This is a genomic window from Escherichia sp. F1, from assembly GCF_046764225.1.
Classification (GTDB): domain Bacteria; phylum Pseudomonadota; class Gammaproteobacteria; order Enterobacterales; family Enterobacteriaceae; genus Escherichia; species Escherichia coli.
Genome location: NZ_CP177202.1, coordinates 346,028 through 403,698 on the forward strand (window position 1 = coordinate 346,028; position 57,671 = coordinate 403,698).

Consider the following 57,671-nt stretch of genomic DNA (forward strand, 5'->3'; position numbering starts at 1 on the left):
AGCACGGAACGGGGGTTAAAACAGACTGGCGTGGCTATGCTGTCGTGCCTTATGCCACGGAATATCGGCGTAATAATATCTCTTTAGACCCTATGTCTATGAGTATGCATACAGAATTAGATGCCACTACTATGGAAGTGATACCCAGTAAAGGTGCTTTAGTTCGCGCTGAGTTTAATGCACATGTCGGTATTCGTGGTTTATTTAATGTTCACTATCGTAATAAACCAGTTCCATTTGGTGCGACGGTCAGTGTACCCACTGAGGGGACAACTCAGATTACAGGAATAGTGGGTGACAGTGGGCAGGTTTATCTCTCCGGTTTGCCTTTACAAGGCATAATAAATATACAGTGGGGAGAAAGTGCTTATCAGCAATGTCGGGCAAGTTATCAATTACCGAAAAGCGAACTGGATAATGCCATTAGCTATGCAAATCTGGAGTGCCGCTAATGAATATATTACAAAAATTTATTCTATTAATGTTTAGATCATTGTTCATGATGGTGATTTCATATAACGCACTGGCTAACGATACTGTAGTGGTCACATTTACAGGAAAATTATTAGCAAAAACGTGTGATATTACAACTGGAAGTAAAGACCAGCCAGTAAACATGGGAACTTATGACGTCAATGATTTTTTGAATGTAGGGGATGTTTCTGGCAGCCATACATTTACGATCAATCTGGAAGGATGTCCTACAACAACCAGTACTGTTTATAGTTCAGGAGTAAGTGCTAATGTGCAGTTTACCGGGGATGCTGATGCTATAAATACCACTTTATTACGCCTTACTTCCAGCGCGGATAGTGCAACTGGAGTGGGCATCGAAATTTTAGACAGTAATGATAAAATTATAGCAATTAATAGTGAGTCAGGATTCAAAGAGTTAATTTTAAATAATAATGGCGATGCCAGTTTAACCTTTAAACTCCGCTATAAGTCAACTCAGCAAAACGTACATGCGGGACAGGCGAATGCACTATTGTACTTTGATATAGACTATCAGTGAGGTTAATATGACACGATATTGGAATTTAATTGCCCTATTATTCTCTGTGATATCTATGTCATCCATTGCTGATGATACAACGCATGCAGGTGTTGTACGCATCGAAGGAATTATAACAGCAAAGACTTGTATTGTTGCCGATGAGTCTAAAAATTTCACAGTTAACATGCCTGATGTTCCCAGTTATACGGTGAGAAATTCAGGGAGTGTTACTGAAAAAATTGGCTTCTCTTTAAAGTTAACCCGTTGTGGCAGTGATGTCAGTAATGCCAATGTCACGTTTGATGGAATACCAGTTAGTGAAGACGCGGCCCTATATAAACTGGAAGAGGGCTCAGTCGATGGGTTAGCACTGGCTATTTTTGATAACAACAGACAAAGTATTAGTAATGGTATAAAGAGTACAAGTTATGCCCTTACACCATTGGTAGATAATACATTGCATTTCTTTGCTGCTTATAAAGCTATAAAAAATGATGTACAACCAGGAGATGCGAATGCATCAGTTTCCTTTATCGTCACTTATGATTAACGTGCTGATATGCATTTTAATATGTTGCACAAATGCGCAGGCAGGAGTTGTTGTTGGCGGTACTCGTTTTGTTTACCCAGAAAAGCAGTCATCAATTTCGGTCGAGCTTAAAAATACTGCCAGTAAAGATATGCTGGTTAAAATTTCCGTGACACCTGATGATGGACGTCAGTTAAAAGGGACACTGGAATCCCAGCCTTTACTTCCAGATAAGGCGTTTATTGCCACACCACCATTATTGGTACTTAAACAAGATAAAAATACCAAAATAAGAATCAATCGCGTGGGGGGGCAGTTACCTATAGATCGTGAGAGTTTATTTATACTGAATGTTGCAGCGTTACCTGCTCAGGAACAAAACTCACAGCTCAAGAATGAAAATCAACTCCAGGTGGCTGTACGTAATAGGATGAAAATATTTTACCGCCCGGAGACGTTATCAGGTAATCCACTTGACGCTTATCAACAGTTACGCTGGTCGCGAAAGAATGAAGCTGTCACCGTTTTTAACCCTACGCCCTGGTATGTGACACTCTATAATTTATCTATTGATGGTAAAAGCATAAATGGTGGCATGGTTGCACCGTTTAGTCATCGCCAACAGGATTGGTGTCAGCGGCAAGGATATTGTGAGATTAACTGGCAAACACTGGATCTTTACAATAATGCCTTACCCGTATGGAGCGTAAAATTAAATGTTTTACAAAATAATGTGATGAGTGCAGTAGCGATACATGGATAATCGGAGAAGCATGATGCTTACTTATTTTTGGGGAAATACAAAGGCAATTTTTATATTGTTGGCTCTTTTAATCAGTAGTTGCTATCACATCGTATATGCTGAAGATATGGGACGGGATCGCGCTTTTTGTTATCCTGGCTCACCAGGTAATAATACTACTCCAGCGACGTTTTCTTATAATTTTGGCACTGTTACTGTTTCTGATGTTAATAATAATTCACCTGGAACAGTACTACCAGTTCAGAACTGGAAAATAGGGCATTATAATGCTTACTGTAATTCATTGGATGATTATGAAATTTATTTTACAGCTACATCTGGTATAGATCCGTCAGGTGCATCTGGTGATCATCAGAGCAACGATATATTTATTCCATTAACTCATGAGATATCTGTCTCTACGCATATTAAACTTTATAATAAAAACGGAACAATGACAGATAAGACAGTACCTTTTGACAACTATAGCACCAATTATCCAGCAGACAGAAGTAAACCATCGAGTTGGGCTTCAGGAACAGAAGGTTATATAAAAATCAGACTTGATAAAAAAATAATATCCGATATATCAATAAATAACGTATTGCTGGTTTCTTTGTATGTCAGCCAGTTTCCAACAGAGCACGGACCAATTCCAGTATTTAATGCTTATATTGGCAACTTAAATATTGAAGTTCCACAAGGTTGCACAATTAATGAGGGAACTAGTTTTACCGTTAATATGCCGGATGTCTGGGCCAGCGAATTAAGTCGGGCTGGTGCTGGAGTAAAACCAACAGGTATTTCTCCAGTGGCAACCACTATTCCGATAAATTGTACGAACAAAGATATTGATGCCGTAATGACGCTGGTTTTCGATGGCAATATTTCATCAACGAGAGATGTTAATGGTCGGCAAAGCATTATTCAGGCGGAGGATAACCCCGACGTTGGTATTATGATTATGGATAGCCAACAGGAATCCGTAGACTTGAACGCTCTTGCTGCGCATGTTGGTGTGCCATTTAAGTTAGTTGAAAACCAGGCTGAGTCAGCTCAGACGGCAGATGTGACTTTTCTGTCTCTCCCTGTAAGTACCACAGGGCGACGCCCTGCTGCAGGCCGTTATAATGCCCTGGCTGTTTTGCGGGTGGAATACCAGTGATGTGTGAGTCAGTGCAGAATCGGATTAGCCCGTTTTTAGCCATCGGTAGGGTAAAGTTTGATGGAAAATATGGGTTATGTGCCGATGTATCCCACAATGAAATAACCCTCGAGGGAAAGGAATCAGCGCGATGAACAAATTCACGGTGTTTTGCTGCTAGGTGTGGTATTTCTCGGCTTTATTATTGTACCGTTCTTGATATGGCCGACGGTGGTTGCGCTGGCTGCTTGTATTATTACGCTGAGTTTTCTGGGGAGATACTGTTCTCTATCCCGCTCATGATCAGGCATATTTCACTTCTGGAATTACAACTTTGGTTATCGGTTGTATATGCGCTTTGTCCATGCCGGATGCGACGTGAACGTCTTATTGGCCTACAAAATCATGCAAATTCAATACATTGCATAAGCCACGTAGGCCTGATAAGCGTAGCGCATCAGGCAATTTTGTATTTGTCATCAGTCTCAGACCAGATCGAAATCTGACCTGACCACCTTACGTTAAATCACGAAGCCAGCGACAACTTCTGCTGCGTATACTCCACCAGCCACTGACTCACACGAGATTGTTGATCCGCATTCAGCCACATGCCTTGTTTTGTGCGACGCCACAGGGCATCGTCGGCGCGGCGGACCCATTCGTGATCCACCAGGTATTTCAGTTCCGCTTCGTAGAACTCATGACCGAAATCTTCCCCGAGGTCGCTTATCGCTCCCGCATTGCCGAGCAGCAGTTCGCTGTTGCTGCCGTAAGTGCGTGCGTAATGACATGCCAGCGATTCGGTCAGGAATGGGTAACGGCGGCGCAGACGCGCGGCGTAATCGTCGCGGTCGCCTTCAATGGCTCCGCCCGGTAGCACGCTCTCTTTCGTCCACGCCGGACCAATGCCCTGATAATATGGCGTCAGTTTTTCCAGCGCGTGTTCCGCCAGTTTGCGGTAGGTAGTCAGCTTACCGCCGAATACCGACAGCAGCGGGGCTTTGCCGTTTTCATCATGGATATCAAGGGTGTAATCACGGGTAATAGCCTGCGGCGAGTCGGACTCATCATCACACAGCGGACGCACACCGGAGTAGGTCCAGACGATATCGTCCCGGCTTAACTGCTTTTTAAAGTGCGTGTTATACACTTTCAGCAGGTAATTGATTTCACTCTCTTCAATCTTCACTGTTTTTGGATCACCTTTGTATTCCACATCGGTGGTGCCGATGATGGAAAACTCGTCCATCCACGGGATCACGAACACAATACGTTTATCTTCGTTTTGCAGAATGTAGGCTTGCTTCTGGGTATGCACGCGTGGCACCACAATATGGCTGCCTTTGATCAGGCGAATGCCATAAGGCGAAGGCAGATGCATCCCCTCGTCGAAGAACTGTTTCACCCACGGGCCGGTGGCGTTCACCAGGCCGCGCGCCTGCCAGGTGTATTTTTTGCCGGTATCGATATCTTCTGCTTCCACAATCCACAGGCCGTTTTCGCGGCGAGCAGAAGTGGCACGAGTACGAGTAAGCACTTCACCGCCTTTACGTACCACCATCTGGGCGTTGGCGAGTACCAGACGGGCGTCATCTACCCAACAGTCGGAATATTCGAATCCGCGCTTAATTTCCGGTTTTAACACTGAATTTGCGCCAAAACGCAAACCGGTTGATCCCGGCAGGCTGGTGCGTTTACCCAGATGATCGTACATAAACAGACCAATACGAATCATCCACGCTGGGCGCAGATGCGGACGATGCGGCAGGCGAAAACGCATCGGGAAGGCGATATGCGGGGCCATTTTCAGCAGCACTTCACGTTCAGCCAGCGCCTCGCTGACCAGGCGGAATTCATAGTGCTCAAGGTAGCGTAGGCCACCGTGAATGAGTTTTGAACTGGCGGAGGAGGTCGCGCAAGCGAGATCCTGCGCCTCCAGCATCAGCACGGATAAACCGCGTCCAGCGGCGTCTGCCGCGATACCAGCACCATTGATGCCGCCACCTATCACAATCAGATCTTTGGTTTCCATGCTGCCCTCATTCACTTTCGTTAAAGCTCATAAATGTTCGTTATCGAACATATTAGCAAAGAATTGCGCTTTAGGTAACATTGAAAAAACATTTTAGAGTGATATGTATAACATTATGGCGTTTATCTGCCGCTTCGACGTAAACTGTGCGGTAAATTTGCCCACTTGTTTGTAAAGAAAGAGAGACGCATGGATCAGTTCGAATGTATTAACGTTGCCGACGCGCACCAGAAGTTGCAGGAAAAAGAGGCGGTGCTGGTCGATATTCGCGATCCACAGAGTTTCGCAATGGGGCATGCGGTGCAGGCTTTCCATTTAACCAACGACACACTGGGCGCGTTTATGCGTGATAACGACTTTGACACTCCGGTGATGGTGATGTGTTACCACGGCAATAGCAGCAAAGGCGCGGCGCAGTATCTGCTGCAACAGGGCTACGATGTGGTCTATAGCATTGACGGCGGCTTTGAAGCCTGGCAGCGTCAGTTTCCTGCAGAGGTGGCGTACGGCGCGTAACGCTTTATACTGTCCCCTTTTGTGTGGAATAAGCGACAGCAACGATGTTGATGATTACCTCTTTTGCTAACCCCCGCGTGGCGCAGGCGTTTGTTGATTACATGGCGACGCAGGGTGTTATCCTCACGATTCAACAACATAACCAAAGCGATGTCTGGCTGGCGGATGAGTCCCAGGCCGAGCGCGTGCGGGCGGAGCTGGCGCGTTTTCTCGAAAACCCGGCAGATCCGCGTTATCTGGCGGCCAGCTGGCAGGCGGGCCATACCGGCAGTGGCCTGCATTATCGCCGTTATCCTTTCTTTGCTGCCTTGCGTGAACGCGCAGGTCCGGTAACCTGGGTGATGATGATCGCCTGCGTGGTGGTGTTTATTGCCATGCAAATTCTCGGCGATCAGGAAGTGATGTTATGGCTGGCCTGGCCATTCGATCCAACACTGAAATTTGAGTTCTGGCGTTACTTCACCCACGCGTTAATGCACTTCTCGCTGATGCATATCCTCTTTAACCTGCTCTGGTGGTGGTATCTCGGCGGTGCGGTGGAAAAACGCCTCGGTAGCGGTAAGCTAATTGTCATTACTCTCATTAGCGCCCTGTTAAGCGGCTATGTGCAGCAAAAATTCAGCGGGCCGTGGTTTGGCGGGCTTTCTGGCGTGGTGTATGCGCTGATGGGCTACGTCTGGCTACGTGGCGAACGCGATCCGCAAAGTGGCATTTACCTGCAACGTGGGTTAATTATCTTTGCGCTGATCTGGATTGTCGCCGGATGGTTTGATTTGTTTGGGATGTCGATGGCGAACGGAGCACACATCGCCGGGTTAGCCGTGGGTTTAGCGATGGCTTTTGTTGATTCGCTCAATGCGCGAAAACGAAAATAATTCCAGGGATTTATAAATGAAACAAACACAACGTCACAACGGTATTATCGAACTGGTTAAACAGCAAGGTTATGTCAGTACCGAGGAACTGGTGGAGCACTTCTCCGTCAGCCCGCAGACTATTCGCCGCGACCTCAACGAACTGGCAGAGCAAAACCTGATCCTGCGCCATCATGGCGGTGCGGCGCTGCCTTCCAGTTCGGTTAACACGCCATGGCACGATCGTAAAGCCACCCAGACCGAAGAAAAAGAGCGCATCGCCCGCAAAGTGGCGGAGCAAATTCCTAATGGCTCGACGCTGTTTATCGATATCGGCACCACCCCGGAAGCGGTGGCGCACGCGCTGCTTAATCACAGCAATTTGCGCATTGTCACCAACAATCTTAACGTTGCTAACACGCTGATGGTAAAAGAGGATTTCCGTATTATTCTCGCCGGTGGCGAATTACGCAGCCGCGATGGCGGGATCATCGGCGAAGCAACGCTCGATTTTATCTCCCAGTTCCGCCTTGATTTCGGCATTCTGGGGATCAGCGGCATCGATAGCGACGGCTCGTTGCTGGAATTCGATTACCACGAAGTTCGCACCAAACGCGCTATTATTGAGAACTCGCGCCACGTTATGCTGGTTGTCGATCACTCGAAATTTGGCCGTAATGCGATGGTCAATATGGGGAGCATCAGCATGGTTGATGCTGTCTACACCGACGCCCCGCCGCCAGTAAGCGTGATGCAGGTGCTGACGGACCATCATATTCAACTGGAGCTGTGCTGATCCTGCACGGCTTCCCACGTCAGACCAAAACGCGCCAGGTATTTGCGTAGCCGATCCGCGTCATTGACGCTGGCTTTGCCCTGGCGCGAAACATCAAAAAGCTGTCGTCCGGCAGCAGAAAGCGACTTTGCCTGGCGGCAGATAGCGATAACGTGTTCCAGTTGCATACGGTCGAAGAGATCGATGTTTTCTGCCTCAGCGCCCAGCAGTTGCGTAAGCGCGGAGGGACGGCTCTCCTGCCAGTTATAGCGCAGACGGTTTATCTCATCTTCAACCACGTCCAGAGTGATGCGTCCGCTAGTGGCAAAGGTTGCCATCCGTGTGACGCTGGCAGAAAGTTCGCGAAAGTTACCGCGCCATGTTGCCTGGGGAGATGTCGCAAAGGCCAGCCAGGCGCGCCGTGCTTCGGTGTTAAAACGCACGCTGTCGCCGGTGAGTGAGGCGTGGCGCTCCACTTCATAATCCAGGTTAGGTTCAATATCTTCCTGGCGCTGGTGTAGCCCCGGCAGGGTGAAGGTCCAGAGATTGATCCGCGCGTACAGATCTTCGCGAAATTTGCCTTCGGCAACCAGCTGGCGCAAATCGCGCACCGTTCCGGCGATCAGCTGAAAATCACTGCTCACCTGGCGATCGCTGCCAAATGGGTAAAAGGTTTTCTCTTCAATGGCTTTCAGCAACATAGCCTGTTCGTCTGCGCCCAGTTCGCCAATCTCATCAAGAAATAACATCCCGCCGTTGGCGCTGCGTAATAATCCTTCCCGCGACTCCCGCGCCCCGGTAAACGCGCCTTTCACATGACCAAACAGCGTCGACATGGCGGTATCGCCACGCAGGGTGGCGCAGTTCACTTCCACAAACGCGCCGCTAAACTGATGCCGCGCCTGTTTCAATTCAAAGATGCGTCGCGCCAGAAATGACTTACCCGCCCCGATCGGGCCGTTGAGCAGGATCGGTGCGCGGGATTTGATCGCCACTTTTTCGATCTGCTCAATCATGCGGTTGAAGTGGGGGTTACGCGTGGCAATGCCGGACTTAAGAAAATCAAGCGTTTGCTGGCGTTCCTCGGCAAAGCGGCTGGCGATGGCGTTATAACGGCTTAAATCGAGATCGATAATCGTCACTTCACCTGCGCCGCGCGGCTGTTCTTTTTTGCGCGGAGGTGAAGATTGTATCAACCGGGCGGGCAGGTAACGCGCTTCCGCCAGCAGAAACCAGCAAATCTGCGCGACGTGGGTACCGGTGGTGATGTGAATTAAATAGTCTTCTTTTTCTGGCTGGAACGCGTAACCACGGGCGAAATCATGCAGGCAGGCGTAAACCTCTTCGAAATCCCACGGGTTATGCAGTTCTATCTCAACGCCCACCACTTCTGTTTCTGGCGAAACGCTGGCGATATCGCGTTTAAGCGTTTCGAATAGCGAGCGCGAGCGGGCGTCGTGCAATAATTCCAGCCGATCGATAACTAACGATTCTTGCTGGCATAGACAGAGTGTCGGACGCCATTTTGACCAGCGCTGACTGCCGCGCCCGGCATAATCCAGCACCGTTCCGACAAAACCAAAAGCCACTGTTTTACGCATCTTAGATATCCTTATAAAAGACGATATTTCATTATCGGTAAATTGGCTTTGCGGGAAATCTCCGTTTACGGACGTAAAGATTTAATCTATTAAAAACAATGAATTAAAAAATTAAGCTGCTTATTTAATTTTCTGGCACGACGGTTGCAATTATCAGGACAGCAAACAACGAAAAGAGAAAAACAAAATGAATTACGAATTACTGACCACTGAAAATGCCCCGGTAAAAATGTGGACCAAAGGCGTGCCGGTAGAGGCCGATGCGCGTCAGCAACTTATTAATACGGCGAAGATGCCGTTTATTTTCAAACATATTGCGGTAATGCCGGATGTACACCTGGGTAAAGGTTCCACCATTGGTAGCGTTATCCCGACCAAAGGGGCGATTATTCCGGCGGCGGTGGGCGTGGATATCGGTTGTGGAATGAACGCGCTGCGTACCGCGTTAACGGCGGCAGACCTGCCTGAAAACCTGGCGGAGCTGCGTCAGGCGATTGAAACGGCCGTGCCGCACGGACGTACCACTGGCCGTTGTAAACGTGATAAAGGCGCATGGGAAAACCCGCCTGTTAACGTCGATGCGAAATGGACTGAGCTTGAAGCCGGTTATCAGTGGTTAACGCAAAAATATCCCCGTTTCCTTAACACTAACAACTATAAACACCTGGGAACGCTGGGAACGGGTAACCACTTTATTGAAATCTGCCTTGATGAGTCGGACCAGGTGTGGATTATGCTGCACTCCGGTTCACGCGGAATTGGTAACGCCATCGGGACTTACTTTATCGATCTGGCGCAAAAAGAGATGCAGGAAACGCTTGAAACGTTGCCGTCGCGTGATCTGGCGTACTTTATGGAAGGTACGGAATACTTTGATGATTACCTGAAAGCCGTGGCCTGGGCGCAGCTTTTTGCCAGCCTTAACCGCGATGCGATGATGGAAAACGTGGTAACGGCGTTGCAGAGCATTACGCAGAAAACGGTCAGACAGCCACAAACGCTGGCGATGGAAGAGATCAACTGTCACCACAACTATGTGCAAAAAGAACAGCACTTTGGTGAAGAGATCTACGTGACGCGTAAAGGCGCGGTGTCTGCGCGTGCTGGTCAATATGGAATTATTCCAGGGTCGATGGGAGCGAAAAGCTTTATCGTCCGTGGGCTGGGAAATGAAGAGTCGTTCTGTTCGTGCAGCCACGGTGCCGGGCGGGTTATGAGCCGTACTAAAGCGAAAAAAATGTTCAGCGTGGAAGATCAAATTCGTGCCACCGCGCATGTGGAATGCCGTAAAGATGCCGAAGTGATCGACGAAATCCCGATGGCGTATAAAGATATTGATGCGGTGATGGCGGCACAAAGCGATCTGGTGGAAGTTATCTATACCCTGCGTCAGGTGGTGTGCGTAAAAGGATAAATGATGAAAAGGATGATTGCGCTGGATGGCGCACAGGGCGAAGGCGGCGGGCAGATCCTGCGCTCGGCGCTGAGCCTGTCGATGATAACTGGCCAGCCATTTACCATCACTGACATTCGTGCCGGGCGGGCGAAACCGGGGCTGTTGCGCCAGCATCTGACCGCGGTTAAGGCGGCGACGGAAATTTGCCGAGCAACGGTGGAAGGCGCGGAGCTGGGGGCGCAGCGTCTGATCTTCCGGCCCGGCACCGTGTGCGGCGGCGATTACCGCTTTGCTATCGGTAGTGCCGGAAGCAGCACGCTGGTGCTGCAAACGGTGCTACCCGCGCTGTGGTTTGCTGATGGGCCTTCGCGTGTTGAAGTGAGCGGCGGCACCGATAACCCGTCGGCACCGCCTGCGGATTTTATCCGCCGGGTGCTGGAGCCGCTGCTGGCGAAAATGGGCATTCATCAGCAAACCACATTATTACGCCACGGTTTTTATCCTGCTGGAGGCGGGGTGGTGGCAACGGAAGTCTCGCCCGTGGCATTGTTTAACACCTTGCAACTTGGCGAGCGCGGGAACATTGTGCAGATGCGTGGAGAGGTGCTATTAGCTGGCGTGCCGAGGCATGTTGCTGAGCGTGAAATCGCTACGCTGGCGGGTAGTTTTTCCCTGCATGAGCAGAATATTCATAACCTGCCGCGTGACCAGGGGCCGGGTAATACCGTCTCGCTTGAAGTCGAAAGTGAAAATATCACCGAACGCTTTTTTGTCGTCGGTGAAAAGCGCATCAGTGCCGAAGTGGTCGCGGCACAGTTGGTGAAAGAGGTGAAACGCTACCTGGCAAGCCCGGCGGCGGTGGGGGAATATCTCGCCGACCAGCTGGTACTGCCGATGGCGCTGGCGGGCGCGGGAGAATTTACGGTCGCCCATCCCTCATGCCATCTGCTGACCAATATTGCGGTGGTGGAGCGTTTCTTGCCAGTGCGGTTTAGTCTGGTGGAGGCGGATGGCGTAACGCGGGTGAGCATTGAATGATATAAAGATGTAAGCCGGATCCGACGTATTATCCGGCTAAACTCACACCCCATATCCCATCATCTTCAGCAGTTTCTGCGCGTGTTGTACCGCGGCCTGACGGTGGGCGACGCCGAGTTTTTGGTACAGATTGCGGATATGCGTCTTGATGGTGGTTGCCGCCACTTCCAGTTCACCCGCTATTTGTTCGTTGCTATAACCGGAGTAAATCAGCCCCAGTACCTGCCATTCACGTTGCGTGAGCGGGCTAGTGCGAATCAGCTCTGGCACTTCCGGATGATTTAGCAGACGTTCAACGAAATTCTCATCGAAATGGGCGAATTTATGCCGATGATGTTGATTGATTTCTCGCAGAATACGCTGCGCACGATGCTGTTCCAGTTCCGGCAGCGTATTGAGTTGAATCAGCTGGCGCAGTTGTTGCGCCATCGCTTCGCCTTCAATCACAAAATGGCTGATAAATCCTGTGCGATTCGCCAGTTTTAATGCGTCCAGCAACACGCGCTGAGCGTCACTTTTACGTCCGGCCTGCCAGTACAGTTGATTAAGCAGCAACAGGTTACGGTTGAGATCGCTCATCAACCGCAGACTGCGGGCGTTTTCATTGAGTTCTTCGAGAACAATTTCTGCCGGTTCAAACTCGCCCAGCAAGATTTGTGCACGGGCAATGTTGCGCCATTGACCTTGCAGGAAGTGGTTGTTCGCAAACTCCGGTTTAGCCGTATGGCGCAACCAGTTGGCAGCGGCGGCTTTATCGCCGGTCATTTGCCAGTAAATCACCCGGACTTTGTTGGCGTTAGAGATCCAGTCGCTGTGATATTTGCCATTCCCCAGCAGGTTTTCCAGACGGTTCAGCTGGCTACGGGCGTTATCTAAATCACCACGGGCTAGCGAGCATTGAATCAACATTGCCAGGCACTGAAGCTGTTGCTGAGGCTGATAAGACGACAAGACTTCAATCCCGCTACGCGCCGACGCTTCGGCTTCATCCAGCCGTGCCCAGGCCCATAACAGCTGTGCACGAATGCGCACCAGAAACTCATGCATTGGCAGCTGTTCCAGATGCTGCTCGTTGATCAGCTGGAACGCTTTTTCCTGCGTTTCCCACGCGGTTTGCAGGAACCCTTGGGCAAACAGAATTTCACTTTGCTGGATTAAACTCCATAAGGCGTAGTGCCAGACATCGTGCTGGCGCGCCATCTGTTCGGTTTGCTGCATTAGCGCCAGTGAGCGGGTCAATTCGCCTTTGCAGTGCAACACTTCACCCAGCACCGAGGTTGCCACAATGCGGCTATAGAACCAGCCCGGAGGCAGTTCTTCCAGTGCCAGTTTCGCCAGCCGTTCCGCTTCATCCGGATTACCATCGTTAATCGCTACCTGGGCGCGCAGAGCGTTAAATTCTGCGTGCATGGTGCCTTCTCTGATGTCCTTGATTTCATGTTCAGCACGGGCCAGCAGGGTGTTAACTTCGCCGTAGCGATGTTGGCTTTGCATCAGCCACGCCTGCAATAACACCAACTGCGGATTTTCCAGCAAGCTGTCCCACGGCAGGGCCTTAAGCGACTCTTCCAGCAGCGACAGTTCGCTATGGTTGAACAGACTCCAGGCGTGATTAAGCAGAATATCGCGCAGCATCAGCGCATCGCCTGCCGCCAGCGCATGATGAATCGCTTCGCTGGGAAATCCCTGGGCCATCCAGCTTTCTGCGGCGGCACGGTGGATTTCCGGCAGCTCCGCCGCCAGTTCCCACTGGCAGCGCTGGCGCAGGAAGTTACCAAACAGCGGGTGATAGCAGAACCACTCGCCGGTATCATCCATCCGCTGTAAAAACAGCCCCTGGCGCTCAATCTCTTCGAGGCGCATTTGCCCGTTTTCTTCGCCGGTCACACGGGTGATGAGTGCATCGTTCATTGAGCGCAAAATGGCGCTTTTCAACAGAAAATGGCGCGTTGCGAGATCGACGTTATCCAAAACCTCATCGACCAGATAATCTGAAAGATGGCTGGCATTGATTCCCGCCAGGCGGCGTGCCGACTTATGGGCTGAGTGGGTATTCTGCCGGGCGGAGAGGGCGATTAGCTGCAGTGCCGTCGCCCAACCGGAAACGTCATCACAAATCCGACTGCTTTCTGCGGCTTCAATCGGCGATGACAGACGGCAATCAAAAAACTGCTTCGCTTCCTGATGGGTAAATGCCAGTTGCTGACTGCCAATTTCCAGCAGTTGGTCACGAACACGCAGATTGGCAATGCCCAGTTGCGGAAGGTTGCGTGACAACACCACCAGGGTGAGATTTTCTGGTTGATGGCGAATAAAGAAGCGCATTGACTCGTGGATCACTGGATTAGTGATCAGATGATAGTCATCGATGACCAGATAAAGTGGGCTATGCCATTCCGCCAGCTCAATGAAAAGCTGGGCGAAGAGTGACGTCAGGCTGGCATATTGCCGTTTTTGCGCCATCGTCTCACATATCGCACAGTGACCGTTGGTTGCCTGCTGCACGGCGGCAATGAGATAGCTGGCGAAACGCTCTTGCTGGTTATCACCTTCATCCAGCGAGTACCAGCCGATATCGTTTTTGCCTGCCGCCCACTGGGAAATGAGCGTGGTCTTTCCGTAGCCCGCAGGACTTGTGATCAGCGCCAGCCGGAAGTTGTTCGCGCCGGAAAGTTTAGCCAGCAGGCGCTCACGAACCACGGTATGGTCGAGTCGAACCGGACGACTTAATTTTGACGGAATCAGCATAGTTAATCACTTCACTGTGGAAAATGAGGAAATATTATTTTTTTTGCGCTTCGTAATTAATGGTTATAAGGTCGGCCAGAAACCTTTCTAATGCAAGCGATGACGTTTTTTTATGTGTCTGAATTTGCACTCTGTCACAATTCCAAATCTTTATTAATGACTCACCTAAAACGACGCTGATACAGCGTGAATGCTGGGTTGTACGGTATTTCCCTTATGTTCATCAGATTCATTTAAGCAAGGGTTTCTTCTTCATTCCTGATGAAAGTGCTATCTAAAAAGATGATCTTAATAAATCTATTAAGAATGAGATGGAGCACACTGGATATTTTACTTATGAAACTGTTTCACTCCTTTACTTAATTTATAGAGTTACCTTCCGCTTTTTGAAAATACGCAACGGCCATTTTTTGCACTTAGATACAGATTTTCTGCGCTGTATGGCATTGATTTGCTGCTAATCCTGTGGTTTGCACTAGCTTTAAGTGGTCGAGATCACATTTCCTTGCTCATCCCCGCAACTCCTCCCTGCCTAATCCCCCGCAGGATGAGGAAGGTCAACATCGAGCCTGGCAAACTAGCGATAACGTTGTGTTGAAAATCTAAGAAAAGTGGAACTCCTATGTCACAACCTATTTTTAACGATAAGCAATTTCAGGAAGCGCTTTCACGTCAGTGGCAGCGTTATGGCTTAAATTCTGCGGCTGAAATGACTCCTCGCCAGTGGTGGCTGGCAGTGAGTGAAGCACTGGCCGAAATGCTGCGTGCTCAGCCATTCGCCAAACCGGTGGCGAATCAGCGGCATGTTAACTACATCTCAATGGAGTTTTTGATTGGTCGCCTGACGGGCAACAACCTGTTGAATCTCGGCTGGTATCAGGATGTACAGGATTCGTTGAAGGCTTATGACATCAATCTGACTGACCTGCTGGAAGAAGAGATCGACCCGGCGCTGGGTAACGGTGGTCTGGGACGTCTGGCGGCGTGCTTCCTCGATTCAATGGCAACTGTTGGTCAGTCTGCGACGGGTTACGGTCTGAACTATCAATATGGTTTGTTCCGCCAGTCATTTGTCGATGGCAAACAGGTTGAAGCGCCGGATGACTGGCATCGTGGTAACTATCCGTGGTTTCGCCACAATGAAGCACTGGATGTGCAGGTTGGAATTGGCGGTAAAGTGACGAAAGACGGACGCTGGGAGCCGGAATTTACCATTACCGGTCAAGCGTGGGATCTCCCCGTTGTCGGCTATCGTAATGGCGTGGCGCAGCCTCTGCGTCTGTGGCAGGCGACGCACGCGCATCCGTTTGATCTGACTAAATTTAACGACGGTGATTTCCTGCGTGCCGAACAGCAGGGCATCAACGCGGAAAAACTGACCAAAGTTCTCTATCCAAACGACAACCATACTGCCGGTAAAAAGCTGCGCCTGATGCAGCAATACTTCCAGTGTGCCTGCTCGGTAGCGGATATTTTGCGTCGCCATCATCTGGCGGGGCGTAAACTGCACGAACTGGCGGATTATGAAGTTATTCAGCTGAACGATACCCACCCAACTATCGCGATTCCAGAACTGCTGCGCGTGCTGATCGATGAGCACCAGATGAGCTGGGATGACGCCTGGGCCATTACCAGCAAAACTTTCGCTTACACCAACCATACCCTGATGCCAGAAGCGCTGGAACGCTGGGATGTGAAACTGGTGAAAGGCTTACTGCCGCGCCACATGCAGATTATTAACGAAATTAATACACGCTTTAAAACGCTGGTGGAGAAAACCTGGCCGGGCGATGAAAAAGTGTGGGCCAAACTGGCGGTGGTGCACGACAAACAAGTGCATATGGCGAACCTGTGTGTGGTTGGCGGTTTCGCGGTGAACGGTGTAGCGGCGCTGCACTCGGATCTGGTAGTGAAAGATCTGTTCCCGGAATATCACCAGCTATGGCCGAACAAATTCCATAACGTCACCAACGGTATTACCCCACGTCGCTGGATCAAACAGTGCAACCCGGCACTGGCGGCTCTGTTGGATAAATCACTGAAAAAAGAGTGGGCTAACGATCTCGATCAACTGATCAATCTGGAAAAATTCGCTGATGATGCGAAATTCCGTCAGCAATATCGCGAGATCAAGCAGGCGAATAAAGTCCGTCTGGCAGAGTTTGTGAAAGTTCGTACCGGTATTGAGATCAATCCACAGGCGATTTTCGATATTCAGATCAAACGTCTGCATGAGTACAAACGCCAGCACCTGAATCTGCTGCATATTCTGGCGTTGTACAAAGAAATTCGTGAAAACCCGCAGGCTGATCGCGTACCGCGCGTCTTCCTCTTTGGCGCGAAAGCGGCACCGGGCTACTACCTGGCGAAAAACATTATCTTTGCGATCAACAAAGTGGCTGACGTGATCAACAACGATCCGCAGGTTGGCGACAAATTGAAGGTGGTGTTCCTGCCGGATTATTGCGTTTCGGCGGCGGAAAAACTGATCCCGGCGGCGGATATCTCCGAACAAATTTCGACGGCAGGTAAAGAAGCTTCCGGTACCGGCAATATGAAACTGGCGCTCAATGGTGCGCTTACTGTCGGTACGCTGGATGGTGCGAACGTTGAAATCGCCGAGAAAGTTGGTGAAGAAAATATCTTTATTTTTGGTCATACCGTGGAACAAGTGAAGGCAATTCTGGCCAAAGGCTACGACCCGGTGAAATGGCGGAAGAAAGATAAGGTGCTGGACGCAGTATTGAAAGAGCTGGAAAGCGGCAAATACAGCGACGGCGATAAGCATGCCTTCGACCAGATGCTGCACAGTATCGGCAAACAGGGCGGCGATCCGTATCTGGTGATGGCGGATTTCGCAGCCTATGTAGAGGCACAAAAGCAGGTGGATGTGCTGTACCGCGACCAGGAGGCCTGGACTCGCGCGGCGATCCTCAATACCGCCCGCTGCGGTATGTTTAGCTCGGATCGCTCTATTCGCGATTATCAGGCTCGTATCTGGCAGGCAAAACGCTAAGGAAGCTCGATGGAAAGCAAACGTCTGGATAATGCCGCGCTGGCGGCGGGGATTAGCCCCAATTACATCAATGCCCACGGTAAACCGCAGTCGATTAGCGCCGAAACCAAACGGCGTTTGCTTGACGCGATGCATCAACGTACCGCCACGAAAGTGGCGGTAACGCCAGTCCCGAATGTCATGGTTTATACCAGCGGCAAAAAAATGCCGATGGTGGTGGAGGGCAGCGGCGAATATAGCTGGCTGCTGACCACCGAAGAAGGAACGCAGTACAAAGGCCATGTAACGGGGGGCAAAGCGTTCAATCTACCGACGAAGCTGCCGGAAGGTTATCACACGCTGACAGTCACCCAGGACGACCAGCGCGTGCATTGCCGGGTGATTGTCGCCCCGAAACGCTGTTACGAACCGCAGGCGTTGCTGAACAAACAAAAGCTGTGGGGTGCCTGCGTTCAGCTTTATACGCTGCGATCGGAAAAAAACTGGGGTATTGGGGATTTTGGCGATCTCAAAGCGATGCTGGTGGATGTGGCAAAACGTGGCGGGTCGTTCATCGGTCTGAACCCGATTCATGCGCTCTATCCGGCAAATCCGGAAAGTGCCAGCCCGTATAGCCCGTCTTCTCGCCGTTGGCTGAATGTGATTTATATCGACGTTAACGCCGTTGAAGATTTCCATCTTAGCGAAGAGGCTCAGGCCTGGTGGAAGTTGCCGACCACGCAACAGACGCTGCAACAGGCGCGGGATGCCGACTGGGTCGATTACTCCACGGTTACCGCCCTAAAAATGACAGCATTACGAATGGCGTGGAAAGGTTTCGCGCAACGTGATGATGAACAGATGGCCGCGTTTCGCCAGTTTGTTGCAGAGCAAGGCGACAGCCTGTTCTGGCAGGCGGCGTTTGACGCACTACATGCCCAGCAAGTGAAAGAGGACGAAATGCGCTGGGGCTGGCCTGCATGGCCAGAGATGTATCAGAACGTGGATTCACCAGAAGTGCGCCAGTTCTGCGAAGAACATCGCGATGACGTCGATTTTTATCTCTGGTTGCAGTGGCTGGCTTACAGCCAGTTTGCCGACTGCTGGGAGATAAGCCAGGGCTATGAAATGCCGATTGGCTTGTATCGTGATCTGGCGGTTGGCGTAGCAGAGGGTGGAGCAGAAACCTGGTGCGACCGGGAGTTGTATTGTCTGAAAGCGTCGGTTGGCGCACCGCCGGATATCCTCGGCCCGTTGGGGCAGAACTGGGGATTGCCGCCAATGGACCCGCATATCATCACCGCGCGTGCCTATGAACCGTTTATCGAGCTGTTGCGCGCCAATATGCAAAACTGCGGCGCATTACGAATTGACCATGTGATGTCGATGCTGCGTTTGTGGTGGATACCGTATGGCGAGACGGCGGATCAGGGCGCGTATGTACACTATCCGGTGGATGATCTGCTCTCGATTCTGGCACTCGAAAGTAAACGTCATCGCTGCATGGTGATTGGTGAAGATCTCGGCACGGTACCGGTAGAGATTGTCGGTAAGCTGCGCAGCAGTGGTGTGTACTCCTACAAAGTGCTCTATTTCGAAAACGACCACGAGAAGACGTTCCGTGCACCGAAAGCGTATCCGGAGCAGTCGATGGCGGTTGCGGCGACACACGACCTGCCAACGCTGCGTGGTTACTGGGAGAGCGGGGATCTAACGCTGGGTAAAACCCTGGGGTTGTATCCGGATGAAGTGGTACTGCGCGGTCTGTATCAGGATCGCGAACTGGCGAAGCAAGGACTACTGGATGCACTGCATAAATATGGTTGTCTGCCAAAACGTGCCGGGCATAAGGCATCGTTGATGTCGATGACGCCGACGCTTAATCGTGGTTTGCAGCGCTACATTGCCGACAGTAACAGTGCTCTGTTAGGACTACAGCCGGAAGACTGGCTGGATATGGCCGAACCGGTGAATATTCCTGGCACCAGTTACCAGTATAAAAACTGGCGACGCAAGCTTTCCGCAACGCTTGAGTCGATGTTTGCCGATGATGGCGTGAACAAGTTGCTGAAGGATTTGGACAGACGGCGCAGAGCGGCAGCGAAGAAGTAGTAGGGTGCGGTTGATGCCGGATGCGATGCATCCGGCAGTCAGTGTTATCAAATCACCATATTCAGCAGCAGACAGCCTACCAGACCGCACACCGAGATAATGGTTTCCAGCATCGACCAGGATTTGATGGTCTCGCCGATAGTCAGGTTAAAGTACTCTTTGAACAGCCAGAAGCCCGGATCGTTCACGTGAGAGAAAATCACACTACCGGAACCAACCGCAATAACCATCAGCTCCGGGCTAACACCCGTCGTTGCAATCAGCGGTGCCGCGATACCACCCGCAGTGATTGCCGCAACGGTTGCGGAACCCAGCGCGATACGCAGTACGGCAGCAATCGACCAGGCCATCAGCAGCGGAGAAATGTTGGTTTCGTGCATCATGGAAGCAATGTATTTGTCCACGCCGCTGTCTACCAGCACCTGCTTGAACGCACCGCCACCACCGATAATCAACAGCATCATCGCAATGATTTTGATGGAAGAAACCAGCGTGTCGTTAATCTGATCCATTGAACGACCACGGTTCAGACCAAAGGTGAACATCGCAATCAGCACGGCAATCAGCGTTGCCATTACCGGGTCACCGAGGAACTCCGCTACCGGCAGGAAAGCGTGACCTTTCGGCAGGATCATTTCGGCAATCGCACGCATCGCCATCAGTACTACCGGCACCAGAGAGGTCCAGACGCTGACGCCAAAGCTCGGCATCTCTTCTTCGCTGAAGGTTTTCGCGCTGTACAGACCTTCCGGGATCGGCTTATCTATACCTTTCAACACGCGAGCGTAAACCGGACCGGCGAGAATCACGGTCGGGATTGCCAGAATAGTACCGTACAGCAGGGTTTTACCCATGTCGGCATTGAAAATGGTGGCAATCGCAGTCGGACCCGGATGCGGTGGCAGGAAGCCGTGGGTCACAGACAGTGCAGCCGCCATTGGTACACCAACATACAGCAGTGGAATATTCGCGGAAGCCGCGATGGTAAACACCAGCGGCAGCATCAGCACGAAACCCACTTCATAGAACAGGGCAAAACCAACGGTAAAACCGGTCAGTACCACCGCCCACTGGATGTGTTTTTTACCAAATTTAGCAATCAGCGTGGTGGCGATACGTTGTGCGCCACCGCAGTCTGCCAGCATTTTGCCCAGCATCGCGCCAAAACCCATGATCAGGGCAAGGCTACCGAGCGTCCCGCCGACACCGGCTTTGATGGAGCCAATAACTTTATCCAGCGGCATTCCTTGCATTAATCCAACAGCAAGCGCCACGAGGACGAGAGCGATGAAGCCGTTCATTTTGAAACGGATCATCAGGAGCAACAACAAGATTACACCGATAGCAACAATGACTAATGGCATGATTTACCTGGCCTTTCATTTGTTATGGGTAACGTCAATTTTCTGACGACAAACTCTAATTATCCCAATCGGGAACAGAGATATTGCGGCACCACGACTGATACCCACTAAAACTAATTATTGTAGTCAGATGTCAGGAGTATGTTTGGTACCCATGTGAATGATACGGGTAACATCCGGCGTTTGAGAATCACCAGAGCGGGGTAAATTTAAATTATGAGAGGTTGGTCATATTATCGCGGGGAAACGAAGGGAGGGGGTTGCCAAAGCAATGCTGCGCCAACGTCTGGCTCATGTTCAACGTAGGCCCGAAATGACGCTTTAGCGTCGCATCGGGCAATCTACAAAAGAGGGGATAACTTAGTAGTAGGAGTGCTCGCCGCGCTGGTGTTCGGTGAGATCGCGCACACCTTTCAGCTCCGGGAATTCGTTCAGCAGCTGCTTCTCGATCCCTTCTTTCAGCGTCACATCTACCATAGAACAACCGTTACAGCCGCCGCCAAATTGCAGAATGGCGTAACCGTCTTCGGTGATTTCCATCAGCGAAACGCGACCACCGTGACCAGCAAGCTGTGGGTTGATCTGCGACTGCAGCATATACTCCACGCGCTCCATCAGCGGTGCATCGTCTGCGACTTTACGCATTTTGGCGTTAGGCGCTTTCAGCGTTAACTGGGAACCCAACTGGTCTGTAACAAAGTCGATCTCTGCATCTTCCAGGTAAGGAGCGCTTAACTCATCAACATACGCGGTCAGCAGGTCAAATTTCAGGGCAGTGTCGGTGGCTTCCACGGCATCCGGCGGACAATAAGAAACACCACATTCAGCGTTAGGCGTGCCAGGGTTAATCACAAATACGCGGATTTGTGTCCCTTCTTCCTGGTTTGCCAGCAGTTTGGCAAAGTGCGCTTGTGCAGCATCGGAAATACGGATCATAGTAATGGCCTAATAGTTGACTATTTTAGTTGGTTATAATACGCCCATCATCGAGGCTCTACAAGGTTCGACAAAGGCACCAGACCTGGACAGTCGCCGCACCATTGCGTAAAAGCAGCTGCGCAATCTCTGCGACGGTACTTCCGGTGGTGACGACATCATCCACTATCACCATATGGCGACCTTGCACAGGCAATTCAAGGCGAAAGGCATTTTTCAGGTTGCGCTTGCGCAGCCGGGCACTGAGAAAATGCTGGGTCGCAGTGGCCCGTGTTCGTGTGACGGCTTCGCTATCCCATCGGCAGTGCAACCAGCGTGATAACGGCTGACACAGCAAATCGCTCTGATTAAATCCCCGACGCCAGTGACGCCGCTGCCATAACGGAACGCTGATAATGCGATCCGGCAATTGCAACCCGGTGGTGCGACGAGCGTGTAAGACTTCCAATAGTAACAGACGTGACAGGGCGCTGGCGATTTCGCTGTGGCGGGAAAACTTAAGCTGGTGGATAAGCGGACTTAACGGCGGCGCATAGTCGGCAACCGTGACCAGTCTTTGCCAGGGCGGTGGTTTATGCAGGCAGCGACCGCAGGGAAGATGGGTGTGTGTGGCGGGTAATCCACATTGTGGGCATAACGTTTTATCTGTACGGGCGGCGCGTGAACAGACCGAACAAATCCCCCAATGACCTAACGCCAGTGGCATTCGGCATAGCCAGCATAATCCCGGTACTGTTAGCATATGTTCATCCTTGTAAGTCAAAAGAGAACAATAGCGGATGAATAACATCTGGTGGCAGACCAAAGGTCAGGGGAATGTTCATCTTGTGCCGTTGCACGGATGGGGACTGAATGCCGAAGTGTGGCGTTGCATTGACGAGGAACTTAGCTCGCATTTTACGCTGCACCTTGTTGATCTGCCCGGTTTCGGGCGCAGCCGGGGATTTGGTGCGCTGTCGCTTGCTGATATGGCCGAAGCCGTGCTGCGACAGGCACCTGATAAAGCCATTTGGTTAGGCTGGAGTCTGGGCGGGCTGGTGGCAAGCCAGATTGCGTTAACCCATCCCGAGCGTGTTCAGGCGCTGGTCACCGTGGCGTCGTCGCCTTGTTTTAGTGCTCGTGACGAGTGGCCGGGGATAAAACCGGACGTGCTGGCGGGATTTCAGCAGCAGCTGAGTGATGATTTTCAGCGTACAGTGGAGCGGTTCCTGGCGTTACAAACCATGGGTACTGAAACGGCGCGCCAGGATGCGCGGGCGTTGAAGAAAACCGTACTGGCGTTACCGATGCCGGAGGTGGACGTGCTCAATGGTGGGCTGGAAATCCTCAAAACGGTCGATCTCCGTCTGCCGCTGCAAAACGTGTCCATGCCGTTTTTGCGATTGTATGGTTATCTCGATGGTCTGGTGCCGCGCAAAGTGGTGCCGATGCTGGATAAACTCTGGCCGCACAGCGAGTCGTACATTTTCGCCAAAGCGGCCCATGCGCCGTTTATTTCGCATCCGGTCGAGTTTCGTCACGTGCTGGTGGCGTTGAAGCAGAGGGTGTAGGTGGCTTTTGAAATGGCGAGACAGAACTTTACTGACTCGCCGCAGCCAACTCTTCTTCTGACACCCCGGTAAAACGCATGATGTCCGCAAGAGGGACTCCGGATTACAGCATTCTTTTGGCGATATCCGGGGCTTCCAGGCGTCGATCCAATAAATAACCAATCAGGTAACTAATAAGATATTCTCTTTCTGCATCTGTCATTAAAACCATCCTTTACGTTATTGATGATTTATTTCAGCAAGGTCTTCAACCGTCAGGCTGGTAAATCGCAGAACGTCCTCAAGAGAGACTCCGGCATCCAGCATGGTTTTGGCAATATTTAGGGCGTTGGTACGTATACCTTTCTGAAACCCCTCTTGCCGCAATCTTTCCGCAATAGTCATTAAACTCTCCTTGTGTTTCGGTGAACGTTCGGCAACACCGTCGATAAAATCGTTAAAACGTACCGCATCGCCAGTTTGCAGTATGTAATTAAACAGCCCTTTGATTTGTCTGTCATTAGCGTATCCACTACTTAATAAGCAGGCCATTTGCTCTACCAGCCCCATCAGGTCGCGTTGACGAATATGTTTTTGAATTAACTCCAGCAGCGCCATACGTCGGTGCTGCATGATTTCATCATCAGGCATGACGGTGACATCAATCAGCGGAAATGCAGAGGCATAAAGCTGCCTTGCCAGGTTGGGATCGGCGAAACAATCAAGCCAACACAGCGAATAGGGATAGGGGCTTTCAATACCGTGGTAAAACAACAATGGCACCACCATCGGCAACGTTTTGTATCCGGCATCAAGGTGATTTTGCATTGCGGCAATGGCGTAACGCATCATGCGAAATGCGATCAGTTTGTTTGAGGTGCTTTGATGTTCAATCAGACAATAGATATATCCTGGTCCTTGTTCCGTTTTCACCGACCACAGCACGTCGGAATAGCTTTCACGCAGATCGTCATCAATAAAGCTGCTCGACTCCAGCTTGAGGGTTTTCATATCACAGAGCGCGTGAATGGGTGCCGGTAAATGAAACGCAAGAAAATCGCGTGCCGTCTCCGGTTGGCGTAAAAAGAGTTTGAACAGCGCATCGTGTGGGGTGGAACTCTGCTTTTTGCTCATGGCGTTCCTTCACCTGTTGTTTGAATGCCGCGACTCTACGCGCCACTCCACACCTGTGCATTAGCCAGTTTTCATCCCTGCGAGACGCTTTCAGAGGAACTTACGTCGCGCTGCAAGAATTGCATTTTTATGGAAAGCCGCACGCAAAAAAGCCCGGATGCAAACGCATACCGGGCTTTTCAAAACAGGCGATGGAGTATGGTTAACGCAGCGCCCACCACTCGCGCAGACAGACTTTGCCTTCCGGGCAGCTTTTACAACTGCCAGAGAGGCAGCCGTCAGGTTCTTCCTGAATCCGCACGGCTTTGCCCATGCTTTCCAGCTGTTGCAGCATGGCGTTAATCATTGGCTGCGGCGTATTCAATGCCTGGCTTATCTGGGCCGCTTCCATACGGCCCCGTAACGCCAGCAAATCACGTACCTGAATAAGTGAAGCCATTAATGGCAATCACCGGTGGTGCTGGCTGCGCAGCAACTGCTTACCGATTTGCGCGTTGCCAGCAGTTCGATATTCACCCGGCTACGCGCGCGGCGCAGCAGACCGATAACCACGATGTTAAACAGGATAACCGCCAGAATGCACACCAGGCTGTAAGTTGGATGCTGGCTGTAGCTGGCGACTTGATAGAACAATGTTGCCAGTGAGTAAGCGATATTCAGCCCCCACAGGATGGAGAAGCCCATCCAGCCACGGCTTGATTCACGGGCGATAGCCCCCATTACCGAGATGCACGGTACATACAGCAGGACGAAAATCAGGTAGCTGTATGCGGCAGCTGCGCTACCGAATTTCTGATCCATCACGCCCATCGCCCCTGTACCCATTTCGCCGTCGCCTTTGCTCGCTTCAATGGGATTCATCAGTACGCTAAGGCTGAAGGTGTCTTTCAGGCTCTGCCAGGTTTCATCTACCGCGCTGAACAGCTCTTCACCGAGGTTAAATTCCGCCGGATTGAACTCTTCGTCCTGAATATTTTCTGCGGTGTAGAGGGTGTTGAGCGTACCCACCACCACTTCTTTCGCCATTGCGCCTGTAAACAGGCCAACCGTTGCCTGCCAGTTATCTTCATGCACGCCAATCGGCTTGAAGACTGGGGTGATCACCCGGCTGACGGAAGCCAGCGCCGAGTCGTTGATGTTATCGACGATTTTCCCGCTCAGAGAGAAGCTGTTGAAAGCACTCAGGAAAATGCTGACGATGATAATCACTTTACCAGCACGCAGAACGAAGCCTTTCAGACGCTGCCAGGTCTGAATAATCAGGCTTTTAACGTGTGGTACATGGTAGACCGGCAGCTCCATGACAAACGGCGTCGCTTCACCGCGCATGATGGTGTACTTGAGCATCAGGCCAGTCAGCACCGCCATCACGATACCCAGCATATACAGCGAGAAGACCGCCAGCGCACCGTTCTGCCCGAAGAAGGCAGCCGCAAATACTGCGAAGATAGCCAGACGCGCGCCGCAGGACATAAACGGTGCCATCATGATGGTCATCAGACGTTCACGCGGTGCATCAAGCGTACGTGCGCCCATTACCGACGGTACGTTACAACCGAAACCAACGATCAGCGGCACAAAGGATTTCCCCGGCAAGCCCAGCGCCTGCATCAGACGGTCCATCACAAACGCCGCACGCGCCATATATCCGGAGTCCTCGAGGAAGGAGAGGAACAGGTACATCATGCCGATCTGCGGCACCAGTGGCAGCACGGTGTTAATACCGCCGCCCAGGCCCTGGGCGAGGAAGATAGTCAGCCAGTCCGGGAAGTGGAGCGTGTAGCCAATCCACTGAATACCATGCACAAACAGCGCCACGGAACCGACATCAAACAGCGGCTGTAACGCCCCGCCGATGTTGATAGCCAGCAGGAACATCAGGTACATCACAAAGAGGAAAATCGGCAGACCGAGGAAACGGTTGAGCACGATTTTATCTACCGCAGTGGTGAAGCGGCTGGGTTCTGCCGTCAGGGTGTTGCTTACCACATCACAGATGGCAGCAATGCACTGGTAACGCGCATCGGCAATGTGCAGCGCCGGATCATCCATCTCATTACGCAGACGGGCGAGGGCGGCATCAAGATGCTGCGACGCTTCACCGGCGTAGGCGCGGCTGTAGATATCGCCTTCCAGCATTTGCAAGCCCAGCCAGCGACGTTGTTTCAGCGGGATGTCGGAAGGCATCACTTTTGCCAGTGAATCTGCTTCGTTGAGCAGCGGCTGTGCGTAATGCACCAGTTCCACATTCTCGTTAGCTTTATAGCGATCAATCGCCAGCTTGAGCGCTTCAATACCGCGACCACGGGTTGAAACCAGCGGGATCACCGGGCAGCCAAGACGCGCCGACAGAGCATCAATTTCAATACGAATATTTTGCTTCTCGGCAATGTCGAGCATGTTCAGTGCCACGATGCAGGGAATGCCGAGTTCCAGCAGTTGCAGCGTCAGGTACAGGTTACGCTCAAGGTTAGACGCATCCACCACGTTAATCAGCAGGTCAGCGTCGCCACTCAAAATGTAGTGACAGGCGATTTGCTCATCGAGCGAGGTCTGCGATGAGATGGTGGTCAGAGAATAGGTGCCGGGCAGGTCCACCAGCGTGACCTGATGATCGGTGGTGGAGAATTGCCCTTCTTTACGTTCGACGGTAACGCCAGCCCAGTTACCTACACGCTGACGTGCGCCAGTGAGCTGGTTAAATAAGGTTGTCTTGCCAGAATTTGGATTACCAATTAAGCCAATGGTTAATTTTTTCATTGTTGTTATCACCGTATTAACAGGAAACCGCTTCCACTTCTAATAAGGCCAGATCTTTTTTGCGTAATACCAGGCTCACACGACGGGTTTCGATATGAATGGGGTCGCCGAGTGGAGCGACGCGCACCACATTAAAAGAGGAGCCAGGTAACATGCCTAGAGAAAGCAGTTTTTGGCGATATGCCGGGCTGATTTCACGGGAAAAGCCAGTGATTTTCCACGCAGTATCTGGAGTGTATTGCATAGGTGCCTACTTGTTTCTCATTAACTGGATAACTACCTCATGGGGCGTTTGACAGCGACATGAGACCAGATGATTTGCCAACGAAGGAGAGATTAAATAATCAACAACACAATGATAATGAGAATGGTTTCTATCAGCAATACTTAAAATGTGTGCGAATGTTGGTTTGAATAATAATCTGACTCAATGTTGATGTGGCTCAAGGTTATATCGCAGCGAAAATATAATTCGAATAGCGAATTACCAGGACTGGTTAATGTTTAATTAAGGTTTCAGTTGTTAATGAAGTGATAAATATTAACGGGATATATTGAGAGTTTGGTTGTGGAATAAAAAGGCCGGAGATATTCTCCGGCACTTTTATGTCAGGCAAGGCGTTCGTTGCCAGATGCGGCGTGAACGCTTTATCTGGCAGGTTTACGTTTGTCTATCAGGGCGTTTAACGTTTTTTGCCCATTGCCGCCGCCAGCGCATCCATCATCGCGCTGTTACCGGCAGGCTGCGCTTCACGCCCACGCGGTTTGGCTGCCGGGCGGTTGTTTTGCGGGCGTTCATTACCGCCGCCGCGACGGGCGTTGGTTTCGCCAGGCTGCTCGTCCAGACGCATAGTCAGGGCGATACGTTTGCGCTGAAGATCCACTTCCAGCACTTTCACCTTCACAATATCGCCCGCTTTCACCACGGTATGCGGATCTTCCACAAACTTATTCGACAATGAAGAGATGTGAACCAGGCCGTCCTGATGCACGCCGATATCGACAAACGCGCCAAAGTTGGTGACGTTGGTCACTGCGCCTTCGAGGATCATACCCGGTTGCAGGTCGTTCATTGTCTCGACGCCATCGGCAAACTGAGCGGTTTTAAATTCCGGACGCGGATCGCGACCCGGTTTTTCCAGCTCTTTGATGATGTCAGTTACTGTCGGCACACCGAATTTCTCATCGGTAAAGTCAGACGCTTTCAGGTTACGCAGCTCGCTGCTGTTACCCATCAGATCTTTCAGTGCCTGCTGTGTTGCTGCCAGAATGCGTTCCACCACCGGATAGGCTTCCGGGTGAACGGTAGAGGCGTCCAGCGGGTTATCGCCGTGGTTAATACGCAGGAAGCCCGCACACTGCTCGAAGGCTTTCGGCCCCAGACGGCTCACTTTCAGCAGTTGCTGACGGTTCTGGAACTGACCGTTCTCATCGCGCCAGGCCACGATGTTTTGCGCCATCATGCGCGTCAGGCCCGCCACGCGGGTTAACAGCGGAACAGAAGCGGTGTTGAGATCGACGCCAACAGCGTTTACGCAGTCTTCTACTACTGCATCCAGTTTGCGGGCCAGCTGCGTCTGGCTGACGTCATGCTGATACTGACCTACGCCGATAGATTTCGGATCGATTTTCACCAGCTCCGCCAGCGGATCTTGCAAACGACGGGCGATAGATACCGCGCCACGCAGCGAAACGTCGAGATCCGGGAACTCCTGCGCTGCCAGCTCGGAAGCCGAGTAAACCGACGCGCCTGCTTCGCTGACGATCACTTTCTGCGCGGTCACTTTCGGGAACTGCTTCTGCACGTCGAGATAGAAACGCTCAGTTTCGCGGGAAGCTGTACCGTTGCCGATCGCCACCAGTTCAACATTATGCTTTTCACACAGGGCAGCAACGGTCATCGCTGCTTTTGCGGCTTGTCCGGTGTGCGGGTAAATGGTATCGGTCGCCACCAGTTTGCCAGTTGCATCGACCACCGCTACTTTTACCCCGGTACGCAGACCCGGATCGAGGCCCATCGTTGCACGCAGTCCGGCTGGGGCCGCCATCAGCAGATCGTGCAGGTTACGGGCAAAGACGTTGATTGCTTCATCTTCCGCGCGTTCGCGCACGGTGCCCATCAGTTCGGTTTCCAGATGCATCAGCACCTTGATGCGCCACGTCCAGCTCACCACGCCTTTGCGCCAGCTATCCGCCGGGGCATTGTTCAGGCGCAGGCCGAGATGATCCATAATGATTTGCTCGCAATAGCTCTCTTTTGGCGGCTCATCGAACTGCGGATCGGCATTCAGCGAAAGTTGGAGTACGCCTTCGTTACGCCCACGGAACATCGCCAGCGCGCGGTGAGAAGGCACCGTTGACAGCGGTTCGTGATGATCGAAATAGTCGCGGAATTTCGCCCCTTCCTCTTCTTTACCACTCACCACCGTAGAAACCAAATGCGCGTTCTTCCACAGATAATCACGCACTTTCGCCAGCAGCGCGGCATCTTCGGCAAACCGTTCCATCAGGATATAGCGCGCGCCGTCCAGCGCGGCTTTGGTATCTGCCACGCCTTTATCGGCATCAACATATTGTGCAGCGGCGACTTCTGGCGTGTGTGATGGAGAGCTCCACAGCAGGTCAGCCAACGGCTCAAGCCCTGCTTCAATGGCGATTTGCCCGCGGGTGCGGCGTTTAGGTTTGTAGGGCAGGTAGAGGTCTTCGAGTTCGGTTTTGCTTAGTGTGGCGTTGATGGCATTCGCCAGCTCGTCAGTGAGTTTGCCTTGCTCGGAAATGGACTTGAGGATCGCCTGACGTCTCTCTTCCAGCTCGCGCAGATAGCTCAGACGCGTTTCCAGATTACGCAGCTGCGTGTCATCCAGACCGCCGGTGATTTCCTTACGATAACGTGCGATAAACGGCACGGTATTCCCTTCGTCAAGCAGGCGAACGGCAGCGTCAACCTGTTCCGGGCGCGCCTGAATTTCACCCGCAATAATGCGGCAGAACGAATCATTCATCATGGTTTGAGTTCATCTTTTCGGATCAAAAATCAGGGGATAGTTATACGGACTGGCTGGCAAAAATGCCAGCCATCGGCAGGAGGTTAAGACTCTTCCTTACGGTTTCACGTACTCGATAGCATTAACATACCAGCTCGCTTCCCCGGCAGGGGTATTCACCACCGCCAAATCGCCCACCTCTTTTTTCAACAATGCGCGAGCCATCGGGGAATCGATAGAGATGTAATCTTTACGGCCAAAAATTTCATCGTAGCCGACAATACGGAAACGGTGAGTCACGCCATCGTCGTTTTCAATCTCCACCCACGCGCCAAAAAAGACTTTGCCTTCCTGCTGCGGGGAGTAATCGACGATTTTGAGATTTTCCATGCATTTAGTGAGATAGCGCACGCGACGGTCGATTTCACGCAGACGCTTTTTATTATACTGATAGTCAGCATTTTCGCTGCGGTCGCCCAGACTTGCGGCCCAGGTCACCTTTTTTGTGACCTCCGGGCGTTCTTCACGCCAGAGATAATTAAGCTCTTGTTTGAGTTTTTCATACCCTTCCCGGGTAACCAGGGGCGTTTTCATCTCGTTGATTCCCTTTGTCTGTTTGATAATGCGCACATTGGGTATAACGTGATCATATCAACAGAATCAATAATGTTTCGCCGAATAAATTGTATACTTAAGCTGCTGTTTAATATGCTTTGTAACAATTTAGGCTGAAATTCATACCAGATTTAGCTGGTGACGAACGTGAGCTTTTTTAAGAATACACGCTTACAAATTGTTGCGAACCTTTGGGAGTACAAACAATGCAAGAGAACTACAAGATTCTGGTGGTCGATGACGACATGCGCCTGCGCGCGCTGCTGGAACGTTATCTCACCGAACAAGGCTTCCAGGTTCGAAGCGTCGCTAATGCAGAACAGATGGATCGCCTGCTGACTCGTGAATCTTTCCATCTTATGGTACTGGATTTGATGTTACCTGGTGAAGATGGCTTGTCGATTTGCCGACGTCTTCGTAGCCAGAGCAACCCGATGCCGATCATTATGGTGACGGCGAAAGGGGAAGAAGTGGACCGTATCGTTGGCCTGGAGATTGGCGCTGACGACTACATTCCAAAACCGTTTAACCCGCGTGAATTGCTGGCCCGCATTCGTGCGGTGCTGCGTCGTCAGGCCAACGAACTGCCGGGCGCGCCGTCACAGGAAGAGGCGGTAATTGCTTTCGGTAAGTTCAAACTTAACCTCGGTACGCGTGAAATGTTCCGCGAAGATGAGCCGATGCCGCTCACCAGCGGTGAGTTTGCGGTACTGAAGGCACTGGTCAGCCATCCGCGTGAGCCGCTCTCCCGCGATAAGCTGATGAACCTTGCCCGTGGCCGTGAATACTCCGCAATGGAACGCTCCATCGACGTGCAGATTTCGCGTCTACGCCGCATGGTGGAAGAAGATCCGGCGCATCCGCGTTACATTCAGACCGTCTGGGGTCTGGGCTACGTCTTTGTACCGGACGGTTCTAAAGCATGAGGCGATTGCGCTTCTCGCCACGAAGTTCATTTGCCCGTACGTTATTGCTCATCGTCACCTTGCTGTTCGTCAGCCTGGTGACGACTTATCTGGTGGTGCTGAACTTCGCGATTTTGCCGAGCCTCCAGCAGTTTAATAAAGTCCTCGCGTACGAAGTGCGTATGTTGATGACCGACAAACTGCAACTGGAGGACGGCACGCAGTTGGTTGTGCCTCCCGCTTTCCGTCGGGAGATCTACCGTGAGCTGGGGATCTCTCTCTATTCCAACGAAGCTGCCGAAGAGGCAGGTCTGCGTTGGGCACAACACTATGAATTCTTAAGCCATCAGATGGCGCAGCAACTGGGCGGCCCGACGGAAGTGCGCGTTGAGGTCAACAAAAGTTCGCCTGTTGTCTGGCTGAAAACCTGGCTGTCGCCCAATATCTGGGTGCGCGTGCCGCTGACCGAAATTCATCAGGGCGATTTTTCTCCGCTGTTCCGCTATACGCTGGCGATTATGCTATTGGCGATAGGCGGGGCGTGGTTGTTTATTCGTATCCAGAACCGACCGTTGGTCGATCTCGAACATGCTGCTTTGCAGGTCGGTAAAGGGATTATACCGCCGCCGCTGCGTGAATATGGCGCTTCGGAGGTGCGTTCCGTTACCCGCGCCTTTAACCATATGGCGGCTGGTGTTAAGCAACTGGCGGATGATCGCACGCTGCTGATGGCGGGGGTAAGTCATGATCTGCGTACGCCGCTGACGCGCATTCGCCTGGCTACCGAGATGATGAGCGAGCAGGATGGCTACCTGGCAGAATCGATCAATAAAGATATCGAAGAGTGCAACGCCATCATTGAGCAGTTTATCGACTACCTGCGCACCGGGCAGGAGATGCCGATGGAAATGGCGGATCTCAACGCAGTGCTCGGTGAGGTGATTGCCGCCGAAAGTGGCTATGAGCGGGAAATTGAAACCGCGCTTTACCCCGGCAGCATTGAGGTGAAAATGCACCCGCTGTCGATCAAACGTGCGGTGGCGAATATGGTGGTCAACGCCGCCCGTTACGGCAATGGCTGGATCAAAGTCAGCAGCGGAACGGAGCCGAATCGCGCCTGGTTCCAGGTGGAAGATGACGGTCCGGGAATTGCGCCGGAACAACGTAAGCACCTGTTCCAGCCGTTTGTTCGCGGCGACAGTGCGCGCACCATTAGCGGCACGGGATTAGGGCTGGCGATTGTGCAGCGTATCGTGGATAACCATAACGGGATGCTGGAGCTTGGTACCAGCGAACGGGGCGGGCTTTCCATTCGCGCCTGGCTGCCTGTGCCGGTAACGCGGGCGCAGGGCACGACAAAAGAAGGGTAAATAAACGGGAGGCGAAGGTGCCTCCCGTTTTGCTTTCTATAAGATACTGGATAGATATTCTCCAGCTTCAAATCATTACAGCTTCGGACCAGCCGCTACCAGCGCGGCACCCGCTGGGGTGTCGGTGTATTTATCGAAGTTGTCGATAAACAGTTTCGCCAGAGTTTCAGCTTTTTCCTGCCACTGTTCCGGAGAAGCGTAGGTGTTACGCGGATCGAGAATCTTCGTGTCTACGCCCGGCAGTTCGGTTGGGATCGCCAGGTTAAACATCGGCAGAGTGAAGGTTTCTGCGTTATCCAGCGAACCGTTGAGGATGGCGTCGATAATAGCGCGGGTATCTTTAATGGAGATACGTTTGCCAGTACCGTTCCAGCCGGTGTTAACCAGATACGCCTGCGCGCCTGCCGCCTGCATACGTTTCACCAGCACTTCTGCGTACTGCGTCGGGTGCAGAGACAGGAACGCCGCGCCGAAGCAAGCGGAGAAAGTTGGCGTCGGTTCGGTGATGCCGCGCTCTGTACCAGCCAGTTTGGCGGTGAAGCCAGAGAGGAAGTGGTACTGGGTTTGATCGGCGGTCAGACGAGAAACCGGCGGCAGCACACCAAAGGCGTCTGCGGTCAGGAAGATAACTTTAGTTGCGTGGCCCGCTTTGGACACCGGCTTAACGATGTTTTCGATGTGATAGATCGGATAAGAAACGCGGGTGTTCTCGGTTTTTGAACCATCATCAAAGTCGATAGTGCCATCTTCACGCACGGTGACGTTTTCCAGCAGCGCATCACGACGGATAGCGTTGTAGATTTCAGGTTCCGCTTCTTTCGACAGCTTGATAGTTTTTGCGTAGCAGCCGCCTTCGAAGTTAAATACGCCGTCATCGTCCCAGCCGTGCTCGTCATCGCCAATCAGGCGGCGTTTTGGGTCGGTGGAAAGGGTGGTTTTACCGGTGCCGGAAAGGCCGAAGAACACCGCAACATCGCCTTTCTCGCCAACGTTGGCGGAGCAGTGCATAGAAGCGATACCTTTCAGCGGCAGCAGGTAGTTCATCATCGAGAACATCCCTTTCTTCATTTCGCCGCCGTACCAGGTGCCGCCAATCAGCTGCATGCGCTCGGTCAGGTTAAACGCCACGAAGTTTTCGGAATTCAGACCCTGTTCTTTCCACTGCGGGTTAGTGCACTTCGCGCCGTTCATAACGATAAAGTCTGGTTTGAAACCTGCCAGCTCTTCATCGCTCGGGCGGATAAACATGTTTTTGACGAAATGCGCCTGCCAGGCCACTTCGGTAATGAAACGGACGGAAAGACGAGTATCCGGGTTCGCACCACAGAAAGCGTCGACAACGAACAGACGTTTGCCGGAAAGCTGTTTGGTCACCAGGCCTTTAAGATGCTGCCAGGTTTCCGGAGAGAGAGGTTTGTTGTCGTTCTTACCTTTGCCTTTGTCTGCCCACCAGAAAGTATCGCGAGTGGTATCGTCACGGACGATATACTTATCTTTTGGTGAACGACCGGTGAAGATCCCGGTATCGACGGCAACGGCACCCAGATTAGTTAACACCCCGCGCTCATAACCTGTCAGGCTCGGATCGAGCTCTTCCTGATACAGCAGGTCGTAGCTTGGGTTGTAAACGATATCATGTACGTCACTGATACCATAAGCCTCGAGTTCTTGCGGGGTCAAACCATTGTTAACGCGCATTTCACTGCTCCTTAGCCAATATGTATTGCCTGAATAGTAAAGTCTTTTTGGGGGTGTTAACCGCGACAAGGCTCATAGATTTACGTATCTGGAGAAATTCATATTTGACAAAAAACTCCGTGATTCCTGTCACGAATCGGTTGCTATTATCGCAGAAATAGCATTTTAGGTGTGGAAAATGTTCTTAAAAGGTTAAATCTTGGTTTATATGGCGGGAATATTGTGAGTGGAATCGCATTCCTGAATGAAATTGATGCAAATTCAATCGGTAAAGTATCGATTCACCACGCTAACTTTTTTTGATTATTTTCTGAAAAAAGCAAAATACTACGGCCCGGATGCGATAATTAACCCACTTTTTGATTCTGGATAACTAACATGGATAACGTTGAACTTTCACCCGCAACACGCTGGGGGATGATTGCTACCGGATTACTTCAGGGTCTGGTTTGCTACCTGCTGATCGCCTGGCTTGCCGGAAAAAATCTCAGTTGGATTGTTTATGGCGTGCCTGCGACCGTCGCGTTTTCATCCGTTTTACTCTTCTCCGTGATCTCCTTTAAACAGAAGCGCCTTTGGGGATGGCTGGCGCTGGTGTTTATTGCCACGCTGGGGATGAGCGGTTGGCTAAAGTGGCAAATTGATGGCATGAACCACTGGAGAGCAGAAAAGGCGCTTTGGGATTTTGGCTGCTATCTGCTGCTGATGGCAATGTTGTTGCTACCGTGGATACAACAAAGCCTTCGCATCCGCAATGACAGTAGCCGCTATCGCTATTTTTACCAGTCAGTATGGCATAACGTACTTATATTACTGGTGATTTTTCTCGCCAATGGCCTGACGTGGCTGGTGCTTTTACTGTGGGGTGAGTTGTTTAAACTTGTTGGCATCACGTTTTTCAAAACGCTCTTTTTTGCAACCGACTGGTTTATTTATCTCACGTTAGGTCTGGTTACCGCGCTGGCGGTGATCCTCGCGCGAACACAGTCACGTTTAATCGACTCTATTCAAAAGTTGTTCACGTTAATCGCCACGGGGTTGCTGCCGTTAGTATCATTGCTAACCCTGATGTTTATCATCACCCTGCCGTTTACGGGCCTGAGCGCGATTTCTCGCCACATCTCCGCCGCTGGGTTGCTGTTAACGCTGGCCTTTTTGCAATTGATCTTAATGGCTATTGTCCGCGATCCGCAAAAATCGTCACTTCCCTGGACGGGGCCGTTGCGTTGCCTGATTAAAACCGCTCTGCTGGCTGCTCCGCTGTATGTGTTCGTCGCCGCCTGGGCGTTATGGCTGCGGGTCGCTCAGTACGGCTGGACTGTCGACCGCTTGCAGGGCGCGCTGGCGGTGCTGGTGTTACTGGTATGGTCGCTGGGGTATTTTGTCAGTATCGTCTGGCGTAAAGGGCAAAACCCCCTTGTTCTTCAGGGCAAAGTGAACCTTGCGGTTTCGTTATTGGTGTTGGTAATACTGGTGCTTCTTAATTCTCCGGTGCTGGACAGTATGCGCATTAGCGTGAACAGTCATATGGCGCGTTATCAGAGCGGCAAAAACACGCCAGACCAGGTAAGTCTCTATATGCTCGAACAGAGCGGTCGCTATGGACGTGCGGCGCTTGAGTCGCTGAAAAGCGATGCCGGGTTTATAAAAGACCCGAAACGCGCGCGGGATCTGCTGATGGCGTTAGATGGAGAGCAACATCTTCAGGAACAGGTATCGGAAAAAGTATTAGCCGATAATGTGTTAATTGCCCCTGGTTCTGTTAAACCGGATGCGACATTCTGGTCGGCCTTAATCCAGGATCGCTATAACGTGATGACCTGCATTGAAAAAGACGCCTGCGTCCTGGTCGAGCAAGATCTGAATAGTGATGGCAGGGCAGAGCGGATCCTCTTTGCCTTTGATGATGAAAGATACATTGTCTATGGCTTTGATCCTGACAAGAAAGAATGGCAAGAGCTTACGATGAGTTTACTTCCGCGTGATATAACGAAAGAAAAATTACTCACAGCTGCGAAGGATGGAAAACTGGGAACGAAGCCTAAAGCGTGGCGCGATCTTGTAGTGGATGGTGAAAGGCTGGATGTGAATCTGAATGAGTGACAAAGCGCATCAGGTGTATTAGTCGTAAAATCCGGCAGAGCCCTCTCTGCCGGACATACTCATTAATGAATTTGCGGATCTGCCGGAGACGCGTTGTTGCGGATTTCAGCAATATCCATCGCATTGAACAGATAGTGGTTACCGCAGTAATCACAATGCATGTCAATTTCGCCATCTTCCGCCAGGATGCTATCGACTTCTTCATCAGGCAGCGTTTTCAGCGCATCGGCGCAACGTTCACGCGAGCAGGTGCATTTGAACTCCACATCCTGCGGATCGTAAACCGTCACCTCTTCTTCGTGATACAAACGCCACAACACTTCGTTTGCCGGTAAGGTCAGCAGTTCTTCGGTTTTGATGGTTTCGGTTAGCGTCGCCAGGTGGTCAAAGTCGTCCTGCTGGGCATTTTGCGCAGGCATTACCTGCAACAACATACCGCCTGCAGCCGGTTTGCCGTCTACGTCGCCGGTGCGAATAAACAGGCGCGTCGGCAGCTGTTCAGAACGCATAAAGTAATCTTCCAGGCAGGCCGCCAGGGTATCACCTTCCAGACCCACCACGCCCTGATAGCGTTCACCTTCGCTCGGGGTGATGGTGATCACCACGTAACCATTGCCGACCAGCGTTTTCAGGTCGGCATTTTCCGGAATTTCGCCCTGCACGCGCGCCACACCGCGCATCTGCTGGTTGTTGTTACCGTTAATAACCGCCAGATTCATCGGACCGTCGCCTTGCAGCTGTACGGTGATATCACCATCAAACTTCAGCGTAGCGGTTAACAGGCTGGTCGCAACCAGCAGTTCTGCCAGCACGTTTTTAACGGGCTGCGGATAATCGTGGTTCTCAAGGATCTGTTGCAGGGTTTCCGAAACGGTTACCAGTTCTCCGCGAACGGCAAAGTTTTCAAACAGATAGCGATGTAATTGGTCATGTTGCGGCATAATCATCTCTCTTGCAGGTGACAGTTATTCACTGTCGCCATGTTTAAATCGTAACAGGTCGCGGCGCTCTTTTTTGTCCGGGCGTCGGTCCGGGTGCGGCATGGTTAAGGCATTAAGTTTACGTGCCAGCGCCATTTTTTCGCGTTTCTCTACACTTTCTGCAGTCTCTTCATACAGCAAGGCTGCCTCGCTGGCGGGGCGACGCTGTTCAGTAATCGCCTTTACAATCACCGTGCGTTCGTCATTTCCCTGGCGCAGAGTGAGCGTGGCATTCAGCTCGACGATTTTGCTCGGCTTGCTGCGCTGCCCGTTGTAATGCACCTTACCGCCTTCAATCATTTCACGGGCCAACGCGCGGGTTTTATAAAAACGGGCAGCCCATAGCCATTTATCCAGTCGAACCTCAACAGCAGGTTTTTCTTTCATGGCGTCTCCTTCACATTAGCGAGGGGATCAGGCGGCGGTAGTCATTCAGTGACGGATGGCGTTGATACTGTTTCTCGGCAATCCCGGAATCAGGATTAGTCACGCCGAGGCAGTAACGAATACCAAATTGCGCGGCAGCATCGAGAATCGCTTCGCTGTCATCAATAAACAGCGTTCTTTCAGCTTTCAGACCCGTAGCTTCGGCCACCGCATGCCATAACCGCTGATCCTCTTTCGGATAACCAAATGTGTGGGTGGAAAGTAATAAATCAAGGTGTGCGTCCAGACCGGTATGCTCAAGTTTTACCGCCAGGTTGTGCGGATGAGCATTGGTGAGCAAAATTCGCTGCTTACCGCTGGCTTTCAGTGCCTCAAGAAACGGAATGGCATCTTCACGCAGTACGGCGCGCGGTCCCATCTCGGTGGTCATCGCACAGATATCCAGACCCAGTTGCTCACTCCAGTAATCAAGACAGTACCAGTTTAGCGTATGCTGTACGTCGTGATATTGCTGGCGCATATATTCCATCGCTTCCTGTGGCGTAACCCCGTTTTTCGCGCCCCATGTTTCAGGCACCAGCTTTTGCCAGAAATAGTTATCGAAGGCGAGGTCGAGCAACGTGCCGTCCATATCCAGCAGAACGGTATCTACGTCCTGCCAGGCAATGTTGATATGCATGAGAGAAATCTCCAGAGTGAAGCAATTTGCGCGACAGGGTAGCATAACCTGCCGCGCAAACGTGTTATTCGATAAGGCTTTCTGAAGGGGTGATCAGTTGCGGGTTCAGGCAGCTTTCATAATAGGCCTGAATCTTCATCATGCGAGTACGATGACGCTGGTAACGACGCCAGGCCTGTACGCCATTATAAATGGCGCTACCCAGCATCGTCAGTAGCAGCAGTGTGGTGCTGAGATAGCGCCACAGGCCGGAACGATCCGGGATCGGATGAAGGCCTATATGCTGCGTACCATTGGCATCAGTGAAGATTTTTGTGACGATACCTTCGGCGTTAAACGGCGTATGCATCAGCATTTGTGCCAGTTTCTGGAAAGCGTTCCACTGTTCTTGCGGCGGATAGTCGTAAAGTGATGCCGAAGGCCAGGGCTGATCAACAAAATCGCTGCCTTCGTCGCTGACAATCAGGAATCCGCCGGGGGCCGGACTGTTTAGTGATTGTGCCGCTCGCGCCGTTTCATGCGTGATAAACGGCGCGGTAGAGGTGGCCACCAGGTTATCCAGCGATTCCGCACTCACCGGGCGTAATAACACATTCACGCCATCGAGTTTCCCGGCGTTGGCGCGTTTTACCAGCGCGTCCCAGTCTTTACTGTTACCGAGATTGACCAGCGCATTTTTCAGTCGCACACAGTCATCTTTGGCAGAACACAGATCCGCTGTCTTCAGTACAATGTCGCCAAAATCATCAAGCAATACCATACCGGATTTTTGAATTGCTGAACGTAATGAGGCACTGACGCGAGATTCATCTTCCGGTTTAGGGTGCAGCTGGCGATTAACTGCTTCGGTCAATGCCGTCGCTTTGTTGACCAATTCAGATTCTGGTAATGGCAATGAGCGGGCGTCATTCCAGATGATCTGCGAGCAGTCAAACGGTAAAAAAGGTGAGTTGGTTTTCGCGCTCCAGGTACCGGAAGTGCGAATATTACACATTCCCGTACCGCTAATACGCAATGTATCGCCAACCCGCACGCCAGCGTCAGCCAGTTGTTTCACGCTGGTGGCTTCAATGGTCTGCGCGCCTTTCATCCACGAGAGGGTGAATTTCAGCGGCATATCCAGCGGGATCCAGAATAACAGCATAAACAGCACCAGTAGCGAGCCCGCAGCGATAATCGTACTGCGCAGCCAGTGCTGTAACGGAAAGTTTTTTACTTCATCATGGAGCGAAAGATATCGCCCCTGACGCACTACGTGGCGGTCGAGATAGATATCGATATCGGTTTGTTGACCGAGATCCTGAGCAATGTATGGCTGCCAGTGTGCGGGGTAGACCAGGTCGATAATACCGAGTGAAATATTGTTGATCTGTTCCTGATCGTTTTCGCCAAACAATCCCCAACGACGGGGTGTACCGCGCAGGCAATGAATTTCCCGCAGGGAGGATTTTGCCGGGGGCGCGAATAGCCCCCACAGTCCTGCGCCCAGCAGCAGTAACGCGCCGCCTGCCAGCCACGGAACAAATACATCCGGGGTAATCAGGCAGAAAAAGAACATCAGGAAGGAGGCGACAATCAGCAACGCTTCGCGCAGCCCGCGCGGACGACTTAGCGCATACTCTTCGTGCGTTTCTTTGCGAATATTGAGTAGCTCGATTTGCTCACTCTCTTCCCCGCGAATCGACGCCTGTGTTGACGGAACAGGTTGCAAGGCATAGCCGCGAGTTTCCTGCATGTACTCCTGCAGCGTATGACCGTTGAGTGAAATAACCAGCGGCAGCGAATCGGTATGAATCAGTTCAACGGTATTCTCATCGTTGATGTACTGTTCCCAGAAGGGGGGCAGGTGGACTTCTACCGAATCGAGGTAGTAACGCCATTTATTCGGATCGTCGGTAGAGATGCCGTAACGCGTGATAGCGTGTGTCAGCATCATGACGTTGTTGCTTTCGGCATTCAGCGCCAGAGAGATCGGTGCCGCGCTGGCTCCCGTTGGGCCAGGCACCTGTAATACCTGCGTCAGGCTCTCAAGATAATTTTCAACGGCGCTATGTTCTTCAGGTGTGAGTTTACGCGTTTGCGCATCCGCGAAGGCGTTGGTCCAGGGCAGCTGACGCCGTCTGGATCGCACTTTTATCAGCCATCCCGCAAGTAGTGAGCAGGCCAGCAAAGCAGCTAAAAAAATCACAATGGTGCTCATGCTTTCCCCATCTTACTTAGTCTGTCAGGCGTGGTCAGTCGCACCGGACACAAAACATGATTCTGCGGTTGGCTATCGGCAAGCGTGGAGTTTAACTTGAGCATCATTAAGCACATCACAGTAACCGCTGATCATAGCAAACCCTCTGAAGGCGGAATATCAGCAAATTCCTGGAGTTATTTCAACCTATTGACTTTTAATTTGATTTGAGGACGATTATTTATTAAGTTACATAAATGTAAATAACATGCAATTCACATTGCCGAAAGCGTGTCCGATATCGCACAATAACCGCTGATTTCACAGCATAGATCCCACGATGAGCAAATCATTACAAAAACCCACCATTCTGAATGTTGAAACTGTAGCCCGTTCCCGACTGTTTACCGTCGAAAGCGTGGATCTGGAGTTCAGCAATGGCGTGCGGCGTGTTTATGAACGAATGCGTCCAACTAACCGGGAAGCAGTGATGATTGTGCCGATTGTGGACGATCACCTGATCCTGATCCGCGAATACGCAGTGGGAACTGAATCCTACGAATTAGGTTTTTCGAAAGGATTAATTGATCCGGGTGAAACCGTCTTCGAAGCCGCTAACCGCGAGCTAAAAGAAGAGGTTGGATTTGGTGCGAACGATCTGACTTTTTTGAAGAAGCTCAGCATGGCACCGTCTTACTTTTCCAGCAAAATGAATATCGTGGTAGCGCAAGATCTCTACCCGGAATCGCTGGAAGGCGATGAGCCAGAGCCGCTACCACAGGTGCGCTGGCCGCTGGCGCATATGATGGATTTGCTGGAAGACCCTGACTTCAACGAAGCGCGTAATGTCAGCGCGCTGTTCCTCGTGCGCGAATGGTTGAAGGGGCAGGGGCGGTTGTAAATGCGTGAAGTTTGCCTGATGCACAACGCTTATCAGGCCTGTGCGGCTCCTGCAATATATTGATTTTTCTAGATGTTGCTAGACGGGTAAAGTGTTCACGCCGTATCCGGTATAAACAAAGTGCACTTTGTCAGCAAACTTAAAAAGGCGCTGAAGCGCCTTTTTAATCAGAACAATTCCTGTGCCTCGCCATTATCGATAATGGTCGTTCCCACCTCGTGCACCGCCTGTTGTGTCGGCTGCGTACCTTCGATGAAATACTCTTCGCGGCTGTTGCCACCATTAGCTAACTGCCCGGTGCTGCGATCGATATTCACCGTCACAATACCCGGCGGCGGCGTCAGCGGCTGCTCCGGCACACCTTCAAGAACGGCTTTCATATAAGCGTCCCATGCAGGCTGGGCACTCTTGGCACCGCCTTCGTAACCTGAGATCTGATCTTTAATCGCTCCGGAAGCCGTTGTATGACCGAGATTACGACGGTGATCATCAAAGCCAATCCAGACCGAGGTCACAACGCCCGGACCGTAACCCGAAAACCACGCATCTTTCGAACTGTTAGTGGTACCGGTTTTCCCGCCGATATCGCGACGCTGCAAATCACGACCTGCACGCCAGCCGGTACCCTGCCAGCCTGGCTCACCAAAGATATTGGTGTTCAAAGCACTCTTAATCAGGAATGCCAGCGGAGTGTTGATGACGTGCGGTGCGTACTCCTGCGCGCCAGTCTTCGCCACTAACGCCTGATTTGCCTGCTCCAGCTGCGGCATTGGCACAGAAACATTCTGCTGCTCGCGGGAGATAGCGACATCTTCAACATCGTTATTTTCCAGCACGTTCGATTTCTGCGTATCACCGTAAATCACCGGAATATCGCATTCCGGGCAGGCTACTTTCGGTTTCGCTTCGAAAATCACGCCGCCCTGATCGTTTTCAATTTTGCTGATAAACCACGGGTCCACCAGGAAGCCGCCGTTCGCCATGACCGCGTAGCCGCGCGCCACCTGCATTGGGGTGAAGGACGCTGAACCCAGCGCCAGCGATTCGGTGTGGACAATGTTTTGTGCCGGGAAGCCGAAGCGTTGCAGATATTCTGCAGCGTAGTCGACGCCCATCGCCCGCATTGCGCGTACCATCACCACGTTTTTCGACTGACCCAGCCCCTGACGTAAGCGAATTGGACCAGCATATTGTGGCGGCGAGTTTTTCGGCTGCCAGTCAGAACCGGCACCTGCGTCCCAGCGAGAAATTGGCACATCGTTCAACATACTTGCCAGCGTCAGACCTTTATCCATCGCCGCGGTGTAGAGGAACGGTTTGATGTTGGAACCCACCTGACGCAGTGCCTGGGTGGCGCGGTTAAACTTGCTCTGATTGAAATCAAAGCCACCGACCAGCGCCATAACGGCACCGTTTTGCGGATTGATCGACACCAGCGCCGAGTTCACTTCCGGCACTTGCGCCAGCCACCATGCATCGCCAACCTGACGAACCCAGATTTGCTGACCCGTTTGCAGAACATCGGTCACTTTACGCGGCGTCGGTCCCTGCTGAGTATCCGAACGGTAAGGACGCGCCCAGCGAACGCCTTCCATACTCAATGCGACGGTCGACCCGTCCGCCAGCATCGCCGTCGCTTCCTGAGGATTGGCGCTGGTGACTGCGGCAGGCAGCAGCGGACCATAGGTCGGCAGCGCCTTCAGCGTATCGGTAATTTTGTTGTTGTCCCACGCCGATTCGCCCACTTTCCACAGCACATTTGCCGGGCCGCGATAGCCGTGGCGCATGTCGTAGTCCAGCACGTTATTACGTACTGCCTGCTGTGCGGCCTGCTGTACTTTGCGGGTGATGGTGGTGTAAATGCGATAACCGTCTTCATAGGCACTTTCGCCATAACGGTTATACATCTCCTGGCGCACCATTTCGCTCAGGTACGGCGCAGAGAAAGCAATCTCCGGCGCGTGATAGTTAGCGTTAATCGCCTCAGTGCGTGTCTGATCGAACTGTTGTTGGGTGATATACCCTTCATCCAGCATCCGCGACAGTACGACGTTACGCCGCGCGACGGCACGATCCATTGAGTAGAGCGGGTTGAAGGTGGAAGGCGCTTTCGGCAGCCCGGCTATCACCGCCATTTCGTTCAGCGTCAGTTGGTCGACCGTTTTACCGAAATAGACTTGTGCCGCAGCACCGACACCATAGGCGCGGTAACCGAGGTAAATCTTGTTCAGATAAAGCTCGAGGATCTCGTCTTTCGTCAGCAACTGTTCAATGCGAATCGCGAGGAAGACTTCCTTAATCTTACGCATCAGCGTGCGTTCTGGACTGAGGAAGAAGTTTCTCGCCAGCTGCTGGGTAATGGTACTCGCCCCTTGTGACGCGTGGCCGGAGAACAGCGCCACGCTTGCCGCACGGAAGATCCCCACCGGGTCAACGCCGTGATGCTCGTAGAAGCGGCTGTCTTCCGTCGCGATAAAGGCTTTCACCATCTCCGGCGGGATTTGATCCAACGTAACCGGAATACGACGTTTCTCACCGTATTGAGCAATCAGCTCGCCATCGGCGCTGTAAATCTGCATCGGAATTTGCAGGCGAACATCTTTTAATGTCGCCACATCCGGCAGTTGTGGCTCGATGTAGCGGTATAGGCCATAAATCGAGCCTGCTCCCAGCAGAATGCAACAGACTGCAAGGATCAAAAAATACTTTACGAACTTCACTGGAAATTTCCCATTTAGTTTCATTTGGGCAGTTTATAAACAAACGCGCGGTAGTATAAAGGCAAGCCAGACGCATTGATATACCCGTCAGAGTGACGGGTGATAAGGAGATCATCACAATGGCATTTAAGATCTGGCAAATTGGTTTGCATTTACAACAGCAAGAAGCGGTAGCGGTTGCGATCGTGCGGGGCACAAAAGAATGCTTTTTGCAACGCTGGTGGCGGTTGCCGCTGGAGAACGACATTATCAAAGATGGGCGGATTGTTGATGCGCAGCGGCTGGCTAAAACGTTGTTACCGTGGAGTCGCGAACTGCCGCAGCGTCATCACATTATGTTGGCGTTTCCCGCCAGTCGCACATTACAGCGGTCATTTCCACGCCCGTCGATGTCCCTTGGTGAGCGGGAGCAAATGGCCTGGCTGTCCGGGACGATGGCCCGCGAGCTGGATATGGATCCGGACTCCCTGCGCTTCGATTACAGCGAAGACTCACTCAGTCCCGCCTATAACGTGACTGCCGCGCAAAGCAAAGAGCTGGCAACGCTGCTTACTCTGGCAGAAAGGTTGCGTGTTCATGTTAGCGCGATCACCCCGGATGCCAGTGCATTACAGCGATTCCTGCCTTTTTTACCTTCTCATCAGCAATGTCTGGCCTGGCGTGATAACGAACAGTGGCTGTGGGCGACGCGCTATCGCTGGGGGCGCAAGCTGGCGGTGGGGATGACTAGCGCGAAGGAGCTGGCGGCAGCGTTATGCGTTGATCCCGAAAGCGTCGCGATATGTGGCGAAGGCGGATTTGACCCCTGGGAGGCGGTTTCTGTTCGTCAGCCGCCGCTACCGCCGCCAGGTGGAGACTTTGCCATCGCGCTGGGGCTGGCGCTTGGGAAGGTGTACTGATGAACCCGCCAATTAATTTTTTGCCCTGGCGACAGCAACGCCGGACCGCTTTTCTTCGTTTCTGGTTGCTGATGTTCGTTGCGCCTCTGCTGCTGGCCGTCGGGATAACGCTAATACTGCGTCTGACAAGCAACGCCGAAGCACGCGTAGACACCGTTTTGCTTCAGGCGGAACAACAACTCGCCCGCAGCTTACAGATAACGAAACCACGTTTGCTGGAACGCCAGCAGTTACGCGAACAGCGTTTGCAAAGGCAGCGCCAGCGACAATTTACCCGCGACTGGCAATCTGCGCTGGAAGCACTGGCGGCGCTTTTACCCGAGCACGCCTGGCTGACAACGATAAGTTGGCAGCAGGGAACGCTGGAGATCAAGGGGCTGACAACAAGCATTACCGTGTTAAACGCGCTGGAAACGTCACTCCGTCAGGATGCTTTTTTTCATCTCAATCAGCGGGGGGCCACGCAGCAGGATGCGCAGGGACGCTGGCAATTTGAGTATCAGTTAACAAGGAAGGTTAGCGATGGACATGCTCTTTGACTGGTGGTTCGCCGCATCACCCCGCCTCCGCCAGCTTTGCTGGGCATTCTGGTTGATGATGTTAGTTACGCTCATTTTTCTGTCATCGACACACCAGGAAGAGAGCGACGCATTAATTCGACTACGGGCGAGTCATCACCAGCAGTGGGCCGCACTGTATCGCCAGGTAGACACCACTCCCTTCAGCGAAGAAAAAACGCTGCCCTTTTCGCCACTGGATTTTCAGTTATCCGGCGCGCAACTGGTTTACTGGCATCCATCCGCGCAGGGAGGTGAGTTGGCGTTGAAAACGCTGTGGGAAGCAGTGCCGTCGGCATTTACACGGCTGGCAGAGCGCAACGTCAGCGTGAGCCGTTTTTCGTTAAGCGTGGAAGGTGATGACCTTTTGTTCACGCTACAACTGGAGACGCCGCATGAGGGGTAAACGCTGGTTGTTGGCAGGTATTGCATTGTGCCTTTTAACCGGTATGCGTGACCCTTTTAAACCGCCGGAAGATCTATGCCGGATTAGCGAACTTAGCCAGTGGCGCTATCAGGGGATGGTAGGGCGAGGCGAGCGCATCATCGGTGTAATAAAAGACGGGCAAAAGAAATGGCGACGGGTGCAGCAAAACGATGTGCTGGAAAACGGCTGGACAATTTTACAGCTGACGCCAGACGCACTAACGCTGGAAACCGGAACAAACTGCGAACCGCCACACTGGTTGTGGCAACGGCAAGGAGATACAAATGAAGCAATGGATAGCCGCACTACTGTTGATGCTGATACCCGGCGTACAGGCGGCAAAGCCGCAAAAAGTGACGCTGATGGTGGATGACGTTCCGGTAGCTCAGGTGTTGCAGGCGCTGGCTGAACAGGAGAAGTTGAACCTGGTCGTGTCGCCAGACGTCAGCGGTACGGTGTCGTTACATCTAACAGATGTTCCCTGGAAGCAGGCACTACAAACTGTAGTGAAAAGCGCCGGACTGATAACGCGCCAGGAGGGCAACATTCTCTCGGTGCATTCCGTTGCCTGGCAGAATGACAATATCGCCCGTCAGGAGGCGGAGCAGGCGCGGGCGCAGGCAAATCTGCCGCTGGAAAATCGCAATATTACTCTGCAATACGCCGACGCCGGAGAGCTGGCGAAAGCGGGGGAGAAGCTACTGAGTGCCAAAGGGAGTATGACCGTCGATAAACGCACTAATCGCCTTTTGCTGCGAGATAACAAAGCGGCGTTAAGCGCGCTTGAACAGTGGGTAGCGCAAATGGATCTGCCGGTCGGGCAGGTTGAGCTGTCGGCGCATATTGTCACCATTAATGAAAAAAGTTTGCGTGAGTTAGGCGTGAAATGGACGCTGGCCGATGCGCAACACGCTGGTGGCGTTGGGCAAGTCACCACGCTTGGCAGCGACCTCTCCGTAGCGACGGCGACAACGCATGTCGGTTTTAACATTGGACGCATCAACGGACGTTTACTGGATCTTGAGCTTTCCGCGCTCGAACAAAAACAGCAGCTGGATATTATCGCCAGTCCGCGTCTGCTGGCCTCACATCTTCAGCCTGCCAGCATTAAACAGGGGAGCGAAATTCCATATCAGGTTTCCAGCGGGGAAAGTGGCGCGACGTCGGTGGAATTTAAAGAGGCCGTCCTGGGGATGGAAGTTACGCCCACGGTGTTACAAAAAGGTCGCATCCGGCTGAAATTACACATCAGCCAGAACGTTCCGGGGCAGGTGCTACAGCAGGCCGATGGCGAAGTGTTGGCGATTGATAAGCAGGAGATCGAAACGCAGGTCGAGGTCAAAAGCGGAGAAACGTTGGCGCTGGGCGGCATTTTTACCCGTAAAAATAAATCGGGTCAGGATAGCGTACCGTTGCTTGGCGACATTCCCTGGTTCGGGCAATTATTTCGTCATGACGGAAAAGAAGATGAACGACGCGAGTTAGTGGTGTTTATCACGCCACGACTGGTTTCCAGTGAGTAAACAGCCGTAAAAGCGGTAATGTTTTTACGCTGAACGTGTTTCATCTATTTGACGCGCGCAGGTATTTAGCATACAAGGAGTACCGATTTGAGAGTTGGTGCTCTTCGCTGCCTGCGTTCCATGATGATGATTTATCATTCAGGCGGCATTTTGCTGTCTTTTTTACGCTAATCTTACCCGGTGATTTATCGCCAGAGCGGTGGTAGCAAGGCAGCGCGCTTGCAGCGACCAGATATGCAGAGGGATGGGTGATTTATTCAGTTGCCAAACCCGCTGGAGTATTGAGATAATTTTCAGTCTGACTCTCGCAATATCTTATGAGGTTTCAGTTCATGTCCTGCGGCGCTCTCTGAGCGAAGCGGGTTTATCATTAACGAATAGTCTTAGTAGTACCGAAAAAATGGCAGAGAAACGCAATATCTTTCTGGTTGGGCCTATGGGTGCCGGAAAAAGCACTATTGGGCGCCAGTTAGCTCAACAACTCAATATGGAATTTTACGATTCCGATCAAGAGATTGAGAAACGAACCGGAGCTGATGTGGGCTGGGTTTTCGATTTAGAAGGCGAAGAAGGCTTCCGCGATCGCGAAGAAAAGGTCATCAATGAGTTGACCGAGAAACAGGGTATTGTGCTGGCTACTGGCGGCGGCTCTGTGAAATCCCGCGAAACGCGTAACCGTCTTTCCGCACGTGGCGTTGTCGTTTATCTTGAAACGACCATCGAAAAGCAACTTGCACGCACGCAGCGTGATAAAAAACGCCCGTTGCTGCACGTTGAAACACCGCCGCGTGAAGTTCTGGAAGCGTTGGCCAATGAACGCAATCCGCTGTATGAAGAGATTGCCGACGTGACCATTCGTACTGATGATCAAAGCGCTAAAGTGGTCGCAAACCAGATTATTCACATGCTGGAAAGCAACTAATTCTGGCTTTATATACACTCGTCTGCGGGTACAGTAATTAAGGTGGATGTCGCGTTATGGAGAGGATTGTCGTTACTCTCGGGGAACGTAGTTACCCAATTACCATCGCATCTGGTTTGTTTAATGAACCAGCTTCATTCTTACCGCTGAAATCGGGCGAGCAGGTCATGTTGGTTACCAACGAAACCCTGGCTCCTCTGTATCTCGATAAGGTCCGCGGCGTACTTGAACAGGCGGGTGTTAACGTCGATAGCGTTATCCTCCCTGACGGCGAGCAGTATAAAAGCCTGGCTGTACTCGATACCGTCTTTACGGCGTTGTTACAAAAGCCGCATGGTCGCGATACTACGCTGGTGGCGCTTGGCGGCGGCGTAGTGGGCGATCTGACCGGCTTTGCGGCGGCGAGTTATCAGCGCGGTGTACGTTTCATTCAAGTCCCGACGACGTTGCTGTCGCAGGTCGATTCCTCCGTTGGCGGCAAAACTGCGGTCAACCATCCCCTCGGTAAAAACATGATTGGCGCGTTCTACCAGCCTGCTTCAGTGGTGGTGGATCTCGACTGTCTGAAAACGCTTCCCCCGCGTGAGTTAGCGTCGGGGCTGGCAGAAGTCATCAAATACGGCATTATTCTTGACGGTGCGTTTTTTAACTGGCTGGAAGAAAATCTGGATGCGTTGTTGCGTCTGGACGGTCCGGCAATGGCGTACTGTATTCGCCGTTGTTGTGAACTGAAGGCAGAAGTTGTCGCCGCCGACGAGCGCGAAACCGGGTTACGTGCTTTACTGAATCTGGGACACACCTTTGGTCATGCCATTGAAGCTGAAATGGGGTATGGCAATTGGTTACACGGTGAAGCGGTTGCTGCGGGTATGGTGATGGCGGCGCGGACGTCGGAACGTCTCGGGCAGTTTAGTTCTGCCGAAACGCAGCGTATTATAACCCTGCTCACGCGGGCTGGGTTACCGGTCAATGGGCCGCGCGAAATGTCTGCGCAGGCGTATTTACCGCATATGCTGCGTGACAAGAAAGTCCTTGCGGGAGAGATGCGCTTAATTCTTCCGTTGGCAATTGGTAAGAGTGAAGTTCGCAGCGGCGTTTCGCACGAGCTAGTTCTTAACGCCATTGCCGATTGTCAATCAGCGTAACAACAAGAAAGGTCAGGCCGCTTATCAAGCGGTCTATTAGCTTCAGGTTAATTGCAACGTGGTAAGCATTAACCTTTTAGTGGGGTGTTAAATGGATGAATTCAAACCAGAAGACGAGCTGAAACCCGATCCCAGCGATCGTCGTACTGGTCGTTCTCGTCAATCTTCTGAACGTTCTGAGCGTACTGAACGTGGCGAACCGCAGATCAATTTTGATGATATTGAACTTGATGACACTGACGATCGCCGTCCGACTCGTGCGCAAAAAGAGCGCAATGAGGAACCGGAACTCGAAGAAGAAATTGACGAATCCGAAGATGAAACCGTGGATGAAGAGCGCGTAGAGCGTCGTCCGCGTAAGCGCAAAAAAGTAGCCAGTAAACCCGCTTCTCGTCAGTATATGATGATGGGCGTCGGCATTCTGGTTCTCCTGCTGTTGATCATCGGTATCGGTTCTGCGCTAAAAGCCCCCTCGACCTCTTCCAGCGATCAAACCGCGTCTGGCGAGAAGAGTATTGATCTTGCTGGCAATGCGACCGATCAGGCGAATGGCGTGCAGCCAGCGCCGGGAACCACGTCTGCGGAAAATACTCAGCAGGATGTTTCTCTGCCGCCGATCTCTTCTACGCCGACTCAAGGGCAAACCCCGGCGGCAACGGATGGTCAACAACGTGTTGAAGTGCAGGGTGACCTGAACAATGCGCTGACCCAGCCACAAAATCAGCAACAGTTGAACAATGTGGCGGTCAATTCCACGTTGCCGACTGAACCCGCGACTGTCGCGCCTGTTCGCAATGGCAATGCATCGCGTGACACGGCGAAAACGCAAACCACTGAACGTCCGGCCACCACGCGTCCAGCTCGTCAGCAGGCGGTGATTGAACCGAAAAAACCGCAAGCAACCGTAAAAACGGAGCCGAAGCCGGTAGCACAGACGCCGAAGCGTACTGAACCAGCTGCTCCTGTGGCAAGCACGAAGGCACCGGCTGCGACCTCTACGCCAGCACCAAAAGAGACCGCAACTACGGCTCCAGTACAGACGGCATCCCCGGCGCAAACCACGGCAACACCAGCCGCTGGAGGGAAGACCGCAGGTAATGTTGGTTCGTTGAAATCGGCACCGTCCAGCCATTACACTCTGCAGCTGAGCAGTTCCTCTAACTACGACAACCTGAACGGTTGGGCGAAGAAAGAGAATCTGAAAAACTACGTTGTCTATGAAACGACGCGTAATGGTCAGCCGTGGTATGTCCTGGTTTCTGGCGTGTACGCTTCGAAAGAAGAGGCGAAAAAAGCGGTATCTACATTGCCAGCAGATGTCCAGGCCAAAAACCCGTGGGCGAAACCGCTGCGTCAGGTACAGGCCGATCTGAAGTAATCAAGGTTATCTCCCGCAATGGTTTATCATCGCGGGAGTTGCCTGAAGCGCTGGATGCTGTCGGAGCTTTCTCCACAGCCGGAGAAGGTGTAATTAGTTAGTCAGCATGAAGAAAAATCGCGCTTTTTTGAAGTGGGCAGGGGGCAAGTATCCCCTGCTTGATGATATTAAACGGCATTTGCCCAAGGGCGAATGTCTGGTTGAGCCTTTTGTAGGTGCCGGGTCGGTGTTTCTCAACACCGACTTTTCTCGTTATATCCTTGCCGATATCAATAGCGACCTGATCAGTCTCTATAACATTGTGAAAATGCGTACTGATGAGTACGTACAGGCCGCACGCGAGCTGTTTGTTCCCGAAACAAATTGCGCCGAGGTTTACTATCAGTTCCGCGAAGAGTTCAACAAAAGCCAGGATCCGTTCCGTCGGGCGGTACTGTTTTTATATTTGAACCGCTACGGTTACAACGGCCTGTGTCGTTACAATCTGCGCGGTGAGTTTAACGTGCCGTTTGGCCGCTACAAAAAACCCTATTTCCCGGAAGCAGAGTTGTATCACTTCGCTGAAAAAGCGCAGAATGCCTTTTTCTACTGTGAGTCTTACGCCGATAGCATGGCGCGCGCAGATGATGCATCCGTCGTCTATTGCGATCCGCCTTATGCGCCGCTGTCTGCGACCGCCAACTTTACGGCGTATCACACAAACAGTTTTACGCTTGAACAACAAGCGCATCTGGCGGAGATCGCCGAAGGTCTGGTTGATCGCCATATTCCAGTGCTGATCTCCAATCACGATACGATGTTAACGCGTGAGTGGTATCAGCGCGCAAAATTGCATGTCGTCAAAGTTCGACGCAGTATAAGCAGCAACGGCGGCACACGTAAAAAGGTGGACGAACTGCTGGCTTTGTACAAACCAGGAGTCGTTTCACCCGCGAAAAAATAATTCTCAAGGAGAAGCGGATGAAACAGTATTTGATTGCCCCCTCAATTCTGTCGGCTGATTTTGCCCGCCTGGGTGAAGATACCGCAAAAGCCCTGGCAGCTGGCGCTGATGTCGTGCATTTTGACGTCATGGATAACCACTATGTTCCCAATCTGACGATTGGGCCAATGGTGCTGAAATCCTTGCGTAACTACGGCATTACCGCCCCTATCGACGTACACCTGATGGTGAAACCCGTCGATCGCATTGTGCCTGATTTCGCTGCCGCTGGTGCCAGCATCATTACCTTTCATCCAGAAGCCTCCGAGCATGTTGACCGCACGCTGCAACTGATTAAAGAAAATGGCTGTAAAGCGGGTCTGGTATTTAATCCGGCGACACCGCTGAGCTATCTGGATTACGTGATGGATAAGTTGGATGTGATCCTGCTGATGTCCGTCAACCCAGGTTTCGGCGGTCAGTCTTTCATTCCGCAAACACTGGATAAACTGCGCGAAGTACGTCGTCGTATCGACGAGTCTGGCTTTGACATTCGACTGGAAGTGGACGGTGGCGTGAAGGTGAACAACATTGGCGAAATCGCTGCGGCGGGCGCGGATATGTTCGTCGCCGGTTCGGCAATCTTCGACCAGCCAGACTACAAAAAAGTCATTGATGAAATGCGCAGTGAACTGGCAAAGGTAAGTCATGAATAAGTTTGAAGATATTCGCGGCGTCGCTTTTGATCTCGATGGTACGCTGGTGGACAGTGCTCCTGGCTTGGCTACCGCAGTAGATATGGCGCTGTATGCGCTGGAGTTGCCCGTCGCAGGTGAAGAACGCGTTATAACCTGGATTGGTAACGGCGCAGATGTTCTGATGGAGCGCGCATTGACCTGGGCGCGTCAGGAACGTGCGACTCTGCGTAAAACAATGGGTAAACCGCCCGTTGATGACGACATTCCGGCAGAAGAACAGGTACGTATTCTGCGTAAATTGTTCGATCGCTACTATGGCGAGGTTGCCGAAGAGGGGACGTTTTTGTTCCCGCACGTTGCCGATACGCTGGGCGCATTGCAGGCTAAAGGCCTGCCGTTGGGCCTGGTCACCAACAAACCGACGCCGTTCGTCGCGCCGCTGCTCGAAGCCTTAGATATCGCCAAATACTTCAGCGTGGTGATTGGTGGTGATGATGTGCAAAACAAAAAACCGCATCCGGACCCGCTGTTACTGGTGGCTGAGCGGATGGGAATTGCTCCACAACAGATGCTGTTTGTTGGCGACTCACGCAATGATATTCAGGCAGCAAAAGCGGCAGGTTGCCCATCAGTTGGCTTAACCTACGGATATAACTACGGCGAGGCTATCGATCTCAGCCAGCCTGATGTAATTTATCAGTCTATAAATGACCTTCTGCCCGCATTAGGGCTTCCGCATAGCGAAAATCAGGAATCGAAAAATGACTAAGCCCATCGTTTTTAGTGGCGCACAGCCCTCAGGTGAATTGACCATTGGTAACTACATGGGTGCGCTGCGTCAGTGGGTAAACATGCAGGATGACTACCATTGCATTTACTGTATCGTTGACCAACACGCGATCACCGTGCGCCAGGATGCACAGAAGCTGCGTAAAGCGACGCTGGATACGCTGGCCTTGTATCTGGCTTGTGGTATCGATCCTGAGAAAAGCACCATTTTTGTTCAGTCCCACGTGCCGGAACATGCACAGTTAGGCTGGGCACTGAACTGCTATACCTACTTCGGCGAACTGAGCCGCATGACGCAGTTTAAAGATAAATCTGCGCGTTATGCCGAGAACATCAACGCTGGTCTGTTTGACTATCCGGTGCTGATGGCTGCGGACATCCTGCTGTATCAAACTAATCTGGTGCCGGTGGGTGAAGACCAGAAACAGCACCTGGAACTGAGCCGCGATATCGCCCAGCGTTTCAACGCGCTGTATGGCGATATCTTTAAGGTGCCAGAGCCGTTTATTCCGAAATCTGGCGCGCGCGTAATGTCGCTGCTGGAGCCGACCAAGAAGATGTCCAAGTCTGACGATAATCGCAATAACGTTATCGGCCTGCTGGAAGATCCGAAATCGGTAGTGAAGAAAATCAAACGCGCGGTCACTGACTCCGACGAGCCGCCGGTAGTTCGCTACGATGTGCAGAATAAAGCGGGCGTTTCCAACCTGCTGGATATCCTTTCTGCGGTAACGGGCCAGAGCATCCCGGAACTGGAAAAACAGTTCGAAGGCAAGATGTATGGTCATCTGAAAGGCGAAGTGGCTGATGCCGTTTCCGGTATGCTGACTGAATTGCAGGAACGCTATCACCGTTTCCGCAATGACGAAGCCTTCCTGCAACAGGTGATGAAAGATGGCGCTGAAAAAGCCAGCGCACACGCTTCCCGTACGCTAAAAGCGGTGTACGAAGCGATTGGTTTTGTGGCGAAGCCGTAATTTAACATTAATGCCAAAAACCGGGGAAACCCGGTTTTTTTATCCTCATTTGCAATAATCCGAAAAAATGTGAAGCGTCTCGCCGTTTCCACATCTCGCAGTTGCCACTTATCTTCATTTTTATGAAGATATAAATATTCACTTTATTGAAAATTTACTATGCGTCGAACGTTTATCAAAAAAGAAGGCGTCGTCATCACGACACTGGCCCGTTATTTGTTGGGTGAAAAGTGCGGTAATCGACTGAAAACCATAGATGAACTGGCAACTGAATGCCGTTCATCCGTTGGCCTGACGCAGGCCGCGTTGAAAACGCTGGAATCAAGCGGAGCGATACGGATAGAACGCCGTGGGCGTAATGGCAGTTATCTGGTGGAAATGGATAACAAAGCATTGCTGAGTCATGTGGATATCAACAATGTGGTGTGCGCGATGCCCTTGCCCTATACCCGTTTGTACGAAGGCCTGGCGAGCGGATTGAAAGCCCAATTTGATGGCATTCCTTTTTACTATGCGCACATGCGCGGCGCGGATATTCGCGTGGAGTGTCTGCTTAATGGCGTGTATGACATGGCGGTGGTTTCCCGACTGGCGGCGGAAAGTTATCTCACGCAAAAAGGGTTATGCCTCGCGCTGGAGCTGGGGCCGCACACCTACGTTGGCGAGCACCAGTTGATTTGCCGTAAAGGCGAGTCCGCAAACGTGAAGCGCGTGGGGCTGGATAACCGTTCGGCGGATCAGAAAATCATGACCGATGTCTTTTTTGGCGATAGTGATGTGGAACGTGTCGATCTCTCTTATCACGAGAGTTTACAACGCATTGTTAAAGGCGATGTCGATGCGGTTATCTGGAACGTGGTGGCGGAAAACGAACTGACCATGCTGGGATTAGAAGCGACGCCGCTCACAGACGATCCGCGATTTTTACAGGCCACCGAAGCCGTGGTTTTGACGCGAGTCGATGATTACCCGATGCAACAATTGCTGCGTGCAGTTGTTGATAAACAGGCCCTGCTTGCCCATCAACAACGAGTGGTCAGTGGGGAACAGGAACCCAGTTATTAAACCAAAGGCATCTGAAATGGAAACCAGACTCAACCTGCTTTGCGATGCAGGCGTTATTGATAAGGACATCTGCAAAGGCATGATGCAGGTCGTCAACGTACTGGAAACAGAGTGTCATCTACCGGTGCGCAGCGAGCAAGGAATGATGGCGATGACACATATGGCGAGCGCACTGATGCGCAGTCGCCGTGGTGAAGAAATAGAGCCGCTGGACGCCGAATTGCTGGCAGAACTGGCGCAATCCAGCCACTGGCAAGCCGTTGTGCAATTGCATCAGGTGTTGTTGAAGGAATTTACACTGGAAGTTAACCCGTGTGAAGAAGGCTATTTGCTGGCCAACCTTTATGGATTATGGATGGCTGCTAACGAAGAGGTTTGAAGCTCCCGACAAATCCACGTCGCACAACCTAAATATTCAAAAAAATGAATATTTAATTCAAGGAACAGAAACGAGGCAACAAGATGTTTGTAGAAGCATTGAAACGCCAGAACCCGGCGCTAATTTCCGCCGCACTAAGCTTGTGGCAAAAGGGCAAGATCGCCCCGGACAGCTGGGTGATCGACGTGGATCAGATACTGGAAAACGGTAAGCGGCTGATTGAGACGGCGCGGCTTTACGGCATTGAACTGTATCTGATGACCAAGCAGTTTGGTCGTAATCCGTGGCTGGCGGAAAAACTGCTGCCATTAGGCTACAGCGGCATTGTGGCGGTGGATTACAAAGAGGCGCGAGTCATGCGCCGCGCCGGTTTGCCGGTGGCGCATCAGGGGCATCTGGTACAAATCCCTTGTCATCAGGTTGCTGACGCCGTTGAACAGGGCACCGACGTTATCACCGTGTTTACTCTCGACAAAGCGCGGGAAGTTTCTGCGGCAGCGGTGAAGGCCGGACGTGTGCAGTCTGTGCTGCTCAAAGTTTATAGCGACGATGATTTTCTTTATCCGGGGCAGGAGAGCGGTTTTGTACAGCATTCGCTGCACGAGGTGGTTGCTGAAATTAAGAAACTGCCGGGGTTGCATTTAGCTGGACTAACCCATTTCCCTTGCCTGCTTTGGGATGAGGCTGCCGGGAAAGTTTTGCCGACACCGAATCTTCACACGTTGATACAGGCACGGGAGCAACTAGCGAAATCTGGTATTGCGATTGAGCAACTGAACGCACCTTCTGCGACCAGCTGCACTTCGCTGCCATTGCTGGCGGAATACGGTGTGACTCATGCCGAACCCGGTCATGCGCTGACGGGCACTATTCCGGCAAACCAGCAGGGCGATCAGCCTGAACGTATCGCGATGCTCTGGTTAAGTGAAATCTCCCATCATTTCCGTGGCGACAGCTACTGCTACGGCGGCGGTTACTACCGTCGTGGTCATGCGCAACATGCGCTGGTGTTTACGCCAGAAAATCAAAAGATTACTGAAACCAATCTCAAAACTGTGGATGACAGCAGTATCGACTACACCCTGCCGCTGGCAGGCGAGTTTCCGGTAAGCAGTGCAGTAGTGCTCTGTTTTCGCACGCAGATTTTTGTCACCCGTAGCGATGTGGTGTTGCTGTCCGGTATTCACCGTGGCGAACCAGAAATCGTCGGTCGTTATGACAGTCTTGGAAACTCTCTGGGGGCGTAATGGCGCGATTTGTGGTGTTA

The 57,671-nt window shown here is 51.9% G+C and carries 51 protein-coding genes and 1 pseudogene (2 of these 52 running past the window's edge); 34 read left to right on the forward strand and 18 right to left on the reverse strand.

The annotated features are described in order from the left end of the window. The 6 genes and pseudogenes from ACK8NJ_RS01505 to ACK8NJ_RS01530 all read left to right on the forward strand — a co-directional run. Nucleotides 1-452, forward strand: the final stretch of a protein-coding gene (locus ACK8NJ_RS01505) for a fimbrial biogenesis usher protein (RefSeq protein WP_411962062.1). 2,140 nt of this gene lie to the left of the window's left edge; 452 of the gene's 2,592 nt are visible here — the last part of the coding sequence; the start codon falls outside the window, past its left edge; its stop codon occupies nucleotides 450-452. A gap of 29 nt (nucleotides 453-481) precedes the next feature. Further along, nucleotides 482-1,015: a fimbrial protein gene (locus ACK8NJ_RS01510; RefSeq protein WP_423245298.1), complete on the forward strand. Its 534-nt coding sequence runs from the start codon at nucleotides 482-484 to the stop codon at nucleotides 1,013-1,015. A 7-nt stretch (nucleotides 1,016-1,022) separates the two neighbouring features. After that, nucleotides 1,023-1,547 carry a fimbrial protein gene (locus tag ACK8NJ_RS01515; protein WP_000199429.1) on the forward strand — a complete coding sequence of 175 codons (525 nt, stop codon included), beginning with the start codon at nucleotides 1,023-1,025 and terminating at the stop codon, nucleotides 1,545-1,547. Continuing rightward, nucleotides 1,513-2,289: a fimbrial biogenesis chaperone gene (locus tag ACK8NJ_RS01520; RefSeq protein ID WP_001600603.1), complete on the forward strand. Its 777-nt coding sequence runs from the start codon at nucleotides 1,513-1,515 to the stop codon at nucleotides 2,287-2,289. The genes ACK8NJ_RS01515 and ACK8NJ_RS01520 overlap by 35 nt, the downstream gene beginning before the upstream one ends. Before the next feature lie 13 nt (nucleotides 2,290-2,302). Next, a complete protein-coding gene (locus tag ACK8NJ_RS01525; protein ID WP_223025111.1) occupies nucleotides 2,303-3,433 on the forward strand; it encodes a fimbrial protein in 1,131 nt (376 codons plus the stop codon). Nucleotides 3,434-3,571: 138 nt separating this feature from the next. Continuing rightward, nucleotides 3,572-3,786: pseudogene (locus ACK8NJ_RS01530) on the forward strand (hypothetical protein); the annotation flags it as partial. Between the two features lie 152 nt (nucleotides 3,787-3,938). Here ACK8NJ_RS01530 and glpD read toward each other — a convergent pair. Further along, nucleotides 3,939-5,444 (reverse strand): glycerol-3-phosphate dehydrogenase, encoded by a 1,506-nt coding sequence (gene glpD, locus ACK8NJ_RS01535; RefSeq protein ID WP_411962063.1) that lies wholly within the window; start codon nucleotides 5,442-5,444, stop codon nucleotides 3,939-3,941. Between the two features lie 189 nt (nucleotides 5,445-5,633). On the opposite strand from glpD, the gene glpE reads away from it, so the two are divergent. From glpE to ACK8NJ_RS01550, 3 genes are read left to right on the forward strand one after another with little or no spacing between them, the layout of a single operon-like run. Continuing rightward, nucleotides 5,634-5,960 carry a thiosulfate sulfurtransferase GlpE gene (gene glpE / locus ACK8NJ_RS01540; protein ID WP_000371928.1) on the forward strand — a complete coding sequence of 109 codons (327 nt, stop codon included), beginning with the start codon at nucleotides 5,634-5,636 and terminating at the stop codon, nucleotides 5,958-5,960. Nucleotides 5,961-6,004: 44 nt separating this feature from the next. Continuing rightward, nucleotides 6,005-6,835 carry a rhomboid family intramembrane serine protease GlpG gene (gene glpG / locus ACK8NJ_RS01545; RefSeq protein WP_000928723.1) on the forward strand — a complete coding sequence of 277 codons (831 nt, stop codon included), beginning with the start codon at nucleotides 6,005-6,007 and terminating at the stop codon, nucleotides 6,833-6,835. Nucleotides 6,836-6,851: 16 nt separating this feature from the next. Next, nucleotides 6,852-7,610, forward strand: a complete 759-nt coding sequence (locus tag ACK8NJ_RS01550) for a DeoR/GlpR family transcriptional regulator (protein WP_000815099.1) — start codon at nucleotides 6,852-6,854, stop codon at nucleotides 7,608-7,610. Here the strand turns inward: ACK8NJ_RS01550 and rtcR are convergent. Further along, nucleotides 7,592-9,190: a DNA-binding transcriptional regulator RtcR gene (gene rtcR, locus ACK8NJ_RS01555; RefSeq protein WP_411962064.1), complete on the reverse strand. Its 1,599-nt coding sequence runs from the start codon at nucleotides 9,188-9,190 to the stop codon at nucleotides 7,592-7,594. The two genes, ACK8NJ_RS01550 and rtcR, sit on opposite strands and share 19 nt — an antisense overlap. Before the next feature lie 187 nt (nucleotides 9,191-9,377). On the opposite strand from rtcR, the gene rtcB reads away from it, so the two are divergent. Together rtcB and rtcA are read left to right on the forward strand one after the other, a co-directional pair. Continuing rightward, nucleotides 9,378-10,604 carry an RNA-splicing ligase RtcB gene (rtcB, locus tag ACK8NJ_RS01560; protein WP_137659749.1) on the forward strand — a complete coding sequence of 409 codons (1,227 nt, stop codon included), beginning with the start codon at nucleotides 9,378-9,380 and terminating at the stop codon, nucleotides 10,602-10,604. A gap of 3 nt (nucleotides 10,605-10,607) precedes the next feature. Next, nucleotides 10,608-11,624: an RNA 3'-terminal phosphate cyclase gene (gene rtcA / locus ACK8NJ_RS01565; protein ID WP_115429328.1), complete on the forward strand. Its 1,017-nt coding sequence runs from the start codon at nucleotides 10,608-10,610 to the stop codon at nucleotides 11,622-11,624. A gap of 42 nt (nucleotides 11,625-11,666) precedes the next feature. Here the strand turns inward: rtcA and malT are convergent, their stop codons facing one another. Further along, nucleotides 11,667-14,372 (reverse strand): HTH-type transcriptional regulator MalT, encoded by a 2,706-nt coding sequence (gene malT, locus ACK8NJ_RS01570; protein WP_000906970.1) that lies wholly within the window; start codon nucleotides 14,370-14,372, stop codon nucleotides 11,667-11,669. Nucleotides 14,373-14,994: 622 nt separating this feature from the next. Here malT and malP point away from each other — a divergent pair. Both malP and malQ read left to right on the forward strand, forming a co-directional pair. Further along, on the forward strand, nucleotides 14,995-17,388 hold the full coding sequence (gene malP, locus ACK8NJ_RS01575) for a maltodextrin phosphorylase (RefSeq protein ID WP_000081881.1): 2,394 nt from the start codon (nucleotides 14,995-14,997) through the stop codon (nucleotides 17,386-17,388). Between the two features lie 9 nt (nucleotides 17,389-17,397). Then, complete coding sequence (gene malQ / locus ACK8NJ_RS01580; protein ID WP_411962065.1) at nucleotides 17,398-19,479, forward strand: 4-alpha-glucanotransferase; 2,082 nt, start codon at nucleotides 17,398-17,400, stop codon at nucleotides 19,477-19,479. A gap of 47 nt (nucleotides 19,480-19,526) precedes the next feature. On the opposite strand, the gene gntT is transcribed toward malQ, so the two are convergent. The 3 genes from gntT to gntX form a co-directional block, all read right to left on the reverse strand. After that, nucleotides 19,527-20,843 carry a gluconate transporter gene (gene gntT, locus ACK8NJ_RS01585; protein ID WP_001131758.1) on the reverse strand — a complete coding sequence of 439 codons (1,317 nt, stop codon included), beginning with the start codon at nucleotides 20,841-20,843 and terminating at the stop codon, nucleotides 19,527-19,529. A gap of 360 nt (nucleotides 20,844-21,203) precedes the next feature. Then, on the reverse strand, nucleotides 21,204-21,779 hold the full coding sequence (gene nfuA / locus ACK8NJ_RS01590) for a Fe-S biogenesis protein NfuA (RefSeq protein ID WP_000619389.1): 576 nt from the start codon (nucleotides 21,777-21,779) through the stop codon (nucleotides 21,204-21,206). 58 nt (nucleotides 21,780-21,837) lie between these two features. Next, a complete protein-coding gene (gntX, locus tag ACK8NJ_RS01595) occupies nucleotides 21,838-22,521 on the reverse strand; it encodes a DNA utilization protein GntX (RefSeq protein WP_094308391.1) in 684 nt (227 codons plus the stop codon). 37 nt (nucleotides 22,522-22,558) lie between these two features. On the opposite strand from gntX, the gene bioH reads away from it, so the two are divergent. Beyond that, nucleotides 22,559-23,329, forward strand: a complete 771-nt coding sequence (gene bioH, locus ACK8NJ_RS01600) for a pimeloyl-ACP methyl ester esterase BioH (RefSeq protein WP_411962066.1) — start codon at nucleotides 22,559-22,561, stop codon at nucleotides 23,327-23,329. A 219-nt stretch (nucleotides 23,330-23,548) separates the two neighbouring features. Here the strand turns inward: bioH and rpnA are convergent, their stop codons facing one another. From rpnA to greB, 6 genes are all read right to left on the reverse strand, one after another. Further along, entirely contained in the window at nucleotides 23,549-24,442 is an 894-nt protein-coding gene (rpnA, locus tag ACK8NJ_RS01605; protein WP_000039100.1) for a recombination-promoting nuclease RpnA, read from the reverse strand. A gap of 202 nt (nucleotides 24,443-24,644) precedes the next feature. Beyond that, nucleotides 24,645-24,881, reverse strand: a complete 237-nt coding sequence (feoC, locus tag ACK8NJ_RS01610; RefSeq protein ID WP_001551764.1) for a [Fe-S]-dependent transcriptional repressor FeoC — start codon at nucleotides 24,879-24,881, stop codon at nucleotides 24,645-24,647. Beyond that, nucleotides 24,881-27,202 carry a Fe(2+) transporter permease subunit FeoB gene (gene feoB / locus ACK8NJ_RS01615; protein WP_000737015.1) on the reverse strand — a complete coding sequence of 774 codons (2,322 nt, stop codon included), beginning with the start codon at nucleotides 27,200-27,202 and terminating at the stop codon, nucleotides 24,881-24,883. The genes feoC and feoB overlap by 1 nt, the downstream gene beginning before the upstream one ends. Nucleotides 27,203-27,218: 16 nt before the next feature. Then, nucleotides 27,219-27,446 carry a ferrous iron transporter A gene (feoA, locus tag ACK8NJ_RS01620; protein ID WP_001200455.1) on the reverse strand — a complete coding sequence of 76 codons (228 nt, stop codon included), beginning with the start codon at nucleotides 27,444-27,446 and terminating at the stop codon, nucleotides 27,219-27,221. Nucleotides 27,447-27,885: 439 nt separating this feature from the next. After that, a complete protein-coding gene (locus ACK8NJ_RS01625; protein ID WP_000980764.1) occupies nucleotides 27,886-30,207 on the reverse strand; it encodes a Tex family protein in 2,322 nt (773 codons plus the stop codon). 96 nt (nucleotides 30,208-30,303) lie between these two features. Then, entirely contained in the window at nucleotides 30,304-30,780 is a 477-nt protein-coding gene (gene greB, locus ACK8NJ_RS01630; RefSeq protein ID WP_000856744.1) for a transcription elongation factor GreB, read from the reverse strand. A gap of 227 nt (nucleotides 30,781-31,007) precedes the next feature. Here greB and ompR point away from each other — a divergent pair, with 227 nt between their 5' ends. Together ompR and envZ are read left to right on the forward strand one after the other, a co-directional pair. Continuing rightward, nucleotides 31,008-31,727, forward strand: a complete 720-nt coding sequence (gene ompR, locus ACK8NJ_RS01635) for a two-component system response regulator OmpR (protein ID WP_001157751.1) — start codon at nucleotides 31,008-31,010, stop codon at nucleotides 31,725-31,727. Beyond that, nucleotides 31,724-33,076: a two-component system sensor histidine kinase EnvZ gene (gene envZ / locus ACK8NJ_RS01640; protein ID WP_001253709.1), complete on the forward strand. Its 1,353-nt coding sequence runs from the start codon at nucleotides 31,724-31,726 to the stop codon at nucleotides 33,074-33,076. Before ompR ends, envZ begins: the two co-directional genes overlap by 4 nt. A gap of 75 nt (nucleotides 33,077-33,151) precedes the next feature. On the opposite strand, the gene pckA is transcribed toward envZ, so the two are convergent. Next, nucleotides 33,152-34,774 (reverse strand): phosphoenolpyruvate carboxykinase (ATP), encoded by a 1,623-nt coding sequence (gene pckA / locus ACK8NJ_RS01645; RefSeq protein WP_001309803.1) that lies wholly within the window; start codon nucleotides 34,772-34,774, stop codon nucleotides 33,152-33,154. A 378-nt stretch (nucleotides 34,775-35,152) separates the two neighbouring features. Between pckA and ACK8NJ_RS01650 the strand changes: the two genes are divergently transcribed. Next, nucleotides 35,153-36,877: a DUF4153 domain-containing protein gene (locus ACK8NJ_RS01650; RefSeq protein ID WP_411962067.1), complete on the forward strand. Its 1,725-nt coding sequence runs from the start codon at nucleotides 35,153-35,155 to the stop codon at nucleotides 36,875-36,877. A gap of 62 nt (nucleotides 36,878-36,939) precedes the next feature. On the opposite strand, the gene hslO is transcribed toward ACK8NJ_RS01650, so the two are convergent. The 4 genes from hslO to igaA form a co-directional block, all read right to left on the reverse strand. Next, complete coding sequence (hslO, locus tag ACK8NJ_RS01655; RefSeq protein WP_256270488.1) at nucleotides 36,940-37,818, reverse strand: Hsp33 family molecular chaperone HslO; 879 nt, start codon at nucleotides 37,816-37,818, stop codon at nucleotides 36,940-36,942. Nucleotides 37,819-37,842: 24 nt separating this feature from the next. Continuing rightward, nucleotides 37,843-38,244, reverse strand: a complete 402-nt coding sequence (gene hslR / locus ACK8NJ_RS01660; protein ID WP_000660483.1) for a ribosome-associated heat shock protein Hsp15 — start codon at nucleotides 38,242-38,244, stop codon at nucleotides 37,843-37,845. Nucleotides 38,245-38,254: 10 nt separating this feature from the next. Then, nucleotides 38,255-38,923: a GMP/IMP nucleotidase gene (gene yrfG, locus ACK8NJ_RS01665; RefSeq protein WP_411962068.1), complete on the reverse strand. Its 669-nt coding sequence runs from the start codon at nucleotides 38,921-38,923 to the stop codon at nucleotides 38,255-38,257. 64 nt (nucleotides 38,924-38,987) lie between these two features. Next, nucleotides 38,988-41,123, reverse strand: coding sequence for an intracellular growth attenuator protein IgaA (gene igaA / locus ACK8NJ_RS01670; protein WP_000104509.1), 2,136 nt, complete (start codon nucleotides 41,121-41,123; stop codon nucleotides 38,988-38,990). A 319-nt stretch (nucleotides 41,124-41,442) separates the two neighbouring features. On the opposite strand from igaA, the gene nudE reads away from it, so the two are divergent. Beyond that, on the forward strand, nucleotides 41,443-42,003 hold the full coding sequence (nudE, locus tag ACK8NJ_RS01675) for an ADP compounds hydrolase NudE (RefSeq protein ID WP_000045748.1): 561 nt from the start codon (nucleotides 41,443-41,445) through the stop codon (nucleotides 42,001-42,003). Nucleotides 42,004-42,170: 167 nt separating this feature from the next. Here nudE and mrcA read toward each other — a convergent pair whose 3' ends face one another. Further along, nucleotides 42,171-44,723 carry a peptidoglycan glycosyltransferase/peptidoglycan DD-transpeptidase MrcA gene (gene mrcA, locus ACK8NJ_RS01680; RefSeq protein ID WP_001301905.1) on the reverse strand — a complete coding sequence of 851 codons (2,553 nt, stop codon included), beginning with the start codon at nucleotides 44,721-44,723 and terminating at the stop codon, nucleotides 42,171-42,173. Nucleotides 44,724-44,842: 119 nt separating this feature from the next. Between mrcA and hofM the strand changes: the two genes are divergently transcribed. From hofM to ACK8NJ_RS01760, 16 genes are all read left to right on the forward strand, one after another. Continuing rightward, nucleotides 44,843-45,622, forward strand: a complete 780-nt coding sequence (hofM, locus tag ACK8NJ_RS01685) for a DNA utilization protein HofM (RefSeq protein ID WP_411962069.1) — start codon at nucleotides 44,843-44,845, stop codon at nucleotides 45,620-45,622. Continuing rightward, nucleotides 45,622-46,161 (forward strand): DNA utilization protein HofN, encoded by a 540-nt coding sequence (gene hofN, locus ACK8NJ_RS01690; protein WP_411962070.1) that lies wholly within the window; start codon nucleotides 45,622-45,624, stop codon nucleotides 46,159-46,161. The genes hofM and hofN overlap by 1 nt, the downstream gene beginning before the upstream one ends. Then, nucleotides 46,145-46,585 (forward strand): DNA utilization protein HofO, encoded by a 441-nt coding sequence (hofO, locus tag ACK8NJ_RS01695; protein WP_137480715.1) that lies wholly within the window; start codon nucleotides 46,145-46,147, stop codon nucleotides 46,583-46,585. The genes hofN and hofO overlap by 17 nt, the downstream gene beginning before the upstream one ends. Continuing rightward, on the forward strand, nucleotides 46,575-46,979 hold the full coding sequence (gene hofP / locus ACK8NJ_RS01700) for a DNA utilization protein HofP (protein WP_411962071.1): 405 nt from the start codon (nucleotides 46,575-46,577) through the stop codon (nucleotides 46,977-46,979). Before hofO ends, hofP begins: the two co-directional genes overlap by 11 nt. Continuing rightward, nucleotides 46,891-48,129, forward strand: coding sequence for a DNA uptake porin HofQ (gene hofQ / locus ACK8NJ_RS01705; RefSeq protein WP_411962072.1), 1,239 nt, complete (start codon nucleotides 46,891-46,893; stop codon nucleotides 48,127-48,129). Before hofP ends, hofQ begins: the two co-directional genes overlap by 89 nt. Nucleotides 48,130-48,529: 400 nt before the next feature. Next, nucleotides 48,530-49,051 (forward strand): shikimate kinase AroK, encoded by a 522-nt coding sequence (aroK, locus tag ACK8NJ_RS01710; RefSeq protein WP_000818618.1) that lies wholly within the window; start codon nucleotides 48,530-48,532, stop codon nucleotides 49,049-49,051. Between the two features lie 56 nt (nucleotides 49,052-49,107). Beyond that, entirely contained in the window at nucleotides 49,108-50,196 is a 1,089-nt protein-coding gene (gene aroB / locus ACK8NJ_RS01715) for a 3-dehydroquinate synthase (RefSeq protein WP_000439850.1), read from the forward strand. Nucleotides 50,197-50,287: 91 nt separating this feature from the next. Further along, on the forward strand, nucleotides 50,288-51,574 hold the full coding sequence (gene damX / locus ACK8NJ_RS01720; protein WP_025210916.1) for a cell division protein DamX: 1,287 nt from the start codon (nucleotides 50,288-50,290) through the stop codon (nucleotides 51,572-51,574). Between the two features lie 106 nt (nucleotides 51,575-51,680). Further along, nucleotides 51,681-52,517, forward strand: a complete 837-nt coding sequence (gene dam, locus ACK8NJ_RS01725) for an adenine-specific DNA-methyltransferase (RefSeq protein WP_000742141.1) — start codon at nucleotides 51,681-51,683, stop codon at nucleotides 52,515-52,517. Between the two features lie 17 nt (nucleotides 52,518-52,534). Further along, a complete protein-coding gene (rpe, locus tag ACK8NJ_RS01730) occupies nucleotides 52,535-53,212 on the forward strand; it encodes a ribulose-phosphate 3-epimerase (RefSeq protein ID WP_000816280.1) in 678 nt (225 codons plus the stop codon). After that, nucleotides 53,205-53,963 (forward strand): phosphoglycolate phosphatase, encoded by a 759-nt coding sequence (gph, locus tag ACK8NJ_RS01735; protein WP_001031735.1) that lies wholly within the window; start codon nucleotides 53,205-53,207, stop codon nucleotides 53,961-53,963. Before rpe ends, gph begins: the two co-directional genes overlap by 8 nt. Beyond that, nucleotides 53,956-54,960 (forward strand): tryptophan--tRNA ligase, encoded by a 1,005-nt coding sequence (trpS, locus tag ACK8NJ_RS01740; protein WP_000165543.1) that lies wholly within the window; start codon nucleotides 53,956-53,958, stop codon nucleotides 54,958-54,960. The genes gph and trpS overlap by 8 nt, the downstream gene beginning before the upstream one ends. 159 nt (nucleotides 54,961-55,119) lie before the next feature. Next, the gene (gene yhfZ / locus ACK8NJ_RS01745) at nucleotides 55,120-56,025 is read left to right on the forward strand and encodes a GntR family transcriptional regulator YhfZ (RefSeq protein ID WP_001254817.1); all 906 of its coding nucleotides are present in this window, start codon (nucleotides 55,120-55,122) and stop codon (nucleotides 56,023-56,025) included. 16 nt (nucleotides 56,026-56,041) lie between these two features. Continuing rightward, nucleotides 56,042-56,404 (forward strand): hypothetical protein, encoded by a 363-nt coding sequence (locus ACK8NJ_RS01750; RefSeq protein WP_001469389.1) that lies wholly within the window; start codon nucleotides 56,042-56,044, stop codon nucleotides 56,402-56,404. A gap of 83 nt (nucleotides 56,405-56,487) precedes the next feature. Beyond that, the gene (locus tag ACK8NJ_RS01755) at nucleotides 56,488-57,651 is read left to right on the forward strand and encodes a YhfX family PLP-dependent enzyme (protein ID WP_083576109.1); all 1,164 of its coding nucleotides are present in this window, start codon (nucleotides 56,488-56,490) and stop codon (nucleotides 57,649-57,651) included. Continuing rightward, on the forward strand, nucleotides 57,651-57,671 hold the 5' end (the start) of the coding sequence (locus tag ACK8NJ_RS01760; protein WP_411962073.1) for a phosphopentomutase. The gene runs 1,206 nt beyond the window's last position; only the first 21 of its 1,227 coding nucleotides appear in the window; it begins with the start codon at nucleotides 57,651-57,653; its stop codon lies off the right edge, out of view. Before ACK8NJ_RS01755 ends, ACK8NJ_RS01760 begins: the two co-directional genes overlap by 1 nt.

Bases quoted from the DNA above. Each gene is read 5' to 3' on its own strand.
- hofN (WP_411962070.1), top strand. From the start codon at position 45,622: ATGAACCCGCCAATTAATTTTTTGCCCTGGCGACAGCAACGCCGGACC.
- ACK8NJ_RS01510 (WP_423245298.1), top strand. From the start codon at position 482: ATGTTTAGATCATTGTTCATGATGGTGATTTCATATAACGCACTGGCT.
- nfuA (WP_000619389.1), bottom strand. From the start codon at position 21,779: ATGATCCGTATTTCCGATGCTGCACAAGCGCACTTTGCCAAACTGCTG.
- rpe (WP_000816280.1), top strand. From the start codon at position 52,535: ATGAAACAGTATTTGATTGCCCCCTCAATTCTGTCGGCTGATTTTGCC.
- hofP (WP_411962071.1), top strand. From the start codon at position 46,575: ATGAGGGGTAAACGCTGGTTGTTGGCAGGTATTGCATTGTGCCTTTTA.
- ACK8NJ_RS01515 (WP_000199429.1), top strand. From the start codon at position 1,023: ATGACACGATATTGGAATTTAATTGCCCTATTATTCTCTGTGATATCT.
- igaA (WP_000104509.1), bottom strand. From the start codon at position 41,123: ATGAGCACCATTGTGATTTTTTTAGCTGCTTTGCTGGCCTGCTCACTA.
- feoC (WP_001551764.1), bottom strand. From the start codon at position 24,881: ATGGCTTCACTTATTCAGGTACGTGATTTGCTGGCGTTACGGGGCCGT.
- trpS (WP_000165543.1), top strand. From the start codon at position 53,956: ATGACTAAGCCCATCGTTTTTAGTGGCGCACAGCCCTCAGGTGAATTG.
- damX (WP_025210916.1), top strand. From the start codon at position 50,288: ATGGATGAATTCAAACCAGAAGACGAGCTGAAACCCGATCCCAGCGAT.
- ACK8NJ_RS01650 (WP_411962067.1), top strand. From the start codon at position 35,153: ATGGATAACGTTGAACTTTCACCCGCAACACGCTGGGGGATGATTGCT.
- bioH (WP_411962066.1), top strand. From the start codon at position 22,559: ATGAATAACATCTGGTGGCAGACCAAAGGTCAGGGGAATGTTCATCTT.
- hslO (WP_256270488.1), bottom strand. From the start codon at position 37,818: ATGCCGCAACATGACCAATTACATCGCTATCTGTTTGAAAACTTTGCC.
- rtcA (WP_115429328.1), top strand. From the start codon at position 10,608: ATGAAAAGGATGATTGCGCTGGATGGCGCACAGGGCGAAGGCGGCGGG.
- glpD (WP_411962063.1), bottom strand. From the start codon at position 5,444: ATGGAAACCAAAGATCTGATTGTGATAGGTGGCGGCATCAATGGTGCT.
- gntX (WP_094308391.1), bottom strand. From the start codon at position 22,521: ATGCTAACAGTACCGGGATTATGCTGGCTATGCCGAATGCCACTGGCG.
- rtcR (WP_411962064.1), bottom strand. From the start codon at position 9,190: ATGCGTAAAACAGTGGCTTTTGGTTTTGTCGGAACGGTGCTGGATTAT.
- hofO (WP_137480715.1), top strand. From the start codon at position 46,145: ATGGACATGCTCTTTGACTGGTGGTTCGCCGCATCACCCCGCCTCCGC.
- ACK8NJ_RS01750 (WP_001469389.1), top strand. From the start codon at position 56,042: ATGGAAACCAGACTCAACCTGCTTTGCGATGCAGGCGTTATTGATAAG.
- hofM (WP_411962069.1), top strand. From the start codon at position 44,843: ATGGCATTTAAGATCTGGCAAATTGGTTTGCATTTACAACAGCAAGAA.
- feoA (WP_001200455.1), bottom strand. From the start codon at position 27,446: ATGCAATACACTCCAGATACTGCGTGGAAAATCACTGGCTTTTCCCGT.
- ACK8NJ_RS01520 (WP_001600603.1), top strand. From the start codon at position 1,513: ATGCATCAGTTTCCTTTATCGTCACTTATGATTAACGTGCTGATATGC.
- gntT (WP_001131758.1), bottom strand. From the start codon at position 20,843: ATGCCATTAGTCATTGTTGCTATCGGTGTAATCTTGTTGTTGCTCCTG.
- nudE (WP_000045748.1), top strand. From the start codon at position 41,443: ATGAGCAAATCATTACAAAAACCCACCATTCTGAATGTTGAAACTGTA.
- glpG (WP_000928723.1), top strand. From the start codon at position 6,005: ATGTTGATGATTACCTCTTTTGCTAACCCCCGCGTGGCGCAGGCGTTT.
- aroK (WP_000818618.1), top strand. From the start codon at position 48,530: ATGGCAGAGAAACGCAATATCTTTCTGGTTGGGCCTATGGGTGCCGGA.
- hofQ (WP_411962072.1), top strand. From the start codon at position 46,891: ATGAAGCAATGGATAGCCGCACTACTGTTGATGCTGATACCCGGCGTA.
- ACK8NJ_RS01625 (WP_000980764.1), bottom strand. From the start codon at position 30,207: ATGATGAATGATTCGTTCTGCCGCATTATTGCGGGTGAAATTCAGGCG.
- envZ (WP_001253709.1), top strand. From the start codon at position 31,724: ATGAGGCGATTGCGCTTCTCGCCACGAAGTTCATTTGCCCGTACGTTA.
- ompR (WP_001157751.1), top strand. From the start codon at position 31,008: ATGCAAGAGAACTACAAGATTCTGGTGGTCGATGACGACATGCGCCTG.
- feoB (WP_000737015.1), bottom strand. From the start codon at position 27,202: ATGAAAAAATTAACCATTGGCTTAATTGGTAATCCAAATTCTGGCAAG.
- greB (WP_000856744.1), bottom strand. From the start codon at position 30,780: ATGAAAACGCCCCTGGTTACCCGGGAAGGGTATGAAAAACTCAAACAA.
- ACK8NJ_RS01525 (WP_223025111.1), top strand. From the start codon at position 2,303: ATGCTTACTTATTTTTGGGGAAATACAAAGGCAATTTTTATATTGTTG.
- rpnA (WP_000039100.1), bottom strand. From the start codon at position 24,442: ATGAGCAAAAAGCAGAGTTCCACCCCACACGATGCGCTGTTCAAACTC.
- malP (WP_000081881.1), top strand. From the start codon at position 14,995: ATGTCACAACCTATTTTTAACGATAAGCAATTTCAGGAAGCGCTTTCA.
- rtcB (WP_137659749.1), top strand. From the start codon at position 9,378: ATGAATTACGAATTACTGACCACTGAAAATGCCCCGGTAAAAATGTGG.
- pckA (WP_001309803.1), bottom strand. From the start codon at position 34,774: ATGCGCGTTAACAATGGTTTGACCCCGCAAGAACTCGAGGCTTATGGT.
- ACK8NJ_RS01755 (WP_083576109.1), top strand. From the start codon at position 56,488: ATGTTTGTAGAAGCATTGAAACGCCAGAACCCGGCGCTAATTTCCGCC.
- gph (WP_001031735.1), top strand. From the start codon at position 53,205: ATGAATAAGTTTGAAGATATTCGCGGCGTCGCTTTTGATCTCGATGGT.
- dam (WP_000742141.1), top strand. From the start codon at position 51,681: ATGAAGAAAAATCGCGCTTTTTTGAAGTGGGCAGGGGGCAAGTATCCC.
- hslR (WP_000660483.1), bottom strand. From the start codon at position 38,244: ATGAAAGAAAAACCTGCTGTTGAGGTTCGACTGGATAAATGGCTATGG.
- yrfG (WP_411962068.1), bottom strand. From the start codon at position 38,923: ATGCATATCAACATTGCCTGGCAGGACGTAGATACCGTTCTGCTGGAT.
- malQ (WP_411962065.1), top strand. From the start codon at position 17,398: ATGGAAAGCAAACGTCTGGATAATGCCGCGCTGGCGGCGGGGATTAGC.
- ACK8NJ_RS01550 (WP_000815099.1), top strand. From the start codon at position 6,852: ATGAAACAAACACAACGTCACAACGGTATTATCGAACTGGTTAAACAG.
- malT (WP_000906970.1), bottom strand. From the start codon at position 14,372: ATGCTGATTCCGTCAAAATTAAGTCGTCCGGTTCGACTCGACCATACC.
- aroB (WP_000439850.1), top strand. From the start codon at position 49,108: ATGGAGAGGATTGTCGTTACTCTCGGGGAACGTAGTTACCCAATTACC.
- yhfZ (WP_001254817.1), top strand. From the start codon at position 55,120: ATGCGTCGAACGTTTATCAAAAAAGAAGGCGTCGTCATCACGACACTG.
- glpE (WP_000371928.1), top strand. From the start codon at position 5,634: ATGGATCAGTTCGAATGTATTAACGTTGCCGACGCGCACCAGAAGTTG.